This is a genomic window from Rhodomicrobium sp. R_RK_3 (assembly GCF_002198715.1).
Classification (GTDB): domain Bacteria; phylum Pseudomonadota; class Alphaproteobacteria; order Rhizobiales; family Rhodomicrobiaceae; genus R-RK-3.
This window is the reverse complement of sequence record NZ_MWLK01000025.1, coordinates 1-47,892: the sequence shown is the minus strand read 5'-3', so window position 1 is coordinate 47,892 and position 47,892 is coordinate 1. Positions and strand designations below refer to the sequence as shown.

Below are 47,892 nucleotides of genomic sequence, written 5' to 3'. Positions count from 1 at the left end.
AGCGGAGAGGCGAGTGGGCCCCGGCTCTAACGGCCGGGGCGAAGGAATCGAAGTTTTGCAAAGGTCTTCCATGGGAGAGGGAGCTTGGCTGCGGCTTGGGGTCTGAAGCTTGGCTCATTTCCGCTTCGGCCGCGAGCACGGGGCGCATGGCGGTCTCCCGGGGCCCACGGCCAAGTGGGCAAACCACATCGGCGCGGAGGCGCCGATGCAGCTAAGAGTCTAGCCGCAAGCCAAAGCGTCAAAGCTCCGGCGAGGCAGCGAGCACCGCGTCCGCCGTCTATCTCCCCTCAATGCGTCCGGCGCAGCGCATTGCGGGCGGCTTCGGCGACGTCGTCGGCGATGCGGGCCTGGCCTTCGGCGGTGGGGTGGAACGCCCCGCCATAAGTGCTGGCGAGAAAAATCTGGAACGGCGCCCAGTATTTGCGCGCGACCGCTTTCAGCGTGCCGGTATAGAGCGCGCTGCAATTGGCGCCGAAAGCCGACACCGTCTCGGCATGCATGTTCGAGGTCAGAAACGCGTCATTCGGCGTGCGGAACCAGCGCTGGCGCGGCGCATAGGCCGGATAGTGCGAGGGCTTATACGGCGTCCAGACGCCATCCTTCAGGCGCGGAAAAGCCAAACTCTCGGCCGGGTTGTCGCCGTTCGTCGCACACAGGCCGCGGGAGCGGAAATCCTTGCGGTAGCCGTCGACATAGGTCCAGTCGCGGCCGGCGATGGCGGCAAGGCTGCGGTTCAGCTCGGTGGTGAACTCATCCGCCTTGCCGACCTTGGCGGCATCCAGCCGGAAAGGCGGGAACACCTCCAGCCCCTTGCTGCCGTCGCAGGAGCTGACGCCGTCTTCGGCATAGCCCATGTTCGGATAGCCGGTGAGGATCACCTTGCGGTCGCTGGCGCTGCCCTTCACGCCGAGAAAGATGTCGAGCGAATATTTCAACCCGTCGAAGCGCTTCTTGACCAGGTCGAGCCGGGCCTTGGCGTGATCGACGCCATAGACCGAATTCAGCCGCTGGCCGAGCGTGCGGTAGATGCTGGTCTCGCTCAGAATGCTGTCCGAGATCAGCGGCACGAAGCCGACATCATTGCCGCCGACCGACAGCAGCACCAGATCGACCGGCCGTTTCAGGCCCGACTGGCTGCCGCCGCCTTCCTCGGAGATCTTGGCGCAGCGCGTGACGCGCATGTCGCGTTCGGCGAGGCTACGCAGCTCGGGCATGCGGTTGATGATGGCGGCGGGCATCAGTGCGCTCTTGGTCACCGACGTGCACAAATCCTGCGAGGCGGAGGACAATTGGCCGGGGACGGAATAGGACTCGCCCGCCCGGCATTCGCGCACCGAGGTGCGCAGCAGGATGCCTTGCGCGATCTCGGCGCCGCTGCAGCTATAGCTGACGAAGGTGATGGCGCGCTTGGGGTCCTCGACGGCCAGTTGCAGCGCCGCGCGGAACTGATGCGAATAGAGCGAGCGGTGGCATTCGCGGTCCCACCAGCGAGCGCGCTCGGCGAGGAAATCCGGGCCGGATAGCGTTTGCCATTTGCCCTGGCGCGCCGGATAGCCGTCCAGCCGCTCGCTGCTGCGCGAGGCGGCGATGTCCACCTCGCCATAGTCGAAGGCGCGGCTGTCGGTCAGCGTCACCGGATGGTCGGGATTGCCTTCGCCGGCGCCGAAACTGTCGCCGAGGCCCAGGATCAGCACGTCGCGGATCTTGATCTCGAGCAAGGGCGCGGCGTCCCTGCCGTCGCGCTTGACGCTGAGCCGCCCGCCCGCCGGGAAAGGCACGTCGAGCTTCACCGGCTTGTCGCAGGGGCTGGTCACGCTGGCGACCGTCTTGCCGCTGCTTTCCAGCCGCCAGACGCAATTGCCGGTATGCGGCTGATCCGGCAGGAAGAGGTCGAGAAAGCTGTCCTCGCTGCCGAGCTGGGCGACGATGCGGTGGCTTTTCGGCAGCACGTAATCCTTGCAAGCCGTGTAGCGGTTGTCGGCGCGGCTATAGCAGGTGTCGTTATACATGTCGTCCGCCCAGCCGCTGCCGCCGAAGCGGGCCTCGAGGCGGCGCTCGGCGGAGAGGATCGGCAGCCGCCGCTCGGACATATTGAGGCTTTCGAAAACCTGCCGGTGCAGCTCGGTATGCTCGGGCTTCTTGAACAGGCGGAAGGGGTTTTCGAGCCGCCATTCGATGCGGCTGGCGGCTTGCGCCGGCGACAGCGCGCCCGCGGCAAGCGTCAGCACCGCGAATGCGGCCCACACTAAGGCTCTCATGAATTCCCCCGCTCCGACTGTGCGGGGAAGTTTTAGCGCAGGTCAGGGACGGGCCGCAATGACCGGCGGGCCGCACTTCCCCCTCAATCCCCGGGTCAATCCGCCCGGCTGCCATTGCCGGCGACGGCGCGCGGCATCGGGTGCTCCACTTGCGTCTCGCGCCTTGCCGGCTGCGGCATCGCGGCGAAAGCCGATTGCAGCCATTCCATGTCGCGGATGCGCACGTCGGTGAGGCCGTGCGGAATTTCGATGGCCTCGGCGCGCAGCGCTTCGAAGATGTTGATGCGCAGATCGGTGCGCAGGTTCATCGATTTGGTGATGTCGTAGGTATAGGCGTAGAGCTTGAAGTTCAGCGCGTTCTGGCCGAAATCCTCGAAATAGACATTGGGCTCTGGCGTTGCCATCACCTGCGGATGCGCCTTGGCGACTTTCAGCAGGATGTCGCGCACCCGGCGCGGATCGCTGTCATATTCGACGCGGACCGGGATCATGATGCGACCGCTGTAATTATGCAGCGTCCAGTTCTTCACCTTCTCGGAAATGAAATAGGCGTTGGGGATCACCACATTGGCGCGGTCGAAGGTCTCGATCTCGGTCGAGCGCACGCTGATCTTGCGCACGATGCCCTCCTCGTCGCCGACCACCACCCAGTCGCCGACCTTGATCGGGCGCTCGACCAAAAGGATCAGGCCCGAGACGAAATTATTGACGACGCCCTGCAGGCCGAGGCCGATACCGACCGACAGCGCGCCGGCGACCAGGGCGATGTTGGACAGGTCGAGTCCGGCATAGGAGACGGCGAACAGCCCGGCCGCGACGACGCCGAGATAGCCGACGCCGGTGCGGATCGAATTGCGCGTGCCGCCGGAAATGCCGGCCGGCTCCAGCACCCGCCGGTCGAGCCAGCCCTGGAACAGCCGCGCCGCCAGATAGCCGAGCGCGAACACGATCAGCGAGGCAAGGATCGCGGCGATCGAGATGCGGGTGTCGCCGATGGTGAAGCCGAAGAACAGGCTCGACGCCCACTGGCTGATGTCCTTCCAGTCGAAGCCCCATTGCAGCAGCACCAGCGGCAGGCCGATAATGACCACCAGGGTCTTCAGGATCAGCATGACCGGCAGGGCGAGCTGTTCGCGGCGGCGCTGGTCGAGGCCGGCGGTCTCCTTCAGCCACGCGCCGGCCTGCGCGTTCTCGTCGCCGATGCTCTGGCCGACGGCCTCGATCCAGATCATCAGCAAGTAGAGCACCGCCAGCACCGTGCCGGTGACGATGATCTGCGCCGAGGCAAAACGGGCAAAGCCGATATAGCCCATCAGCGCGCTGGCAAGGATCAGCAAGGCGATGCCCCAGATCGGATAGCGCAGCCGCCCCACCCAGTCGAATTCCGGCGCGCCGTCGAGGCTCGGAGCATTGCGCGGGGTCTTCAGGATCGCCAGCACCAGGCAGGCGATGATGACGGAGGAAATGCAGCTCTGCGCCACGGTCAGCGTGAAGGGCGCGTTGGAGACATAGCGCACCGTGCTCAGGAACAGCGTCAGACCGTGAACCGCGGCGAGCGCCACGACGAGCCAGCGGATACGGCTGGCCGCCTTGTCCTCCATCGGCAAAAGCCGCCAATGCGGGCGCTTGGGCGCGAGCGCTGTTGCGATCAGCGCGCTGACGGCGACCACGATCAGGATCGAGCGCATCGCCGAATAGGCGAGCCGGTCGATATCGGGCGTCATCAGTTCCTGATAGCTGAAGCTGAAATAGAGGAAGGCGACCGTGGCGGCGACCGGCAGGCAGCGCAGCAGGATCACCCAGGCGGCCGATGTCGAGCGGCGCCAGAGCGGCGGCTCGCCCGGCTCGTCCCATCGGCGGAAATGGCGCACACCGCGCTGGGCGGCGTAGAAGCTGATGGCCGCGAGCAGCAGGCCGAGCGTCAGCGTCTGGATGGCGTCGGAGCGCTGGTCCATATTCTGCCACCAGCCGGCGACGATCTCCCCGGCCTTGTCGAGCGCATAGCCGAGCTGCGCCGGGGCGCTGGTCCAGGTGTAGGTGCTGTGCGCTTCCGGCACGCGCTCGAACAGCCGGTTGGCGAATTTGCGGCGGCGGATTTCCTGTACCTTGCCGCTGAGCTGCGCCGCGCGCAGCCGCGCCGATTCCGCGATATTGCGGGCGGCGCCCAAACTGCCATAGGCCTTCTGCAATTCCGCGCGCTGGGCGGCGACGGGCTCGGGATCGCCGGTCGCCGGCAGCGGTCCAAGATTGTCGATCTGGGCCTTGGCGGCCTCGAGCTTGGGCGTCAGCAGGCCGAGAAATTCGCCGATCTCGCCGGTGATGGTGTCGAGGCTGTCGCGGGCGCGGTCGAGCCGGGCATAGGAGAGCACAGGCGAGCCGAGCGTCTGCTCGAGCTCGTCCAGCGATTTCGCCCAGCCTTCAAGCTTCGGCACGGCGGGCGTGCCGGTCGCGCTGTCGACGACGGAAAAATCGGGCTGGCCGGATTTGGCGTCGGCCGGCGCGGGGGCGGCAGGCTGCGGCTGGTTCTGCGCGAAGCGGAGGCCGCCGCCGATATCGGCACCGGCAAACGGCGTTGCCGGCTTTTGCGGGGCAAGCTGGATCTGGGCGGCGGCCAGCGTGGTAAAGGCCGCCAGCAGCAGCGGAGCCAGCACGAGGCGTTGGAAAACCCGTCGGGCTTTCGGGCTTTGAGCCATAAGTCTATCGCTCCCATTGTGCGCGCTGGCCACTCGAGGCGTCCGCGTCTTCCTGGTCCGGGATTTATGGAAGTTCGTTAGAGCCCTGCTTTAGCGCTTAATTGTGGCATAGGGCCGATCGGGAATTCGCCCGGGCGGAGTTAGCACCCTTTCCGGCGGCGACACGAGCCCGATCAGCCGGCCTGTGGACGAAAGGCGTACAACCATCTACAGCGACCCATCGGCGCAGGCACAACTGGGCCGTCCAAGGCTGGGATTGCAGCAATGTCACGCCGCAAATTTAGTAAAACATGATTACACTTATCTGCTCGACAGGGGGTTGACTGCCAATCACTATGGCGCCGAATTCAGGCTGCGGCATTCTCCGTTGAGGGACGGGCAAATGCCTTGGCCGGGGCGTAATAGTCTTTGGTTCCAAGCGAATCGCGGCACCGTGACGCCGCGCAGGTGGGGACTGTTTGCAGGAGACGGGGACGGTGGCGAAGGCGAGGATTCCCGCATTGGGACCGGCGGCGTCGTGGCGGCGCGCGCGGCGATTGTGGGCGCTTGCGCCATCCGCAGTGCTGCTGAGCGGGTGCATTCTCAACCCCAACGTGCCCGACCCCGTAATCGACGTGCCGACCGAGTTCACCACCGCGAGCCTGCAAGGCTCCAAGCCGCTGCTGGAGCAGGATTTCGAGATGTACCGCTCGCGCCCGCTGGCTGAGCTGGTCTCCACGGCGCGCGCCTCCAATCTCGACATCGCGCAGGCGGTCGCCCGCATCCATCAGGCCGATGCCCAGGTGCGCATCGCCACGCAAGCGCTGATCCCGCTGCTCGATTTCGAGGGCGATGCCAGCCAAGCCTATGGCGGCTCGGGGGCTGGACGCGGGCGCTCGACCAATGTCACCGCCGCCCTCGTCGCCAGCTATGAACTCGATTTCTGGGGCCGCAACCGGGCCGGGCGCTATTCGGCGCAGGCGAGCGCCCTCGCCAGCCGCTATGACGGGGCGGTCGTCGCCATCGAGACGGTGTCGAGCGTCGCCGAGACCTATTTCAACGCCGTCACGGTGCGAAAGCGGATCGAGATCGCCCGCCGCAATCTGGGCATCGCCCAGCGGACGCTGGACGCGATCAAGGCGCGCAACGCGGCCGGCACGGCTTCCGGTCTCGATGTCGCCCAGCAGGAAACGCTGACCGCCAATGTGCGGGCGCAGATCCCGCCGCTGGAGCAGAGCTACAAGCAATTCGTCAATGCGCTCGCCGTGCTGCTCGGCTCGGTGCCGGAGCATTTCAATCTCGACAAGGAAGATCTGTTCTCGATCCGCGTGCCCCGCATCGCCGCCGGACTGCCCTCGGACCTGCTTTGCCGCCGCCCGGACATCGCCTTCGCCGAAGCCCAGCTCGCCGCCGCCAGCTTCAATGTCTCGCAGGCCCGCGCGGCGCTCTTCCCCAGCATTTCGATCACCGGACAGGGCGGTTTTCAGAGCGAGGCGTTCAAGAACCTGTTCCGGCCGGACAGTTTGTTCTATCAAATGGCGGCGAATGTGGTGCAGCCGCTGCTTAGCGCCTATGGCTTGCGGGCCGAGCTCGATCTAAATCGAGCGCGCTATCAGGAACTGCTGGAACGTTACCGCCTGTCGGTCATTTCGTCCTTCCGGGATGTCGAGGATGCATTGACCGCCTTCGCCAAGACGACCGAGCAGGAACGGCTCCTGCAGATCGCCTTGGTGTCCGCCCGGCGGGCCTATCAGATCTCCGAAGAGCAGCTCAGGACCGGCATCATCGATTTGACGCAGCTCCTGGACGTGCAGCAGTCGTTGTTCGCGGCGGAGGACTCCGTCGCCCAGGCAAGGCTCTCGCGCCTGCTGGCGACGGTCGCGCTGTATCAGGCCTTGGGCGGGGGATGGCAGATTCCGGAGGGCGCCGAAATTGCGCAGGTCCCGGTTCAGGTGGCGGTGCCTATACCGGTGAGGCTGAAATGAGTTTTGTAGATCTTTTAAAGATTGAGGCGCTTTTGCCGTGAAAAGAATTCTGCCTGCCCTGATCCTTATCCTTGTGACGGCTGCGGCCGTCGCGTTCATTTATAAGGACAAGATCTTCCCCAAGCCGCCGGGCGAAAGCGCCGAGAACGGACGCGGCGGTGGCGGCGGCGGCGGACGGCGTGGCCGCAGATCCTCGGACCCGAACCGCGCGGTATCGATCCTCGCCGAAGCGGCCAAGACCGAGAATGTGCCGATCTATCTGCACGGCGTCGGCACGGTGCAGGCCTTCAACACGGCAACGGTGCGCGCGGAAGTCAGCGGCCGGCTGATCGAGGTCGGCTTCACCGAGGGGCAGAATGTGAAACAGGGCGACGTGCTCGCCCGCATCGATCCGGCCACCTACCAGGCCGCCTATGACCAGGCCGTCGCCAAGAAGGCGCAGGATCAGGCCTCGCTCGCCAATCAGCGCGCCGATCTCGTGCGCTATGAATCGCTCGCCAAGGCCAATTACAGCTCGCAGCAGCAGGCCGACACGCAGAAGGCGCTGGTCGCCCAGACCGAGGCGCTGATCCGCCAGGACCAGGGCGTCATCGACAACGCCAAGACCGATCTCGACCGCACCACCATCGTCGCGCCGATGGCCGGCCGCACCGGCCTGCGCGAGGTCGATGTCGGCAATCTGGTCTCGGCCGGCGATACTGGCGGCATCGTCGTCATCACCCAGATCCAGCCGATCTCCGTCGTCTTCACCCTGCCCGAGACCTATGTCGGCGAGCTGATCCAATCGAAGGCGGCCGGCCCGGTCGCGCTCGAGGCGAGCGTCGGCGGCAAGATCGTCGGCACCGGCGCGCTCGACGTGATCGACAACCGTATCGACCAGAATACCGGCACGGTGCGCATGAAGGGCACCTTCCCGAATGAGGCGCTCGGCCTCTGGCCGGGCCAGTTCGTCAATATCCGCCTGCATCTGAAGACGCTGACCAATGCGACCGTCGTCCCCTCCGCCGCCGTGCAGCAGGGCGCGGCCGGACGCTTCGTCTACCGCATCGAGCCGGAGGACAGGGTCAAGCTGGTGCCGGTCGAAGTCGCCCAGGAAGGCGAGGACCTGACCGTGATCGGCAAGGGCATCCAGCCGGGCGAGAAGGTGGCGACCTCGGGCTTCTCCAATCTGCAGGACGGCTCCAAGGTCAGCATCGCCGACCCGAACGCGCCCGCCGAGAATGCCGCGCCGAATGGCGAGCGCCGCCGCCGCCGCAATCAGGACGGCCAGGGCGACGGCGCCAAGCCCGCCGCGCCCGGCCCGACATCGAGCGAACAGCCGCAGGGGGGCGACGCGACCGGCGCCAATCCGGAAGCCAAGGCCGCCCAGCGCGAGGGCGGTCCGGCGCAATGAGCGTATCCTCGCCTTTCATCGCACGGCCGGTCGCGACATCGCTGCTGGCGGTGGCCGTCCTGCTTTCGAGCATCCTCGCTTATATCAACCTGCCGATTTCTTCGCTGCCGCAGGTCGATTTCCCGGTGATCCAGGTCACCACCCAGCTCCCCGGCGCCAGCTCCGACACCATGGCCGCGCTCGTCACCGCGCCGCTGGAGCGCCAGCTCGGCCAGATCACCGCGCTGACCTCGATGGCCTCGACCAGTTCGCATGGCCTGAGCCAAGTGACGCTGCAATTCGCCCTCGACCGCGACATCAACGCGGCCGGCCAGGACGTGCAATCCGCCATCAGCGCCGCCGAGGGCGACCTGCCGGACGGCCTGCCCTATCCGCCGACCTACGCCAAGGTCAACCCGTCCGACCCGCCGATCATCACCATAGCGCTGACCTCGAACAATGTCTCGATGGAGACGCTCAGCGATTTCGGCGACACCTACATGACGCCGCGCCTCAGTCAGGTGAGCGGCGTCGGCCATGTCACCGTGCAGGGCAATATGCGCCCCGCCGTGCGCATCCAGGCCGACCTGTCGCGGCTCGCTTCCTACGGCATCAGCATGGAGACGCTGCGCACCGCCATCGCCGACGCCAATGTCACCGGCGCCAAGGGCACGCTGAACGGCGCGGCGCGCGCCTATACGATCGGCGCCAACGATCAATTGGAGGACGCCGAGAGCTACAAGAACGTCGTCGTCGCCTATTCGAACGGCGCGCCTATTCTGCTCAAGGACGTCGCCAAGATCGTCTCGGGCCTCGAAAATGTCCGCGCCTCGGGCCGCTATAACGGCACCCAGGCCATCGTCATCGACGTGCAGCGCCAGCCGGGCGCCAACATCGTCGACACGGTCGACCGAATCAAGGCGATGCTGCCCGAACTCGAGCGCGGCCTGCCGGCCGGCATCCGCACCCAGATCGTCGCCGAGCGCACGGCGACCATCCGCGCCTCGGTCGCGGAAGTGCAGTTCACGCTCGTTCTCAGCATCGGCCTCGTCATCATGGTGGTGCTGATCTTCCTGCGCACCTGGGCGGCGACCATCGTCGCCGGCATCACCCTGCCCTTGTCGCTCGCCTCGGCCTTCGGGCTGATGTGGTATGCCGGCTTCAGCCTCGACAATCTCTCGCTGATGGCGCTGACCATCGCCACCGGCTTCGTCGTCGACGACGCCATCGTGATGATCGAAAACATCGTCCGCTATATCGAGAAGGGCCTGTCGCCGATGGAGGCGGCCTTCAAGGGCGCGGGCGAAATCGGCTTCACCATCATCTCGCTGACGGTGTCGCTGATCGCGGTGTTCATCCCGCTTCTGTTCATGACCGGCATCGTCGGGCGGCTGTTCCAGGAATTCGCGCTGACCCTGACCATCGCCGTCGTCGTCTCCGCCATCGTCTCGCTGACGCTGACGCCGATGATGTGCGCGCGTCTGTTGCGCCCGCATACCGGCCATGAGCGCCCGACGCTGATCGCCCGCGTGCTGGAAGCCCCACTCGACGCCATGGCGACCTTCTACCGCGTTACACTGGATGTCGTGCTGCGCTTCCAGGGGCTGACGCTGATCGTCGCCGCCGCAACCTTCGTGCTGACGGTGATGCTCTATCTCGCCATCCCGAAAGGCTTTCTGCCGGACCAGGATACCGGCTTCCTGACCGTCGAGACCCAGGCCGGGGCGGATGTCTCCTTCGAGAAGCTGCAGAGCCTGCAGAACCAGGTCGAGGCCGTCATCCGGCGCGATCCGGACGTCCTCGGCGTCGTCTCCATCGTCGGCGTCGGCGCGACCAACAGCGCGCCCAATATCGGCCATTTCGCCGTGACGCTGAAGCCGAAATCGGACCGCGAGGCGACCGCCGACGAGATCGTCAGGCGCCTGACCAGGGGGGCGCGGCGGGTGCGTGGCATCGCCAGCTATTTCCAGGTGGTGCAGGACATCCAGATCGGCACGCGCAAGAGCCGCACCCAATATCAATATGTGCTGTCGAGCACCGATCCGGCCGATTTCTCGGAATGGGCGGGGCGGATGCTGGCGGCGCTGAAGGCCCGGCCCGAGCTGCGGCAGGTCTCCACCGATCTGCAGGAAGGCGGCCTCGCCCTCGTCGTCAATGTCGACCGGGTGGCGGCGGGGCGGCTCGGCGTCTCCATGCAGGACGTCAACAATGCGCTCTACAATGCCTTCGGCCAGCGTCAGGTTTCCACCATCTACGGCCAGTCGAACCAATATCGCGTCGTGCTCGAAGCCGATCCGGCCTTCCAGACCGATCCGTCGGCGCTTGAAAGGCTGTTCGTGCCCGGCGCGTCGCTGAGCACAGGCGCGAGTACGACCACGGCGACGGCCTCCACCGGCTCGAACGGCTCGACCGGCGTCAATCAGGATGCGGCGCGGCGCACCGGCCAGATCCCGCTCTCCTCCTTCGCCACCATCGAGCGCACGACGCGGCCGCTCGCCGTCCACCGGCTGCAGCAATTCCCGGCGGCGACGATCAGCTTCAATCTCGCGCGCGGCACCTCGCTCGACCAGGCCGTCGCCGCCATCCGGCAAACCTCCGCCTCGATCGGCCTGCCCTCCTCGATCAGCGGCAGCTTCGAAGGCGCGGTGGAGGAATTCAACTCATCGCTGCAAAGCCAGCCCTATCTGATCCTGGCCGCGCTGATCGTCATCTATATCGTGCTCGGCGTGCTCTATGAGAGCTTCATCCACCCGCTGACCATTCTCTCGACGCTGCCGTCGGCCGGCATCGGCGCGCTGCTGGCGCTGGAATTCTACGGCCTCGAATTCACCTTCGTGGCGCTGATCGGCGTCATCCTGCTGATGGGCATCGTCAAGAAGAACGCCATCATCATGATCGACTTCGCGCTCGACGCCGAACGCGAGCGCGGCATGTCCGCCTATGACGCCATCCGCGAAGCCTGCCTGTTGCGCTTCCGCCCGATCATGATGACGACCTTCGCCGCCTTGTTCGGGGCGATCCCGCTGGCGCTCGGCCATGGCCCCGGCGCGGAGCTGCGCGTCCCGCTCGGCATCACCATCATCGGCGGCCTGCTGCTGAGCCAGCTTCTGACGCTCTACACCACGCCCGTCATCTATCTGGCCATGGAGCGGCTGCGCGAGCGCATCGTCAGGCGTGTCGGCGGCGAGACCGGCTTCGAACAATTGCCGCATGATCTCGGCGGCGGCGGCGAGACGCTGGAGCCCGCGCGGAGCCCGGAGGCGCGATGAACATCTCGGCGCCCTTCATCCGGCGGCCGGTCGGAACCGTATTGCTCGCCATTGGCCTCTTCATTGCCGGCATCGTCGCCTATGAGGACCTGCCGGTCGCCAATCTGCCCAATGTCGATCTGCCGACGCTCTCGGTGCGCGCCAGCCAGCCCGGCGCCGATCCCGAAACCATGGCCGCGACCGTCGCCGCGCCGCTCGAGCGCCGCATCGGCGAGATCTCCGGCATCACCGAGCTGACCTCGACAAGCCGCCTCGGCTCGTCCAACGTGTCGGTGCAATTCGAGCTGAGCCGCGACATCGAGGATGCCGCGCGCGACGTGCAGGCCGCCATCAACGGCGCCCAGGCCGACCTGCCCGGCAATCTCAGCCGCCGCCCGACCGTGCGCAAATCCAACCCCTCCGCGACGCCGATCCTGATCCTCGCCGTCACCTCGCCGATCCGGAAGCCGGAGGATATTTACGACATCGCCGACCTCGTCCTCGCGACGCGACTGGCGAGCGTCCCCGGCGTTGCCGAAGTGCAGCTCGGCGGCTCGCAGCAGCCCGCCATCCGGGTGACGGTCGAGCCGGCGGCTCTGAACGCGCGCGGCATCGGACTCGAGGATGTGCGCGCCGCGATCTCGGATGCCAATGCGCTTCTGCCGCTCGGCCAGATCGACGGGCCGGAGAAATCCTTCGTCGTCTCGACCGGTGGCCAGCTCCGCACCGTTGCGGACTACGCCTCGATCGTGCTGAAGAACCAGAACGGCATCGTCGTCCGGCTGGGCGATATCGCCAAGATCGAGCAGAGCCGGTCGAGCCGCCTCAGCGACGGCTGGTTCAACAAGGACCCGGCCGTCATCCTCATCATCCAGAAGACGGCGGAGGGCAATATCGTCGAGACGGTCGATGCGATCAACGCGATGCTGCCCGAGCTGAAGGCGCTGATCCCGCCGGACATGAACATCTCCGTCATGTCCGACCGCACGACCGGCATCCGCACCAGCATCAAGGATCTCGAAATCACGCTGAGCGCCAGCATCGCGCTGGTTACGCTCGTCGTGTTCGTCTTTCTGCGCCGGCTGGTGCCGACCTTTGCCGCGATGATCTCGGTGCCTCTGTCGCTCGCCGGAACGGTGATCCTGATGTGGTTCGCCGGCTTCAGCCTCGACAACATCTCGCTGCTGGCGCTGACGATTTCGGTCGGCTTCGTCGTCGATGACGCCATCGTCATGATCGAGAATTGCTACCGCAACATGCAGGCCGGGCTGCGCCCCGTCGAGGCGGCGATGGCAGGCGCCAAGCAGATCGGCTTCACCATCGTCTCGATCAGCATCTCGCTGATCGCCGCCTTCATCCCGCTGCTGTTCATGCCCGGCGTGCTCGGCCGCATCCTGGGCGAATTCGGCTGGACGCTCGCCTTCTCCATCATTATCTCGGCGGTGATCTCGCTCACCCTGACGCCGATGATCTGCGGCCGCTTCATGCGCCGCCTGCCGCAGCCGCGCGAAACCTGGCTCGACCGCCGCATCGAGCCGGTGCTGGAACGGCTCAGCGCACTCTATGAACGCTCGCTGGACTGGGCGCTCGCGCACCGCTTCCTGATGCTGATGACGACCTTCGTCGTGCTCGCCCTTACGGTGATGACCTTCTTCGTGCTGCCCAAGGGCCTCATTCCGAGCGGCGAGGAAACGCTGATCATGGGCTCGACGCGCGCCGAGCCCGATGTTTCCTTCGAGACCATCAGCAGGCTGCACCATCAGGTCACCGATATCATCCGCAAGGACCCCGATGTCGTCAGCGTCGGCGCCTCGATCGGCGGCACGTCGGGCTTCGGCGCCAACAATCAGGGCCGCTTCTTCGTGACGCTGAAGCCGCATGAGGAGCGCGAGGCAACGACCCAGGAGGTGATCGAGCGGCTGCGCCGTGCAACGCGCGTTGTCACCGGCGCCGAAGTCTCGCTGAACTCGCCGACCTCGATCCGCACCGGCGCGCGCTCCTCGCGCTCGAACTATCAGGTGACGCTGTGGAGTACGGATCTCGCCACGCTCGCCGAATGGACGCCGAAGGCGCTCGCCGCCGCGCGCACCGTGCCATCCATCACCGACGTCAATTCCGACCGCGAGGCCGGCGGCCCGCAAGCCTTCATCCAGATCGACCGCGACCGCGCCGCCCATCTCGGCGTCTCCATGCGGGCGGTGAATTCGGCGCTGAACAACGCCTTCAGCGAGCGCGAAGTCTCGACCATCTACGGCGACCGCAACCAATATCGTGTCATCCTCGAAGCCGACCCGAAATTGCAGCGCAGCCTCGACGGCCTCGCGCGCATCTTCGTCACCAGCAGCCGCGGCGCCGAAGTGCCGATCTCGGCCTTCGCCACCATCACCACGTCATCGGCGCCGCTGGTGGTCAACCATCAGAACCAGTTTCCGGCCGTCACCATCAGCTTCAACCTGAAGGAAAATGAGACCCTGGAAGGCGCCGTCGACGGCATCATGGAGGCGCTGAACAAGCTCCGCATGCCCGGGACGATCCGGGTCCAGCTCGCCGGCGACACCGCCACGCAGTCGCAGCAGGGCACGCAGCAGCCGCTCCTGATCCTTGCCGCGCTGATCACCGTCTATCTCGTGCTCGGCATTCTTTATGAAGATCTCGTCCACCCGCTGACGATCCTCTCCACCCTGCCCTCGGCCGGGCTCGGCGCGCTGCTGATCCTGCACGCCACGGGGAGCGAACTATCGCTGATCGCGCTGATCGGCATCATCCTCTTGATCGGCATCGTCAAGAAGAACGGCATCATGCTGGTCGATTTCGCGCTGGAAGCGGAGCGCTCGCGCGGCCTGACCGGCGAGGAGGCGATCCGCCATGCCTGCCACGACCGTTTCCGCCCGATCCTGATGACGACGCTCGCCGCCATGCTGGGCGCGCTGCCGCTGATCCTGGCGACCGGCCCCGGCTCGGAACTGCGCATCCCGCTCGGGCTGACCATCATCGGCGGCCTCGCCGTGTCGCAAGTGCTGACCGTCTACACGACGCCGGTGATCTACATCTTCCTCGACAAGCTCCGCCGCCGCGGCAAGCCCGCGCCGTCGGTGGAGCAAGCGCCGGCGCCGAGCGCGGTTTAAGGCGCGGCGCCTGACCCCGTTGCGGCTTAGTTCCCGCCCCCGCTGGGAGAGGGCTGGCTTCGGCGGAAACGTCGCGCGCCGACGCCTCCCCTTTTTGTCATTCCCGCGAAAGCGGGAACCCGGTACGCCGCAGCCTTCGCGGGGATGACAAAGAAGGGCGGTCCCTCCCGCGCGCCGCGGGGCGTCAGCCGTCGAAGGCGGGACCGCCGCGTTCGGAGGAGCGGCAGCGCAGGAAGACGCGGGCGACCGAGCCGAGCAGCATGGCGAGGCGGACCAGCAAATAGCCGGTGCCGAAGGCGGCGACGATATAGGCGGTGCTGCGCAAGGCGTGATTGATCGCCGTCTGCTCGTTGCCCAAGAGCTGGCTGATGCTGGAGCAGACCTCGACCACGCCGAGCACAGCGAGGATCAGCAGGAAGCGGCTGATCTGCTTCTCGGCATTGTGCTCGCCGAAAGCGTGGATGTCCTTCACGCATTTCTCGTGCTCGGCGAACATGGCGAGCCCCGCATCGATGCGGTCCTGAACGCCGCGCGCGTCGAGAATATTGTCGAGCGTCACCTTCTCGTTTTCGTAGCGGAAGGTATTGGGCGGCATGCGCGAAAAGAAATCGCGGAATAGCCCGAGCCGGATCTTGGCGAATTTCCGGACGATCTCGCCGCCCGCGCCCGTCAAGGGGGCATCGAGATAGGCCAGCAGGTCGACATGGTCCTTCATATAGCGGTTGTTGACGACGACATTCGAGCGCGCGCCATAGGCGATGCGCTGCATATAGTCGTCCAGCGTCTCCGCCAGCTTCTCGCGATAGGCGGCGAAAACCTGGACCAGATAGAAATAGGGGCAGGTGCCGAGCGTGCCGCGCGCCTGCGCATAGGTGCGCGAGCCAAGATTCAGCTCGGCCAGGAATTTCGGATGGCAGTAGATCGACAACACGCCGTCCTTGCGGATCGGGCGCAGCGATTCCCGGACTTCGGAATCATCCTGGCGGCGGAAATCGGCGATGTTCTGCAGGAGCCCGGCCATCAGCCGCAGATGGTCGGTCGCCGGCGCGTTCTCATCGGCGACGAAGGCTTCGACGGCGTTGAACACCTCGTCGCTGTTGAAGAAAGCCGCCCCCGAATGCAGCGCGGACCATGAGATTGCCGGGATGGCGATGCCGTCGCGCTCCAGCCGGTGCTTGAAAATCTCGTTGGCCGTAGTGCCCTCGGTGGCGATGGCCTTGCGCAGCCGCGCTTCGAGGAAAGCAGCGAGGTTGCGCGTCGTCACCTGTGCATCGCTGAAACCGATGGTGTCGCGCAGATAGCCGCATTCCTCGGTCGGCGCGACGAGTTTTTGCAGCGTGAACAGGTCATATTCGCTGCCGCTTTCCTCCGGCTTGTCGGATTGCGGGAAAACAAAGGTGGCGTTCAGGAACATCAGCCCGTTCGAGAACAAAGTCGCCGCCTCGCGCAGCTCCAGCCGCAAGGGCGCGGCGGAGCGGTGGCGGCGGTCGATGTGGAAGCGCTCGCCCTCGGCGGTGAAATCGAAGCTCGCCGGCAGCTCGACGTTAACCGCGGGCGAGGCCGTGCTGTTCAGGAGAAAGGTGATCTGCTGGCTGGTCGCCTCGGAGCGGGCGTTGAGGATGTCGTCGAAGAAAGAAGCGCAGGGCTTGATCGAATGCGCGTAGATCTCCGGCTTCTGCGCCTCGATGGCGTCTTTCAGCCGCTCGACATCGATGGAGCGGTAGCGGTCCTTGCCGCCGAACAGGTCGAGCGCGAAGGTCAGGGTGATGGAGGCGCTTCCCGCCAGATTGAGGAAGCGGTCGTCGTTAAGCCAGCGTGCCTCTTCGTTCATCGCGCCCGTTCCCCTTGCCCTGACTCATGCGCGCGTTATGCAAAATTAAGGGCTTCAGGGCAACCGATTTGACGCTCTTCAAATGCGCGAGAACGCGCTGGCAGGGTTCATCCCTATCCAGGCGCTCGCCGACCAGCGCGCGGTAGAAGCTATTCAGGAAACGGCCGATTACGGCGGCGTCCATCACCTCGGCGTCGCCGGGAGAATAGGCCATCAGGGTGAGATTGCGCACATGCGCCTTGCCGGGTGAAAGCGGCGGCTGGACATAGGGGAAATCCAGCGATTTGAAGCCGATCCCCGCCAGTGCGGAGAAGCGCTTTGCGGCGGCCTCCTGCTCATGCGCGGGAGCGGCAGCATCGACGATTTCCGTCTCGGCAAAGAGGGGCAGCGTCGTGCCGGGATGGAGATGGGAAATCTTGCGCAATTGCTGGAAGGCGATCTGCATCAGGCGTTGGGCCAGGCCCCGGCGGCGCATGTGCGGCGCGACCATGATGTAAGTCACCAGCGCGCCGCGTCCGCCGCGATACCATTCATAGCAGATGCCGCCGCCGACCTTCCAGCCACGCCCCTGCGGCACCAGCGCCAGGCTGACAAAGCCCCAAGGCTCGCGCCGCCCGAAGCCGCGCGGATCGGAAAGCTGCTTCAAGCGCTCCGCGCTCTCGCGCATGTCGGGATCGGTGATCTCGCGCGCCAGGATGCCGTCATAATACGGCTTGAAATGGCGTGCGAATTCGGGTGTCCAGCCATCGGCGGCGTGGAGGATGCGCAGGCGCGGCAGCGTTTTCCCCATACGGGTCCCCTTAGCAGCGCGGCCCCGCGATCAGAAGCCGAAAATCGCCCTTGCGGCCGCGAGGACGCCGCCCACCAGCGCGATGACGTAGACCGTGCCCAAAATGCCGATCAGCGAGCCGACGATGATGGCGAGCCCGTCCCTTTCCAGCAGGCCGGCGGCGATGATGGCGATGCCGAACGAAGGCAGCGCATTGCCGAAAGGCACCGGCACCAGCAGCACGATGGTCAAAATCGTCAGCCAGACGCCGATGGCGCGCTCCATGCCGCTGGAGGTCAGAAAGGTCAGGCGCGGCTTCAATAAACTTTCGATCTTGGTGAGATAGCGCACGACATAGTTGATCGCCTTGGTAAACGTCTCCCGGTCGAGCTGCTGGCGGCGCATGAATTCGGGCAGCCAGGGCTTTTGCTGCCCCATGGCCATCTGGATCGAAAAGATCAGGATCGGCGTGCCGAGCACCCAGGCGATCGGCAGAATGGTGTTGGGCAGCGCAAACAGAATGATGATGATGCCGAAGCTTCTATCGCTGAGCGCATCGACGATCTCGCCGACGCCGATGCTTTCGCGGTCGCCCTGGGCGGCAAGACGGGTGAGAATTTCGGAAATCCGCGCAGGCTGCGCCTTGACCGCATCGCTGGTCGGCACCCGGTAATTCATGGCAAGCCCTCGCAATCTCTTACTTTTTACTTAGGTGCATTTCCGGAGAAAAACAGGCTTCGATCGCGCCGGAGCAATATTCCTGGGAAATGCTAGCGGCGGACCATGCAATCAAGCGGCCTCGCTGTCCAGCCCTCTTGCGTCCTGGTTGGACGGAAGAATGCAAGTCACGGTCGTGCCTTCGCCGATCCGGCTCTTGATTTCGAGCCGGCCATTATGGAGTTCAAGGATCGAGCGCGAGATGGCAAGGCCGAGGCCGGTGCCGCGATGGCCCTTGGTGAATTGGTTCTCCACCTGCTCAAAGGGCCGTCCGAGTTTGGCGATCTCATGGCGGGGGATGCCGACGCCGGTATCGGCGATGGCGATGCGCACCGAACCGCGATAGCGATAGGTGCGGATGGTCACATCGCCGCCGACGGGGGTGAATTTCACCGCGTTGGACAAAAGATTGATCAGCACCTGCTTCAACGCGCGCCGGTCGCCGGAGAATTCGATGCCGGAACTGCCGATGGTTTGCAGGCGGATATTGCGCTGCTGCGCCGTCTGCTGCACCACGCGCATGCTCTCGGCGGCGATATCGCTGATATTCACGGTCTCGATGGCGAGCGCCATGCGGCCGGCCTCGATCTTGGACATATCGAGAATATCGTTAATGACTTCCAGCAGATATTGACCGCTTTGCTCGATATCGCGGGCGTATTCGACATATTTGCTCTGCCCGATCGGCCCGAAAATCTGCCGGTGCATCATCTCGGAAAAGCCGATGATGGCATTCAGCGGCGTGCGCAATTCGTGGCTGATATTGGCGAGGAATTCGGATTTGGCGCGGTTGGCGGTCTCGGCGCGCTCTTTTTCGGCGGCGTATTTGTTGGTCAGCTCGAAAAGCTGGCGGGTCTGGGCGTCCTGTTTGACGCGGGAAGCCTGGAGGTCGGCGACGGTCGCTTGCAGCTCCATTTCGCGCTCGGAAAGCTGTTGCTCGCTCAGTTTCAGCGCGGTGATGTCGGTGCCGACGCTGACGAAACCGCCATCCTCGGTCCGCCGCTCGCCAATATGCAGCCAGATGTCCTCGCTGGCCTCGGCCTCATAGGCGCTGGTCCCGCGCTTGGCGTCGCCCTCGAGGGTGCGCGGGCCTTGCAGCAATTTCTCCCGCGCCGCCAGGGCGATGTCCTTATAGGGCGTGCCGGGCGCCAGCAGCCGGTTGGGGATCTTGTAGATCGCCTTGAATTTGCGGTTGCAGACGACGAGCCGGTCCTGGTTGTCCCAGAGCACGAAGGCTTCCGAGATCGCCTCGATGGAGTCGCGCAGGCGCGCGGCGGTGTCGACATTCTCGATCTGCTGCTCGCGCTCGCTGGTGACGTCGGTGACGACGGCGACGAGGATGGGCGGGCCGTTCAGCAGCGGGCGGCGGATGCGGCCGCGCAGATCGAACCAGAGCCAGCCGCCATCATCGCCGCCGCGCAGGCGGAAGCAGGTGCGCACGTCGTCCGCGCCGCTGCGAATATGGTTGTCGACGATCTGGTAGAGGTCGTCTTCCGGATGCAGCAGCTCGCGCATGTCGCGATAGGGCATGCGCCCCTCCGGCAGCTTGCGCCCGAGCATGGCGAACAGCGATTCCGACCAGCACAGCTCGCCCTTGACGAGGTTCCAGTAGAGCAGTGCCGAGCCGCCGTCGCGCAGCAGCAGTTCGGTGCCGTCGCGCAGTTCAAGCGCGGAGCGCAGGAGGACGGCGTTGCGCCCGCGCGTCGCGACAAAGGCGATCATGGCGCCGAGGAAGCCGCCGACGAGGGTCGCGGCGATGAGGTCGCTGGGGATGCGGTCGAAGTCGAAGGCTGAGGCGGGCGAGGCGCTGGCCAGGAGGGTGCAGGTCGCGAGGCCCAGCGCCGAGCGGGCCCGCAACAACGCGCCATTCGCGAGGCTGGCGCGCCGCGATATCGGCATGTCGGGACGGGGCGTGGCCTCCAGCATGGCTTTGGTCGGGACGCGCGATCTTTCGAGGAGTTGTCGATCCTCCACTCTGCGCAGATTCGCGCATGATTTTGAATGGCTAAGCCGGTCGTCTTTGTTTCGGCAGGAAAGGTCGGGGCAAGATCAAGTCATTGCCATTTCGTCGTCCCGGACGGCGCGCAGCGGCGAGCCGGGACCCAATGGCCCATCAGCGGGCGCTACGGCAGGGGAGAGGCGAGTGGCCCCGGCTCTTACGGCCGGGGCCATGAAATGAGCGAGGCGCTTGAGTTCGCGGCGTGTTCGGCGCCGCAAACCCAGCCCTAGTTCTCCGGATCTTTCAGCATCTTGCCGGCGATCTCGAACACGTCGCGCGACAGATTCTTCGCGGCGGCGACCCGTTCGAGCTGTTTGCGCGCGGCCTTCTGGCGCGTGGGCTCCAGCATCCGCCACATCTCGAAATTGCCGAGCAGCCGCGCCGCCATCAGCGAATTGAAGCCGTCCAGCTCCAGCACGGCATCGGCGACGAGCTTGTAGCCCTTGCCATCGGCGGCATTGAACTGAAGCTGATTGCCGCCCGCGAAAGCGGCGATCACGGCGCGCACGCGGTTCGGGTTCTTCATCGAGAATTGCGGATGGCGCGTCAGCTCGGCGACGAATTCCGCCGTGCCGTGCATGGGCGAGCGCGCCTGGGTGGAAAACCATTTGTCGAGCACCAGCGGGTCCTTGCGCCAGCGCTTGTAGAAGGATTGCAGCACCGCCTCGCGCGCCGGGGCGTCGACCTCGCCGAACAGTTCCAGCGCCGCCATGGCGTCCGTCATGTTGGTCGCCTGCTTGTAATGGTCGCGCAGGCGCGGCACGGAGGAACGGCCGCCTGCGACCGTCAGCAGGCTCAAAGCCGCGTTGCGCAGCGCGCGCTTGCCCGCGCTGGCAGCGTCCGGGGAATAGTCGCCTGCGACCGCATGCGCCTCGTAAACGGTTTCCAGCTCGGACTTCAGCGCCTTACCGAGGCTTTCGCGGAAGGCGCGGCGGGCCTGGTAGATGGCCTCCGGATCGATATCGGTGCCGATTGCGAGCGCAATGTCGCGGGCGCTCGGGATCATCAGCATGGCGGCGCGGAAATGCGGCTCGAGACTTTCATCCGCGACGAGCAGCGCCAGCGCCTTGGCGAAACGCTGCGACGGCCTCGGCTTCTCGCCGGCCCGGACCGACGCCGTCATGGCGATCAGCGCCTTCATGGCCAGCGTCTGTGCCGACTGCCAGCGGTTGAACTGGTCGCTGTCATGGGCGATCAGGAATTCCAGGTCGCGGTCGCCGATATTGGCTTCCAGCTTCACCGGGGCCGAAAAGCCGCGCAGCAGCGAGGCGACGGGCCGTTCGCCGATGCCGGTGAAGGTGAAGCTTTCCGAGCGCTTGCGCAGGTGCAGCACGCCGTCTTTCACCGCCGTGCCGTCCTCAAGCTTCAGCGCGAAATCCTTACCCTTGCTATTCAGCAGGCCCATCTTGAACGGGATGTGCAGCGGCTTCTTCTTGGGCTGGCCGGGCGTCGGCCTCTGCTCCTGCTTGACGGTCAGGCGCGCGGTCTTGCTGTCCTCGGAATAGGTGATGCGGCAGGTCAGCTCGGGCGTGCCGGCCTGCGAATACCAGAGCATGAACTGGCTGAGATCGGTCTTGTTGGCGTCGGCCATGGCGGCGATGAAATCCTCCACCGTCGCCGCCGTGCCGTCATGGCGCTTGAAATAGAGGTCGATGCCTTTTCGGAAGCCTTTCGGGCCGACGATGGTCATGATCATGCCGCACAGCTCGGCGCCCTTTTCGTAGACCGTGCGGGTGTAAAAGTTGTTGATCTCGATAAAGCTTTCCGGACGCACCGGATGGGCAAGCGGGCCGCCATCCTCGGCGAATTGCTGCGTCCGGAGCGCCCAGACGTCCTGGATGCGCTTGACGCCGCGCGAGCGCAGGTCCGAGGTGAATTCGGCATCGCGGAAAACGGTCAGCCCTTCCTTCAGGCAGAGCTGGAACCAGTCGCGGCAGGTGATGCGGTTGCCGGTCCAATTGTGGAAATATTCATGGCCGATGACGGCTTCGATGGCCTCGTATTCGCCGTCGGTGGCGGTGTCGGGGCTGGCCAGGATCAGCTTGTCGTTGAAGATGTTGAGGCCCTTGTTCTCCATCGCCCCCATGTTGAAGTCGCTCACTGCGACGATCATGAAGATGTCGAGATCATATTCGAGGCCAAAGCGGTCCTCGTCCCACTTCATCGAGCGCTTCAGGCTTTCCATCGCCCAGCCGCAGCGGTCTTCCTTGCCCGGCTCGCAATAGACGCGCAGCTCGACCTTGCGGCCCGATTTGGTGGTGAAGCTGTCCGCCACATGGCCGAGCTTGCCGCCGACCAGGGCGAACAGATAGGACGGCTTCGGAAATGGATCGTCCCAGACCGCGAAATGGCGGCCGCGCGGCAGCTTCCCCTCCTCGACGAGATTGCCGTTGGAGAGCAAAACCGGCGTGTCCTTCAGGTCGCCCTCGATGCGCACGCGGAAGCGCGACAGCACGTCGGGGCGGTCGAGGTAATAGGTGATGCGGCGAAAGCCTTCCGGCTCGCACTGGGTGCAATACAGCGTGCCGGAGCGGTAGAGGCCCGACAGCGCCTTGTTCGCCTCAGGATCGCAGACGGAGGTGATTTCGAGAATGAAAGGCTCGTCCGGCGGGCTGGTGATGGCAAGGCCCGCATCCCTTACCTCGTAAGCGCTTTCGGGCAGCGCCTTGCCGTCGATCGCGACGCTGAGGAGCTTCAGCTTCTCGCCGTCCAGCACCAACGGACCCGGCTTGCCGCCATAGGCCGGGTTCGGACGCATGGACAGGCGCGACGCAACCTCCGCCGCGTTCGGCTGCAGCTTGATGTCGAGCGCGGTCTCATCGATCAGATAGGGCGCCGGGCGGTAATCCTTCAGATAGATGGTGCGAGGTTCTTGCGTCTTCATGGCGGCCTTCATCCGTAAATGACATTGCTTAAGCGCCGTACCGGCCATTGCCAAGCTGAAAAAATCCCGAAACTGCCATTCATCGGCCGCTCAGACGCCCTAGGCCATAAGGGGTGAAGCGCGAATCGGCCCGGCCGAGACGCCATCGCCCGCGCGGACCCGGAGCCGCGATGCCAGACTTTGGAGAGACCTATGAGAGCATTGATCACCACCGCCATCCTCGCCGCTTTCGCCACCCCCGCCATCGCGGACGACGCCAATCTCGCCGCGGCAACGACCGTGCTCGCCCAGATCCAGAAGGACGATGCCAAGCTGAAAGCCTATTGCGAAATGCAGGCGCTGCTGATCAAGGCCGATGCGGCGATCGAGAAGAAGGACCAGGCTCAGGCCAAGGCGCTGAACAGCGAAGCCGCGGCGAAGTCCGATGCGCTCGGCGACGATTTCGACAAGGTCACCTCGCTGGATGTCGACATCGATCCCAGTTCGGATGACGGGAAGAAGTATTTTGAGGCGTGGGAAGCGCTGGAGAAGAGCTGCGTGAAGAGCGGGGCGTGACCGACGGCGCTTCCCTCGTCATTCCCGCCAAGATCGGAATCCAGTACGCCACAGCGGTAACTCGCAGGCAGAGCACACCAGTGAACTCCGAAAGGACTGGATACCCGCTTTCGCGGGGATGACATTGGGGTCCGTGTCGGAGCCCCGAAAGCTAGACGTCCGACGCCAGCATTTGGCGGCGTGAGTACAGCATGTCCTTGGAGGCGAGCAGCGCACCGCCGGTGATCGCTGCCGCCGCCAGCCACAAGACCGGACTCCCCTCCGCTAGCCCGAAGGCGACCAGCAGCACCGTCGAGAGCAGCGGCGCGAAATAGGCCGAGGCGCCGAGTACGCGCAGGTCGCCATGCTTGCACCCATGATCCCAGACATAAAAGGCAAGGCCGACCGGACCGAGGCCCAAGGCGATGATGGCGACAGCCTGCACCGGGCTCAGCGGCCACGTCGTCGGCTCGAAGGCGAAGTGAGCCAGCGCCGCCGCCGCCGCAGTGACCGCGCAATAGAGCGTCACCGCGCTGCTCGGCACGGCCGCGAAAAGCCGCGACAGCACGGAATAGCCCGCCCAGGTCAGCGCCGAGAGCAGCGCGACGCCGTAGCCCGCCAGCGCGCCTGAATTCAGCGTCGGCAGCGCGGCGCCCGTGGTGATGGCGAGCAGAGCGCCCGCGAAGGCGGCGAGCGCGCCGATCAGGTGATGCGCGCGCAGCCGTCCATCGGCATTCGGCAGCAAGGCGGAGAACAGCACGATCAGCAAGGGCCAGAGATAGTTCACCAGATTGGCTTCGAGCGGCGGCGCCAGGGTCAGCGAGAGGAAGTAGAAGAAATGGAAGCCCAAGAGCCCGCCGACGCCGAGCAGCGTCGAGGCCCAGGTCACCTGACGCAGTTCGGCCCGGGCATCGGGGCGCGCGATCAGATAGGCGAGACCGATCAGCGCGCCGATGGAAAAGCTCGTCGCCACCAGTTGCAAGGGCGGCACGCCCGACGTCAGCACCGTCATCGGTGCCAGCGTCGCCCAGAGCAGCACGGCGAGCAGGCCGAGCAGCGTCGCGGCGGTACGGCGGCTCATGCCGCGCTCCGCCCGATGGCGCGGGGAAACTCGCAAGACTGTGCCGAAGAATTCCGCATCGAAAATCCGGGAAGAACGCGCGCCTGGCTAGGGTCAGGCGCCTGTTCTGCCGGAAATCGGCTCAGCCCGCAATATACTGGCCGCCATTGGCCGTCAGCGTCGAGCCGGTGATGAAGCCGGCCTCATCGCTGGCGAGGAAGGTGACGCAGCGCGCGATCTCGGTGCAGGTGCCGAGCCGGCCGACCGGGATCTGCGCGACGATGCTCTCCAGCACCTTCTCCGGCACCGCCTGCACCATCTCGGTGTCGATATAGCCCGGCGCGACGCAGTTGACGGTGACGCCCTTCTTCGCCGTCTCCATCGCCAGCGCCTTGGTGAAGCCGATGACGCCCGCCTTGGCCGCCGAATAGTTGGTCTGCCCCATCTGGCCTTTCTGGCCGTTGATCGAGGTGATGTTGATGATGCGGCCCCAATTGCGGTTGCGCATCCCCTCGATGACGGGCTGGGTCATGTTGAACATGGAGCCCAGATCGATGCGGATGACCTCGTTCCACATCTCCGGCGTCATCTTGTGCAGCATGGCATCCTTGGTGATGCCGGCATTGTTCACCACCACATCGATCGGGCCGAGGTCGCTGGCGACCCGCTTCAGGCCGGTGGCGCAGGCTTCGTAATCGCCGACGTCCCAGCGGTAGACGGGGATGCCCGTCTCGGCCTGGAATTGCTGGGCCGCATTGTCATTGCCGGCGTAATTGGCCGCAACGCGAAAGCCCCGATCCTTCAAGGCGATCGAGATCGCGTAACCGATGCCACGCGTCCCGCCCGTTACAACTGCGACCTTCGGCATGCCAATATCTCCTTAGTATCATCTTTGTTCAGCGCCCCGATTCGGCCGCCACAGGCAACTGCTTTGACGCCGAAACGGCCCTCGCGGGCACCCTCATGCACTGGCGTTCCACTCGCTGAAAAGTTTAAGCATCATATGGGCGCTCGACATTTCGGCGACGGTCGGGTCTTCCTCGACATTCAGCGCCCGGATGATCCCGTCCTGCGCCCACAGCGCATAGCGGCGCGAGCGGATGCCGAGGCCCAGCGCCCGGGCGTCGAGCCGCATGCCCATGGCGGTGACGAAGTCCGCGTTGCCGTCGGCGAGAAACACCAGCTTGCCCTTGGCGTCGGTTGCGTCGGCCCAGACGTCGAGCACGAACGCGTCGTTGACCGCGGTGCAGGCGACGGTGTCGACGCCGGCATTGCGGAAGGTCTCATACTCCTCCAAGTAGCCGGGAATGTGAAGGAAATGGCAAGGCGGCGTGAAAGCGCCGGGCACGGCGAACAGCACCACGCTGCGGTCGCGGAAGACGTCCTCGGTGGTGATTTCCGCCGGACCGGTCTTCGTCATGATGTTGAACGTCGCCGCCGGGATGCGGCTGCCGATGCTTGCCCCCATCTCTCGCTCCCTCGAAGCTCTCCCCAGTAACGCCAACTCTATCACGAATTATAAAAACGCCCCGGCAAAAACCAGGGCGCTTTTACGACAGAATTGGGTCCGCGAAAGTCTCAGTCGCGAGCCACGCACATGGCGATGCCCATGCCGCCGCCGATGCAGAGCGTTGCGAGACCTTTCTTGGCGTCGCGCTTCTTCATCTCATGCAGCAGCGTAATCAGCACGCGGGCGCCCGAGGCGCCGATCGGATGGCCGATGGCGATGGCGCCGCCATTGACATTGACCTTGTCCGGGTCCCAGCCGATGCCCTTGTTGACCGCGCAGGCCTGCGCCGCGAAGGCTTCATTGGCTTCGATCAGGTCGAGCTCGCCCGCCGACCAGCCGGCCTTCTCAAGCGCCTTCTTCGAGGCCGGGATCGGGCCGGTGCCCATGATGGAGGGATCGACGCCCGCCTGCGCCCAGGAGACGATGCGGGCGAGCGGTTCGAGGCCCCGGCGTTCGGCTTCGGAGGCCGTCATCAACACCACGCCCGCCGCGCCGTCATTCAGCCCGCTGGCATTGGCCGCCGTAACCGTGCCCTCTTTCGGATCGAAGGCCGGGCGCAGCTTGCTCATGTCCTCGAGCTTGGCGCCGTCGCGGATATATTCGTCCTCGGAGAAGATGACGTCGCCCTTGCGGCCCTTGATGGTGACGGAGACGATCTCGTCCTTGAACTTGCCCGCCTTCTTGGCCGCCTCGGCCTTGTTCTGCGAGCCGAGCGCGAAACGGTCCTGGTCTTCGCGGGTGATCTGCCACTGGCGGGCGACGTTCTCCGCCGTCGTGCCCATGTGATAGCCGTTGAAGGCGTCCCAGAGGCCGTCCTTGATCATGGTGTCGACCATTTCCAGATTGCCCATCTTCTGGCCCTGGCGGATATAGGACGCATGCGGCGACAGGCTCATGCTTTCCTGGCCGCCGGCGATGACGATGCTGGAATCGCCGTTCTTGATCGCCTGATAGCCGAGCGCCACCGAGCGCAGCCCCGAGCCGCAAACCATGTTGACGAGCCAGGCCGGCGTCTCGATCGGCAGACCGGCATTGATCGAGGCCTGCCGTGCCGGATTCTGCCCCTGCGCCGCCGTCAGCACCTGTCCGAGGATGACTTCCGAAACCGCGCTCGGGTCGATCTTGGCGCGGTTCATCAACTCGACGATCACCGTCCGCCCCAGCTCGTGCGCCGGGACATTGGCGAGGGAGCCGTTGAAGGCGCCGACGGGTGTGCGCGCGCCCGCCGCGATGACGATTGCCTCTTGATTGCTCATCGAGATTGGTCTCCTCTGTTGGCCCCGAACGCTGTCGATTGACCCGTTCTCAGCTCCCGATTGGATTTTTATCGTTAAATGGTGCCTAATGGTGAAAAGCGATACAAGCTTTCCGTTAAACTACCAAATATCGACGCAATCGGTCCGATGACGCCCTAAAGACTGCGAAAGCCCTAGTGCTTTGCACAAATCTCATGCTACTCGTTGGTGCGGTGCAACCATCCGGCGGCAGGAATGAATGATATGTCAGAGAAATCTCAGTCATATGCCAATGGATTTTCCGAGAGCCCTGGCCACCGCGAAGCGGAAGCCCAGCCCGAGCGGCCATCCATCGTCATCAAGAAATACGCCAATCGCCGTTTGTACAATACCGATACGAGCACCTATGTGACGCTGGACGACCTTGCCGGCATGGTGCGCTCGGAGCGCGATTTCGTCGTTTACGATGCCCGCACAGGCGAAGATCTGACGCACTCGGTCCTGACGCAGATCATCGTCGAGCAGGAAAGCAAGGGCAACCAGAATCTGCTGCCGATCGGCTTCCTGCGACAGCTCATCCGCTTCTACGGCAATTCGATGGAACGGCTGGTGCCGAGCTATCTGGAATACAGCCTCGACACGCTGACCCGCGAGCAGGAAAAATACCGGCACCAATTCGCCAACACGTTCGGCAGCGCCGCCGTCGAGGCGATGCAGGAGCAGACCCGGAAGAATCTGGCGATCTTCGAGCGCGCGCTGAACATGTTCGCGCCGTTCACCAGCTTCCAGCCGCTGATGCCCACGGCGGCCGCCCCGGAAAAAAAAGAGTCCGCTTCACGCGAACAGGCCGAGGAAATTTCGGAGCTGAAGACACAGCTCGCCTCGATTCAGTCGCAACTGAACCGGCTGGCCGACCAAAATAAATAGCCGGATGGCCTAGGCCATACTCCGGTCAATATTCTCCCGGACATTGCCCTGGGTGGTGAGGGAGGTTTTTGTCGGCCGCAGTTGGGCTTAACTCGACCGGATGCGTGTTGGTTGCACGCAAGAAGACAGGGTCCGCTTAAGCATGCTGCGATATGGTTCGGGGGCGATCCTCGGGGAAATCCCAGGGTCGAATGTAACCATAACGGCAATCGCCTAACGCCGGTGTTGAAGTTGCGAGATGCTTGGGAGCAATCGCCTCATCGCTGCCGTGAGGAGGAGTTGATGGTTCGTATTCTCGCCTTGGCACTGCTTGCCGCCTCGCTTTCGGCATGCTCGATTTCTCCCCCCTCGTCGCTGTTTGCTTCGCTCAACACCGATGAAGAACCGGCCAAGCCCGCCGCTCAGCCCGAGCCGCAGAAGACCCAGCAGGCCGGTATCGGCAGCTCCGTCGCCGGCGTCTGGGATTCGATGAAATCCGGCCTCGGCTTCGGCGGCGGTTCCGCCTCGAAGGCCAGCGCGCCCGCCGATCAGGACCTTGCCCAATTCACGCCCGCCCAGGCGCTGCAACTGGTCAACGACTATCGCGCCCAGAAGGGCCTGCGCCCGGTGCGCCTCAACGCCAAGCTCTCCGAGGCGGCCTATAAGCACTCGACCGACCTGTCCAAGGGCGACCGCATTTCCCATTACGGCTCCGACGGCTCCGACACCTGGGACCGCGTCCGCCGCACCGGCTATGTCGCCAAGGTGACGGCGGAGAATGTCGGGACAGGGCAGCACTCGATCGCCGAAGTCTTCAAGGGCTGGCAGGACAGCCGTGACCACAATGCGAACCTGCTGCTGCCCGACGCCGAGGAGATCGGCATCGCGATGGTCTACAGCCCCAACACCCAGTTCAAGACTTTTTGGACCCTGGTGCTGAGCGCCCCCGTGCCGAACAATCAGGTCTCCTCGATCCGGCAGTAAAAGGCGCGATCGGAAACGGGCGCAAGGCAGACCGCGAACGCGTATCGTTCAAGCGAGACCGAAGCGCGTCGCTCGTTGGTGAGCCCCCGCCTGAGGACGCTGCGTCCGGGCTTCTGCCACTCGCCGCGGAAACCCGCAAACTACCGCAATGTAAGGTCGTCGCCCCGGCCGTCAGAGCCGGGGCCTACTCGCCTCTCGGCGGGCACCGCGCTTGCGGATCGGGAACGGCAAGCGGATCACTGTCTGGCTGACGGCCGCCCGGGACGACGGAGGAGAGGACCACGCCAAGCGAAGCTCTCGCACGGCGAGGGAATTGGCAGCCGGTCTGGCGGCTTCAGGTCTTCGGCTGCTGCGGCTTGGCGGCGGGCTGCTTTGCGGCCGGCTGGCCGGGCTTGGCCTTGACGCGCGCCTTCTTGCGGACGCGGACGGGGCGCGGCTTGCACACGATGGGCCGCAGGTCGCCGGGGGCCTCGCTGGCGCTGGCGTCGAGGGCGATCTGGTCGAGCCGGGTGGAGAACATCGTCTTCCACTGGTAATTGTCAAAACCGTGCTGGATGAGCTGCGCCGCCCGCGCCGTGCGTGCCCCGCTCGACTCCGCGCCGAGCACCACTGCAAGAATGCGCCGGTCGCCGCGCTTGGCGCTCGCCACGACATTATAGCCGGAGGCGCAGATGAAGCCGGTCTTCATGCCGTCGGCGCCTTCGAACACCTTGAGCAGGCTGTTATGCGAGCGCAGCGTCCGCTTGCCGACCTTGAAGGAGGGCAGCGAATAGAGCGATTCATGCTGCGGGAATTCGGCCAGCAGCGCGCGGCCCAAAGTGGCCATGTCGCGCGCCGTCGTCACCTGCTGGTCGTTCGGCAGGCCGTTGGCGTTGAAGAAATGTGTCTGCGACATGCCGAGCCGCTTGGCGGTCTGGTTCATGCGCTCGACGAACGCCTCTTCGCTGCCGGCGATGCGCTCGGCCAGCATCACCGCGACGTCATTGGCGGATTTGACAATCAGCGCCTTCAGCGCCAGGTCGACGGTCATCTGGCCGCCGACCGGCAGGCCGATCTTGCTCGGCGGCTGGCTCAGCGCGTGCTCCGAGCAGGTGATCTTGTCCTCCAGCGACAGCTTGCCGTCGCGCAGGGCCTCGAAGGTGATATAGGCCGTCATCAGCTTGGTGAGCGAGGCCGGATGCCAGGGCCGGTCGGCCTCTTCGGCGTAGATCACGAGGCCGGAGGCCGGCTCGATCACCATGGCCGGCCCGCCGCCCTGGGCGCTGGCGGGCGAGGAACTCAAAAACATCCCGGCAAGAGCGGCCAGGAACAGGCGGCGGTAAGGCGTCATTCCCACATCGATCCTCTTCGCCGGACGGTTCACGCGCGCTCCGAGCACTGGCGGATGGGCGCTAGAGGCGCACAGACCGGTGAAAATCCGGTCAACGCCGCGTCCGGAAAGCCATGATGGCGGTCCCCCGACCCTCAAAACATGTCGTCTGTTTGGTAGCATCGGACGGGCCGCACCTCAAGTGCGCATCGCCCCGGCGCGGCGGCCAGGGCGATGCGGCGTGTCGCAAATTGTACCGGTGCCGCCCGGCAGTGGACAGGCGCAGTCCGAGGATTTGCGTGCTGCGGAATGCGCGCAAGCGACGCCCGCGCCGTCGGGGCCGGCTGACACACAAGCGGAGGCGGGTGAGCTCTTGCAGAGCTTGGTCGCGCCGTCCGATTTGGTGCGATGAGGGAGGTGGTGCGGGCGGTCGGACTCGAACCGACACTCTGTCACCAGAACCGGATTTTGAGTCCGGCGCGTCTACCGATTCCGCCACGCCCGCAAGGCTAGCCGAAGCGCTGTTTCATATCGCTTTCGCGCGCCGAGCGATAGGGTTTTTCGCGCCCGCGCCAAGCGCCGCCGATGATAATCATCAGGGCGACCGCGTCAACACCGACGGGGTGGCAGAAACGGCTGCAAATACGAAACTCTCCCGTCGCCCCGGCCGTCAGAGCCGGGGCCCACTCGCATATCCTCTCGCCGCAGCATTCGCGGACAGATGATTGGGTCCCGGCTCACCGCTTCGCGGCGTCCGGGACGACGGGAGGGAGAGGCATTGCCATATGCTCAGGCTAAGAGGCTGCACTGGGAGCGGGTGAGTACAAGGCCGCTACCCGCCGCTTCCTCAACGGCTACTCCGCCGCGCGCGGCCTGTGGCGCACCAGCGTCGCATTGAGCGCGCGCAGGACGCGGCGCTTTTCGCTCTCGAAATCGGGCGAGAGGCGGTCGCGCGGGCGGGGCAAATCGATGTCGAAAATATCGGCGATCCGGCCGGGGTTGGGGCGCATCACCACGATGCGCGAGGCGAGCACCAGCGCCTCCTCGATGTCGTGGGTGACGAGGACCAGGGTCGGGCGGTGGTCGGCCCAAAGGTCGAGCAGATGGTCCTGCAGCTCCTCGCGGGTGAAGGCGTCGAGCGCGGAGAAGGGCTCGTCGAGCAGCAGCACGGCGGGGCGCGGCACCAGGGCGCGGGCGATGGCGACGCGCTGGCCCTGGCCGCCGGACAATTCGCGCGGCCAGCGCCCGGCATAGTCGGCAAGGCCGACGCGGGCGAGCGCCTCCTGCACGCGCCGCTCGCGCTCTTCGGCGGGAAGCTCCTCGAGGCCGAAGCCGACATTGCCCGCGACGGTGAGCCAGGGCAAGAGGCGCGGCTCCTGGAACACGATGCCGACGGCGGGGTGCGGCTCGGTGATGGTGACGCCGTCGACGCCGACGGTGCCGCGCGTCGCATGGTCGAGGCCGGAGAGCAGGCGCAGCAAGGTGCTCTTGCCGCAGCCCGAGCCGCCGATCACGGCGACGATCTCGCCGGCGTCGACGCTCAGCGACAGGCCGTCCAGCGCGACGGTGCCGTTGGGGTAGGTTTTGCCGAGGCGTTCGATCTGCAGCATGTCCCCTCCCCTACCGCCCGCCGGCATAGACGTCGACCCAGCGCAGGAACGGCGCGGTCAGCGCGACCAGCAGGCTGTCGCTGAGCTTGCCGAGCACGGCGAAGGCGAGGATCGCGGCGACGATCTGGTCCGGCTTGCCGAGCTGCTGGCCATCGACCAGCAGATAGCCGAGCCCTTCCGAGGCGCCCATGAATTCGGCGGCGACGACGAACATCCAGCCAAGGCCAAGGCCCCCGCGCAAGGCGAGCACATAGGCGGGCAGGATCGCCGGCAGCAGGATGCGGCGGACGAGGCCGAGGGCCGAGAGCCGGAAGACGCGGCCGACTTCGACGATCTTGCGGTCGATGGAGAGGATCGCGCCGAGCGTGCCGAGATAGACCGGAAAGAACACGCCGACCGCGATCAGCGTGATCTTCGACTCCTCGAAGATGCCGAGCCAGAGGATGAACAGCGGCACCCAGGCGATGGAGGGCACGGCGCGCAGGCCCTGGAGGGTCGGGTCGATCAGGCGGCGCATCAGCGCCGAATAGCCGGTGACGACGGCGACCAGCGTTCCCGCCGCGACGCCGATGGCGAAACCGGCAGCGACGCGCGCGGAGGTCGCCAGCAGGTGGCGGGAGAGTTCGCCCGACTGCCACAGCTCGTTCAGCGCCAGGAAGATGCGCGAGGGCGGCGGCACCAGCCGGCCGTTCACCAGCCCGAAATGGACCAGCAGCTCCCAGCCGAGGCCGACGGCCACCGGAAGCAGAAGACCGAGCGCCCAGGAAAAACGCCACCCGGTCCTTTCGGGCCGGGTGGGCGGAGCGATAGCCTCTGGTGGGGCGGGCAGGACTTGATCGACATTGCTCATCGGCTCGAGCATTCCCGTAAGGCAAGGCCCCCGCGCCTGCGGGGGACAAATGCGGCTGCGTGTCCCCGCGCCGGCAGCGAGCCGGACAGGGCAAGGATTAGCGCGAGGCCGTCGCGAAGCTGGTGTCGACCAGCGCCGAGACGATGGCCTTCACATCGACATCCGGCTTGATAACGCCGGCCTGCTGCAATGCGATCCCTGCGGCGGTGATCGAGTCCACCTGCGCCGCGCCGATATTAGAATGCGTCAGCTCGGTGCGTTCGGAAAGCTGCTTGGCGATGACGGCTTCGGGAAGCTTCGTCGCGGCGACGAGATAGCGCTTCACCTCGTCCGGATTGGCGAGCGCCCATTGCCGGGCGGTTTCATAGCCCGCGATGACGCGCTTGACCAGTTCAGGATGATCGGCGGCGAAGGCTTCGCGCACGTTCAGGATGCCCCAGGTGTTGGCCTCGGGCTTGCGGAAGAACAGCTTTGCGCCGTCCTCGACCTCGGCGGAGGCCATGATCGGGTCGAGCCCGGCCCAGGCATCGACATCCTTGCGCAGCAGCGCGGCCTTGCCGTCGGCGTGCTGCAGCAGGACGATGGTGACGTCCTTCTCGGTCAGGCCGACCTCTTGCAGCGCGCGGATGAGGAAGATGTGCGGGTCGGTGCCGCGCGTCGCGGCGATGCGCTTGCCCTTCAGGTCGGCGACCTTGGTGATGCCGGTATCGGGGCGGGTGACGAGGGCGGTCCATTCGGGGCGGGAATAGACATAGATGGATTTGATCGGATTGCCGTTGATCCTGCCGAGCAGCGCGGCGGCGCCGGCTGTCGAGCCGAAATCGAGCGATGAGGCATTGAGGAATTCCAGCGCTTTGTTCGAGCCGGCCGACTGCACCCAGCGGATGGCGATGCCGTCCTTCTCGAATTCCTTCTCGAGGATGCCGCGCTCCTTCAGCACCAGCGACACCGGATTGTAGGTCGCCCAGTCGATGCGGATTTCCTTCGGCGCATCGGCGGCGAAAGCGGGCGCGGCGGCGAGGCCGATGGCGAGCGCGGCGACGAAAGCGCGGCGGGTCAGGCGCGTGGACATGCGGATTTCCTCCATTAAATCCGGCCGAGATTATGCGGCGAGATCACGGCGGTGAACCAAGAAAATCTGCTGACCTTATTCAGAATATCGGATTGCTTGGGAGGCCGCCCCCAAATCAGGGCGTCTGCGCCGGGGCGGGGGCGCTCGGCGGCGTCAGATCGAGATAGAGCTTCTGCGCTTCCGAGGGTGGGCAGCGGCGCGGGCTGAAGCCGGTGATCTGCAGGATGCGCACGCGGCCGAACACCGCCGCCGTGATGACATCGCCGCATTTCACCGGAGAGGCGGGCTTTACCACCTTCTCGCGGTTGATGCGGAACTTGCCTTGCGCGACGAGATCCGCCGCGAGCGAGCGGGTTTTGACGATGCGCGCATGCCAGAGCCATTTGTCGAGGCGTTGCGTCTCCCTGGCATCGCCTTGGCTCGCCATCGCCTCAGGCTTGGTCCTGCGAAGCGCGCGCCATGCGCTCCTTGAGCTGCAACAGAGCGGCGAAGGGCGAATCCGGGTCGGCGACCGCCTCCTTCTGGCGTTTCGCTGGGGCGGCCGACTTCACCGCATGATCCGGACGCCCGCCTCCGCCACCCTTGGGACCACCGCGCCACTCGCCGCGGCGGCGATCGTCACGCGGCTTGTCGCGCTCGCGGTCACGATCACGCCGGGGCGGCCGGTCGGGACGGCCCTCGGGCTTGGCCGCTGCAACGGCGGGACGGTCGGCGGCCGGGGCATTGGCGGCCTGCTGCTGCGGACGGCGCTCGCGGTTGCCTTCCGGCTTGCGGTGCGACTGACGCCGCTCGTCATTCTGGACACGCCGGCGGGGACGCCAGATTTCCTCGAATTCGGGCTCGGCCGGGGTTGCGGCAGCGTCTGAAGACTCGGCGGCAGCAGGCTCCGCGGCAACCGCCTCGACGCTTTCGGCGGCGACTGGCTCCGCCGGGGCGACCTCATCCGCATCCGAGGCTATGGGCGCAGTCGCCATGGGCTCGACGGCTTCGGCAACAGAGGGTTCGCTTGCCTCGGCTTCGGGCTCAATGGGCGCGGGCTCAGCAGCAATTGCCTCAGCGGACTCGGCGGCCTCGGTGTGAACGCCGTTCGCCGGTTCGACAGCAGCCTCCGCCGACGCCTCGGCGACGGCCTCGACGCCTTCGATCTTCACCTCGGGCGCGGCGGCGACCTCGACCGGCTTCGGCTGAACCTGACGGCGCTCCTTGCGGAAGCCGAGCACGAACAAGACGTTGCCCATCTCCTCGGCCGAGCAGCCGATGATCGACAGCATCTCCGGCTGCACTTTGAAGCCGCCACGGCCGACGGCCCCCGCAGGCGGCTCGGGCCGCGCCAGCGAGGGCTTCCAGCTCGTCAGCGGGCGGATCAGGTCGGCGAGTCGCTCCAGCATGTCGACGCGGATCGCGCGCGGCCCGCAGACATGGAAACCGGCGGCGCGGTAGAACACATCCGGCAGCGCCTTGTCGACGGCCACCGAAGTCAGGCCCTGGCGTGGCGGCTCGGGCAGGTTGGAAACGTCGATGCCGGCGGAAGCGCCGTTCTTCAGCGCCCAGAGCAGCAGCAGCATATCGGCAGCGGCCGGCTTCAGCAGCAGCGGGAAGTAGATGTTATAGGCGCCGAAGCGGACGCCGAATTTGCGCAGCTCCGCGCGTGCCTGCTGGTCGAGCGAGCGAATGTCCTCGGCGATGGTCTCGCGCGGCAGGATGCCGAAATTCTCGACGAGCTGGAAGCCGATGCCACGTGCGAGGCCGGTGAGATCGGGCGCGCGCGACAGATCGAGCAGGGGCTTCAGGCGCAATTCGATCAGCGCGGCAAGCCAGGTCTCGACCCGCTTGACCACCCGCTCCTTGTCCTGCGGGGTCAGGTGCTCATCGGCGATCAGGCCGAAAACGGGCTTCAGCGGCTCCGCTCCTGCCTCCAGGCGGCCGATCTCCTGCTTCTCCCACATCACCGCGCCATTGCGCGCAAGCGTGAAGGCGGCGTCCTTGGCCTCGCAGAGGCGGTCGGCGCGCTCGCTCAGCTCCTGCGCCAGGACCTTTGCCGCAGCGTGGCGCGCGGCCTTGCCGTGAATGCCCGCCGCCGCCGTGTCCGGCGTGAAGCGGAAGCCCTCTAGCTTGCCGACATAGTGCTTCTCGACAAAGATCTGCCCGCTTTGCTCGATATCGGCATAGAGTGCATCCTTGTCCCGCATGCTCTTCATCAGCACGCTGGTGCGGCGGTCGACGAAGCGCTGGGTCAAAAGATCGTGCAGCGCGTCGGACAGCGTGTCCTCGATGGCGCGGGTGCGTTCGCGCCAGCCCTCGCTGTCGGCGAGCCAGCCGGCGCGGTTGGAAACGAAGGTCCAGGTGCGGATATGGGCGATGCGGTTGGACAGCGTGTCGATATCGCCATCGGTGCGGTCGGCGAGCGCGACCTGCCCCGCGAACCAGTCCTCGGGGATGACGCCCTCGTCGCTCATCAGATATTTATAGAGGCTGGCGGCGAGATCGGCGTGGTTGGCGGCTGAGATCTTGCGGTAATCCGGGATCTGGCAGACTTCCCAGAGCAACTTGATCGCGGCCGGCGAGCGGGCCATGTCGGCGATGGCGGTATCGGCGCTCAGCGCGTCGAGCGCCTGCACGTCGTCGGCGTTGCGGGCACGGGCGAGGCGGGCCGAGGTCGGCGTCTCGCGAAGGCTGTCCTTGAGGCGGTCGATGGAGCCGAATTCGAGCGCGTGATTGCGCCATTGCAGGATCTTGACCGGCTCGAACTCGTGGTTTTCCAGCCGGCTGATGATTTCAGAGCTGAAGGGCTCGACATCGCCGGTGACGCCGAAAGAGCCGTCATTCAGATGGCGGCCGGCGCGGCCGGCGATCTGGCCGAGTTCGCCCGGCGCCAGCTCGCGGTGATTGCGGCCGTCGAACTTGCGGGTGCCGGCGAAGGCGACGTGATCGAGATCGAGATTGAGCCCCATGCCGATGGCGTCGGTGGCGACGAGGAAATCGACATCGCCGGACTGGTACAGCGCCACTTGCGCATTGCGCGTGCGCGGGCTGAGGCCGCCGAGCACGACCGCCGCGCCGCCGCGCTGACGCCGGATCAGCTCGGCGACGGCATAAACCTCATTCGCCGAGAAAGCGACGATGGCCGAGCGGCGCGGCAGCCGCGTGATCTTCTTCTGGCCGGCATAGGTCAGCTTCGACAGCCGGTGGCGGGTGACGAAATTGGCGCCCGGCAGCAGGTCGCGGATCGCGCCTTCCATGGTCGCGGCGCCGAGGAGCAAAGTCTCGCTCTGGCCGCGCGCGGAAAACAGCCGCTCGGTGAAGACATGGCCGCGCTCGGGATCGGCGCAGAGCTGGATCTCGTCAATGGCGAGGAAATCCACTTCGATCTCGCGCGGCATCGCCTCGACGGTGCAGATCCAGTAGCGCGGGCGCTCCGGCTTGATTTTTTCCTCGCCGGTGATCAGCGCGACATTGGCCTCGCCGGCGCGGGCGACGACCTTGTCGTAGACCTCGCGCGCGAGCAGGCGGAGCGGCAGGCCGATCAGCCCGCTCTCATGGCCGAGCATCCGTTCGATCGCAAGATGGGTCTTACCGGTATTCGTCGGCCCCAGGACCGCGATCACGGAATGCCCAAGGGCAGTCCGGCGCGAGGCGGAAGCGGAAGCGATCTCGGTCATTACGGCAATTCCTTAAAGGCTGAACGCGCGTGAACAGGACAAGCGCAACTGATGGTTGCTCCGGCGGTATAGAGCATAATGACGGCCGGTTTGGCCAGCCTTGAAACCGGGTTTTGCGGACTGTGCGGCCATGGGACGGCCGGCGCCCTGCAAAACGGTCCAGCACCATCGGGAAAATATCATGAACGACTCATGTACGAATCGCACGAGGCACGGCTTTCGCCCTTTGTTCACGCCCGTTCTTGCGCCGATCACCGAATCAGCGCGGAACCGGCCTCCCTGGAGGTTTCGACCTCGATGCTTGAGGACGTCAGCGTCGCGCTGCCGACCGGCGTCGGAACATAAATGTAATATGGTACGTAAAGATCCGCCTGGGCGAGCGGAACCATCCAAAGCTCCATGCCCTCGTTCTTGGCCGCGAAATCATTCTCGTCGTCGCCGCGCCGGTGACCGGCGATCGGCAGGAACTTCACCTTACAGACGTAGGCGGGGCCCGTATAGCCATAGGGCGTCGTCACGGGTTTGGTGGCTTTATAGGTCAGCTTCAGGTCGTAGCGGGCCTTGCCGTCGAAAATCGGAATGCGGCGGCTGCACACCTCGCTGCCGGTATGGTTGCTGCCGATGTTGGTCAGCATGACCAGCGCGCTCAGCGGGTCGACGACGTTCTGCATGTGCTTGCGCATGATCGGCACGCGCCCCGGCGCCTGCCGCTGCGGCGGCGTGACGGCGATTTCCTCGACGATATTGTTGGCGAAGCGGATATTGATGTTTTCGCCGCGGTCGCTGGTCCGGTAGCCGAAGGAATAGGCATAGGGGCGCGGCAGCTTTGCCATCACCTGCCCGCTCGATGCGGTATCGCCCCGCCATTCGAACAGGATGCCCGCGAGCACGCTGATCGTGGCGCGACCCTTGAGGCTATATTCGGTGTTGTTGAGATCGGACCACAATTTGAAGGTGCCGATGCCCATGCCGTTGAAGCCGATGGAATATTCCGCCGTCACCTTCCGGGCGCCGCTTTTTGCGGCGACCTCGCCGCCTGACGCGCTCGTCGCCACCAGCATGAGGGCCGCGATGGCGGCGGTAAAAGAGATACTGCGACGGCCCACGCGTCTCGCGTCCATGACTAATCCTTGATCAACTCACGACTCTGCCCGGCAATCGCAATTCGATAAAGGCGGCGCCCCTTGCCCCCAGCAAGCTCACGCCACCGGAGACGCCCCGGCCAGTTCTGCCACGACCCCTATCAAATGCCCTATTTTCGGATTTCGTCAATTGTATGTTTTTGTGTCACTTGCCGGCGGATTGGCCCAGATTTTGCGGGGGATTCGGCGAGCGGCGCCCTCGGCCGGCAAACTCAGCCTCCGGCAAGACGGAGCGTCGCGATGGGCTTGATGCTGCCATCGCCCTGGATCTCCGTCAGATAGACGTGATCCATGCCCTGATTGTCGTCCTTGCCATAGTGCAGCGTGACGCCGCCAAGGTCGAAGCTCTCGCTATGGATGGTGTCGAGCAGCCCTTGCCGCGACGGCTCGCCGGGCATTTTCTCCAGCGCGGCGATCAGCAGCCGGCCGACCATGTAGCCCTCGAGCGAGACGAAGCCGGGCTCTGCGCCGGGCAGCAGGCCCTCCAGGGCGGCCCGGTAGCGGGCGACCAGCGGCAGGGAGCTGTCTTCGGGAAAGGGCACGACCTGGGTCACCACCACCCCGGCGCCCGCCTCGCCGAGTTCCTTGGCGAAGGCGTTCGAGCCGACAAAGGAGATGTTGACGAAGAGCGGGTTGAAATTCACGTCCCTGGCCAGCTTGATGAATTCGGCGCAGGGCCGGTAGGGGCCGATCATGATGACCGCTTCCGGATTGCCCTTGCGGATGGTCAGCATGGCGCCGCGCACGGCGACCGAATTGCGCTCGAACGTGCCTTCGGAGACCAGCGACATTTGCCGCTTCTCCAGCGCCCGGCGCGTCCCGGCAAGGCCGGCGCGGCCAAAACTGTCGTCCTGGAACAGGATGGCGACGCGGGTGATGCGGCGGTCACGGGTCAGCCGCTCGATCATCTCCTCGGTCTCCTGATAGTAGGAGGCGCGGATATTGACGACATTGGGCTTGAAGGGGTTGCGCAGGAATTCGGCGCCGGTGAACGCGCCGATGAATGGGACGCGGGCATCGTCGGCGACCGGCTGGGTCGCGGCCGAGGTCGGCGTGCCGACGGCTCCGACGAGGGCGAAGACCTTGTCGTCCGTGATGAGCTGTTTGGTGGCGTCGATGGATTTCAGCGGCTCGTAGCCATCGTCGCGGGAGATCAGCTCGAGCTTGCGGCCATGAACGCCGCCCGCCCGGTTGGCCTCGCCGAAGGCGGCAAGCAGGCCGTCGCGCATTCCGGTGCCGAGCGCGGCGGCTTGGCCCTCGAGCGCGGCCGCCTGTCCGAAAACGATCTTGCCGGGATCGACGCCCGGGTCGGCCGAGGCGAGGCAGGCGCTGAACATAAGGCCCAAAGCCGCCGCCAGCATCGGCGGCAATATGATCTTTCCACGCATGCGCGAAACCTCACCTGGTTATGCACGGGCTGAGTCTTATCAGCAAAGTGCTTGCGGCAAGGTTTCCGAGAAGCGTGGCATTTGCCGAATGTTGAGACTTCGCTCAATATCGGGCGAATAATCGGAAACATGAACAATATGACGCGGCGCGGTTCCCGAGACAATGCGGCCCGATAAACTTCCACCGCGAGTTCTTATTTTGAGACGCTGCCGAGGTTTTATTTACCCAACCTCGCCCTAGGCTAATTTTGGGCGGTCCAAGGGTCATAGGTCCCGATCACCCAGATGTGGCCCTCGGGGTCACGGCAGGTGAAGTCGCGGCTGCCGTAATCCTGGTCCTTGATGTCGATGATGATTTCGGCGCCCGCCGCGACCGCCCGGGCATAGACCGCATCGACATCGGAGACGACGAGGCAAGGCGTTTGGGTTTCGACGCCGCCAATATCGGCCGGCTGCTTGATGAGCCGCCCCCATTCGCCGTCCCGCTCCTGCGGCTTCACCGAGCCGAGCATGATCATGCCGCCGCCGAGCGTCAATTGCGCATGGGCGATGCCGCCATCCTCGGCCGGCACGACGAAATGCCGCTCAAAGCCGAAAGTGTCGCAGAGCCAGTCGATCATGCGCGGGCAGTCGCGATAGCGCAGGCAGGGGATGATGGTGCTGGACATGGGCGTTCTCCTCTTCGCGCAAGCTTAGGCACGAATTGGGAGAAATCGTGATGATTCGGCAAGCGGCGCAGCATCGCCCCGGCCGAGCCGGGGTCTACTCGGCTTTCCTCTCGCCGCAGCGTTCGCGGATCGATGACTGGGTCCCGGCTCACTGCTGCGCAGTGTCCGGGACGAAGGAGTAGCCCTCAGTCGTAATATTTATACGACAGGAACTTGCCCGACATGACCAGCTTCACCCGGTCGCCCTTGGCGTCGGGGAGGCGTTCCATGGTCATGTCGAAATCGATGGCGGACATGATGCCGTCGCCGAATTCCTCCTCGATCAGCGCCTTCCAGGTGGTGCCGTAGACGGAGACCAGCTCGTGGAAGCGGTAGATCAGCGGATCGGTCGGCGGCGTGGTCGGCAGCGAGCCGCGATAGGGGATCTCGGTCAGCATCCGGCTCTCGGATTCGGTGAGGCCGAACAGCTCCTTGGCCTTGCCGGCCTGCTCCGGCGTCAACTTCATCTGGCCGAGCAGCGCGGCGGTGATGAGGATCGGCGAGCAGCCGCCGATCGCGGTGCCGATCTCCTTCCAGGTCATCGCCTTGTCGCGCTTGGCATCAAGGATTTTTTCGGTGAGTTCTTCGCGTTTCATGGGGTTCTTCCCTTTGGCTGATGCGGGTTCGGGCGGGGCGCGGGGCGCCTCAAAAGCTGGGTGCGCCGCTGCGCCGGGCCGGCCCTCCTTCGGCGACCAGGGCGGGGGCAAGCTGCGGCTCGGGGATGCCCGGCTTGACGACGGGCGGATGGCGCGGGTCGTAATCGGCGGCCATGTCGGCGGCGAAGCTCTTCGACCGGCTGATCAGGAAATCCATGATGTGGTTGCGCAAAGGATAATAGGCCGGATGGCGGTGCATGTCGGCGCGGGTGCGGTCGCGCGGCAGGGCGTTGACGACGCATTCGGCGATGCGCGCGCCCGGCCCGTTGCTCATCAGGAGGATGCGGTCGGCGAGATAGATGGCCTCGTCGACATCATGGGTGATCATGAAGACGGTCTGGTCGGTCGCCGTGCAGATGCCGCGCACCTCGTCCTGCAAGGTGCCGCGCGTCAGGGCGTCTAGCGCCGAAAAAGGCTCGTCCATGAGCAGGATTTTCGGCTCGATGGCGAGCGCGCGGGCGATGCCGACGCGCTGCTTCATGCCGCCGGACAGCTCCGCCGGCTTCTTGTGTTCGGAGCCGGTCAAGTTGACGAGGTCGATGAAGCGCTGCGCCTGCGCGGCGACCTTTGCCCGCGGCCATGCCCGCCAGCGCGAGGTGACGGCATAGGCGATGTTGCCCATGACCGAGCGCCAGGGCAAGAGCGCGTGGCCCTGGAAGATGACCGCGCGGTCGAGGCTCGGGCCGGAGATCTGGCGGCCGTCGACGATGACGGTGCCGGCCGAGGGCTCGTCGAGACCGGCGAGGATGTTGAGCACGGTGGTCTTGCCGCAGCCGGAATGGCCGATGACGCAGACGAATTCGCCCTGGCCGATGCCGAGCCACAGATCCTCGAAAACCGCCGTCTGACCGCCACCCGGTGCCGGATAGCGCTTGGCGATGCCCTCGATGGAGATGAATTTGCCCATGAAATCTCCTATTCGGGGAAGCTGACGGCGCGGCCGAAGCGGGCGAGCATCTGGTCGAGCGCCATGCCGACGAGGCCGATCAAGAGGATCGCGATCATCACATTGGTGATCGACAGGTTGTTCCACTCGTTCCAGACGAAGTAGCCGATGCCGGTGCCGCCCACGAGCATCTCGGCCGCCACGATGACGAGCCAGGCGATGCCGATGGAGATGCGCATGCCAGTGACGATGGTCGGCGCGGCGGCGGGCAGGATGATGGTGAAGGCGCGCCGCAGCGGCGGCACTTCCAGCGTGCGGGCGACGTTCAGCCATTCCTTGCGCACGCTCGCCACGCCGAAAGCGGTGTTGATCAGCATCGGCCAGACCGAGCAGATGAAGATGACGAAGATCGAGGACAGGTTTGAATCCTTGATCGTGTAGAGCGCGAGCGGCATCCAGGCGAGCGGCGAGACCGGTTTCAGCACCTGGATGAACGGGTCGAAGGCGCGGCTCAGCAGCGGCGACATGCCGATGACGAAGCCGACCGGGATGGCAATCGCAACGGCAATGACATAGCCGAGCAGCACCCGCCCGAGCGAGAAGGCGAGCTGGATGCCGATGCCCTTGTCGTTCGGGCCTTTGTCATAGAAGGGGTTGGTCAGATGCTCCCAAAGCTTGGCGCCGACCGCACCGGGCGTCGGGAAGGCCGATGTGCCTGTGGTGACCTGCGCGCCCATCAGCTTGGCGTATTCCGGGTCCATGGTCGCGACGGCGCCGGTTCCGGCGGTCGCCAGCCACCAGACGGCGATGAACGCCGCGAAGATGATGGCCGACAGCGCGGCGGACCGGACGGGCAGCGATTTGATGACGGCGTTCATGGGTCACGTTCCAATTCGTCGGCCGAGCTTGCGGCTCCCCCCTCACCCGCCCGAAGACCTATGCTGATCGTTCGCCTTGACGGCTCACGATGCGGGAGAGGGCTACAAACGAGAGGCTTCCGCTCCTTCGCCCTCTCCCCTCGAGGGAGAGGGCTCCCGCCGCAAGGCGGCTGGGTGAGGGGGCTTCTTCTTTTCGTAATCCCCGCGAAGGCGGGGACCCAGTACTCCGCAGCAAACCTGGCCGGGCTGAGAACTACGGCTCAGTTTGCCCCTTACAGGGCCCCCGCTTTCGCGGGGATTACGCAGTGTCGTATCCGACGCCCTGCCTAAGCGGCCTTCTTGATCTTGAAGCTCGCCAGATATTCCTCCGGCTTCGAGGCATCGAAAGGCTTGCCCATCACCGAAAAGCTCTTGCTGCTCGATTCCGGCGGCGTCAGCCCTGCTTCGGCCATCAGCTTTTTGGCGTCCGTCGCCAAAAACACCTGCTTGGCCACACCGGCGTAATCCACCTCGCCCTTGATCTGGCCCCAGCGCTTCATCTGCGTCATGATCCAGACGGCGAAGGACTCGTAGGGGAAGGGCGAGAAATCGATGCGGTTCGGCACCGTCTTCACATTGCCGAGCCCGTCCGCGAAGGTCCCGGTCAGCACCTGTTCGACCACCGTCACCGGCTGGTTGAGATAGTTGGTCGGCGCGATCGCCTCGGCGATGGCCTTGCGGTTCTCGGCTTTGGTGGCGAAGGCCGTCGCCTCGATGATGCCCTTGATCAGCGCGCCGTAAGTGTTCGGCATCGACGTCACGAAGTCACGGCTCGCGGCGAAGGCGCAGCAGGGATGGCCGTCCCAGATCTCCTTCGAGAGCAAGTGAATGAAGCCGACGCCGTCGAACACAGCGCGCTGATTGACAGGGTCAGGGGCGAGGAAACCATCGATATTGTCGGCGCGCAGATTGGCGACCATTTCGGGCGGCGGCACGGCGCGGATCTGCACGTCCTGGTCCGGGTCGAGCCCGGCTTCGGCGAGATAGTAGCGCAAGAGATAATTGTGCATCGAATAGTCGAAGGGGACGGCGAATTTAAAACCCTTCCAGTCCTTCGGGTCGCGCTTGTCCTTGTGCTTCATCGCCAGCGTGATGGCCTGGCCGTTGATATTCTCCACCGCCGGCATGGTGTAGGGGATCGGGTTCGAGCCGGCGCCCAGCGTGATGGCGATCGGCATCGGCGACAGCATGTGGGCGGCGTCATATTCCTTGTTGATGGTCTTGTCGCGGATGACGGCCCAGCCCGCCGTCTTGACGACTTCGACATTCAGCCCCTGCTTGGCGTAGAAACCCATCGGCGCGGCCATGATGATCGGCGTCGCGCAGGTGATCGGGATGAAGCCGATCTTCAGGTCGGCCTTTTCCGGCTTGGCGGTCTGGGCGAAGACTTCGCTCGCGGTGCCGAGCGGGAAGAATTGCGAGATCGCGGCGAGCGCGGTCGAGGCGCCCACAGCGCGCAGAAAATTGCGCCGGTCGATGTCGGACGGGAAGAGGGCGCGCATCACGGCGCCTTCGACGGGCCGGCGGATGAGATCGTCGCCCTCGGGCATCGCCGCGCGCTCGGCCGCGTCGTGCTCGGCCTGGCTCCGATGCGCGCCGCAATCGCAGCCGCCCCGGCCGAGGCCCGTATTGGCGTCAAACGGATCGTTCTTCAGGGACATCGATCTCTCCTTGCCGTTATTGGTTGCCGGACAAGGAGCAAGCATCGTGCCAAACGGCTATCCGGCTGCCACGATTGAATTATAGAGGCCGAAAGGGGTAACGAAATTTCGTAAAATACGAAGCTTCGTAGCCGCCTTACGAAATATCGCATTGACCTGGCTTCGTCGTGCTATCCTGGCCTCATGCAATGAGGATGACCCATGTCGGATCGGACGCAGGCTGGTGGGCTCGCCAATTTTCTCTGGGATTTTGGCCTGGAAAGCAGCGAGGCGGCGGCACTGATCGTCGATCCCGTCGCCAACCGCATCCATCAGCACAACCGCGCCATGCTAGCCCTGGTCGGCGCCGCGCCCGACCGGCTCACCGGAGCCAAGGTCAGCGACATCTTCTCCCGCCATCTGCCCAAACTCGTCGCGCTCACCGAGGAATGCCTGGATCGCGGCACCGCCTGGAGCGACGACCTCGCGCTCGGCATCGACGGCGGGCCTTTGCGCGATGTCGAGCTGTTCGCCTCGCGCTTCCAGCTCGGCGAAACCCGACTGATCCTGTTCCTCATCTTCGATAAGCGCGAATTGCGGCTCAGGCGCTCCGAGCGCGACCTGTTCCAGCTCTTCAAGGGCGAGACGCCCAACCTGAAGCACCTCGAATCCGTTTTCCGCAATTTGGAGCGCGGCAACCGGCTCATCCTCGACGCCGTCGGCGAGGGCATTTACGGCGTTGACACCGAGGGCAAGGCGACCTTCCTCAACCCCGCCGCCGAGCGCATGCTGGGCTGGCGCGCCGACGAGCTGGTCGGCCAGATCGTCCACAATGTCGTGCATTACAGCCACGCCGACGGCGAACCCTACCCGCTCACTTGCTGCCCGATCTATGCCGCCTTCCACGATGGCGCGGTGCACCGCGTCGATCACGAGGTGTTCTGGCGCAAGGACGGCACCGCCTTCCCGGTCGAATATATCTCGACGCCGATCAAGCATGGCGGCCGCAGCGTCGGCGCGGTGGTCGTCTTCCGCGACGTCAGCGAGCGGCGCACAGCCGAGCGGCGGCTACGCGGCGCGCTGCAGGAGATCGAGGAGCTGAAAAAGCGGCTCGAACTGGAGAACGCCTATCTGCAGGACGAGCTGAAATCGGAGCACAATTACAAGGAGATCGTCGGCAACAGCCATGCCATCCGCACCATCATCGAGCAGATTGAACTGGTCGCCGCGACCGATGCCAGTGTGCTGATCACCGGCGAATCCGGCACCGGCAAGGAGCTGATCGCCCGCGCCATCCACGAGAACAGCCCGCGCGGCAAGCGCCCCCTGATCCGCGTCAACTGCGCCGCCATCCCGCGCGAATTGTTCGAGAGCGAGTTCTTCGGCCATGTGAAGGGCGCCTTCACCGGGGCGGTCGGCGAGCGGGTCGGGCGTTTCGAGCTGGCCGATGGCGGCACCATTTTCCTCGACGAGGTCGGCGAGTTGCCGCTGGAGCAGCAGGCCAAATTCCTGCGCGTGCTGCAAGAGGGCCAGTTCGAACGCCTCGGCGACGGGCGCACACACAGCGTCAATGTCCGCGTCATCGCCGCGACGAACAAGAATCTCAAGGCGGCGGTGGCGGCGAAAGCCTTCCGCGAGGATCTGTATTTCCGGCTGAATGTCTTCCCCGTCGAGGCGCCGCCCTTGCGGCAGCGGCTTGACGACATCCCGCTGCTCGCGGCGCATTTCATCGGCAAGATCTGCAAGCGGCTGAACAAGGGGCCGGTCGTCATGACCCGCGGCGAGATCGAGCGGATGCAGGCCTATGATTGGCCGGGCAATATCCGCGAACTGGAAAATGTCATCGAGCGCGCCGTCATCGTCTCGCGCGACGGCAAGCTGCGGGTCGACCTGCCGCTGGCCGGCAAGGACGGCGCGCGCCAGCGTCCGGCGCCCGGCGCGGCGGGCATCCTGACCGAGGACCAGCAGCGGCTCGGCGAGCACGCCAACCTCATCAATGCGCTGAGATCCTGCGGCGGCCGGGTGGCCGGACCGGGCGGCGCGGCGGAACTGCTCGGTGTTAAACCGACCACGCTCTATTCACGGCTCAAGCGATTTTCCATCGACGCGAAAGCCTGCGTCCAGGCCGAGGCAAGCTAGGTATTGGCACGTGGTGCCTGCGTGTCCTCCGCAAGACGCCGCGCGCCTCACCGGGTTTCTGCGCGCGATTAGCACTTCGTATAATTTTTGCGACTGCCGCAAAAGCCGATAGTCGATATTGGCCTGCGTTAGAATTTGAGGCATTGCACGCCAGCAAAGAGCATGATTAATGAGTGCCCGCCTTCGCCAGATGACGTGGAGCCTAAATTGAACAAGGCATAATTCTCAAGAAGCGGGTTGCTTCGGATCAGCAGCGCCGCAACTCGGTCACATCCCCGCCGGCGCCCCGGATGCCGGGCTGGGCCGGCATCCGAAGGCGCGGCCGGCCGGATCAGATGCGGCCCATCAGCAAGAGCACCACGACGACGACCAGCAGCGCGCCGAGAATGCCGACGCCGCCATTGCCGAAACCGTAGCCATAGCCGCCGAAACGGCCGCTGAAGCCGCCGAGCAGGAAGATGATGAGGACGATAACCAGGATGGTCCCGAGCGACATGGAGTGTTCTCCTTTTGCGTCATATCAATGAACGATCGCGTTTCCGCCGCCTTGGCGCGAGAAAAGCCGACCAACACATTCCTTGAGGGGCAGACCCGGCCGTTCATGATAGAGCCATACAAGCGCGCGACCGCCCCACTCGAACGCGATCACCATTCCGGTCGCGATAAGCGGCTCGCCCTGATTACGACTCATATCTCCCCGCAATCCCACCGAATCATCTTAGGCGATGGTGGGAAGTTGCTCATAGACTCGGAACCTACTCAGAGGCTGACCGGAGCCGCATGATGAAAATCGGCATACGCATCATTTCGGAGAAAATCGGCATACGA

33 protein-coding genes and 1 tRNA gene are annotated in these 47,892 nt (G+C 65.2%); 8 read left to right on the top strand and 26 right to left on the bottom strand.

From position 1 onward, the window contains the following. Positions 1-287: 287 nt before the first annotated feature. Together BLEFHOIH_RS14370 and BLEFHOIH_RS14365 are read right to left on the bottom strand one after the other, a co-directional pair. Positions 288-2,258: a hypothetical protein gene (locus tag BLEFHOIH_RS14370; RefSeq protein WP_125461715.1), complete on the bottom strand. Its 1,971-nt coding sequence runs from the start codon at positions 2,256-2,258 to the stop codon at positions 288-290. A gap of 95 nt (positions 2,259-2,353) precedes the next feature. Continuing rightward, positions 2,354-4,951, bottom strand: coding sequence for a mechanosensitive ion channel domain-containing protein (locus BLEFHOIH_RS14365; RefSeq protein ID WP_088346611.1), 2,598 nt, complete (start codon positions 4,949-4,951; stop codon positions 2,354-2,356). A 476-nt stretch (positions 4,952-5,427) separates the two neighbouring features. Here BLEFHOIH_RS14365 and BLEFHOIH_RS14360 point away from each other — a divergent pair, with 476 nt between their 5' ends. Genes BLEFHOIH_RS14360 through BLEFHOIH_RS14345 form a run of 4 tightly spaced genes read left to right on the top strand, consistent with a single transcriptional unit; the run spans position 5,428 to position 14,660 of the window. Further along, positions 5,428-6,915: an efflux transporter outer membrane subunit gene (locus BLEFHOIH_RS14360; RefSeq protein WP_210191645.1), complete on the top strand. Its 1,488-nt coding sequence runs from the start codon at positions 5,428-5,430 to the stop codon at positions 6,913-6,915. Between the two features lie 37 nt (positions 6,916-6,952). Further along, positions 6,953-8,308 (top strand): efflux RND transporter periplasmic adaptor subunit, encoded by a 1,356-nt coding sequence (locus tag BLEFHOIH_RS14355; RefSeq protein ID WP_088346607.1) that lies wholly within the window; start codon positions 6,953-6,955, stop codon positions 8,306-8,308. After that, the gene (locus BLEFHOIH_RS14350; RefSeq protein WP_088346605.1) at positions 8,305-11,556 is read left to right on the top strand and encodes an efflux RND transporter permease subunit; all 3,252 of its coding nucleotides are present in this window, start codon (positions 8,305-8,307) and stop codon (positions 11,554-11,556) included. Before BLEFHOIH_RS14355 ends, BLEFHOIH_RS14350 begins: the two co-directional genes overlap by 4 nt. After that, positions 11,553-14,660 (top strand): efflux RND transporter permease subunit, encoded by a 3,108-nt coding sequence (locus tag BLEFHOIH_RS14345; RefSeq protein ID WP_088346603.1) that lies wholly within the window; start codon positions 11,553-11,555, stop codon positions 14,658-14,660. The genes BLEFHOIH_RS14350 and BLEFHOIH_RS14345 overlap by 4 nt, the downstream gene beginning before the upstream one ends. A gap of 184 nt (positions 14,661-14,844) precedes the next feature. Here BLEFHOIH_RS14345 and BLEFHOIH_RS14340 read toward each other — a convergent pair whose 3' ends face one another. The 5 genes from BLEFHOIH_RS14340 to pepN all read right to left on the bottom strand — a co-directional run bounded on the left by BLEFHOIH_RS14340 (position 14,845) and on the right by pepN (position 22,860). Next, entirely contained in the window at positions 14,845-16,491 is a 1,647-nt protein-coding gene (locus BLEFHOIH_RS14340) for a hypothetical protein (protein ID WP_088346601.1), read from the bottom strand. Next, positions 16,466-17,281: a GNAT family N-acetyltransferase gene (locus BLEFHOIH_RS14335; protein ID WP_088346599.1), complete on the bottom strand. Its 816-nt coding sequence runs from the start codon at positions 17,279-17,281 to the stop codon at positions 16,466-16,468. The genes BLEFHOIH_RS14340 and BLEFHOIH_RS14335 overlap by 26 nt, the downstream gene beginning before the upstream one ends. 30 nt (positions 17,282-17,311) lie before the next feature. Then, positions 17,312-17,938 carry an exopolysaccharide biosynthesis protein gene (locus tag BLEFHOIH_RS14330; protein ID WP_088346597.1) on the bottom strand — a complete coding sequence of 209 codons (627 nt, stop codon included), beginning with the start codon at positions 17,936-17,938 and terminating at the stop codon, positions 17,312-17,314. A 111-nt stretch (positions 17,939-18,049) separates the two neighbouring features. Then, complete coding sequence (locus BLEFHOIH_RS14325) at positions 18,050-19,903, bottom strand: PAS domain-containing sensor histidine kinase (protein ID WP_088346595.1); 1,854 nt, start codon at positions 19,901-19,903, stop codon at positions 18,050-18,052. A 299-nt stretch (positions 19,904-20,202) separates the two neighbouring features. After that, positions 20,203-22,860: an aminopeptidase N gene (pepN, locus tag BLEFHOIH_RS14320; RefSeq protein WP_088346619.1), complete on the bottom strand. Its 2,658-nt coding sequence runs from the start codon at positions 22,858-22,860 to the stop codon at positions 20,203-20,205. Between the two features lie 192 nt (positions 22,861-23,052). Here pepN and BLEFHOIH_RS14315 point away from each other — a divergent pair, with 192 nt between their 5' ends. After that, the gene (locus BLEFHOIH_RS14315; RefSeq protein ID WP_125461714.1) at positions 23,053-23,415 is read left to right on the top strand and encodes a hypothetical protein; all 363 of its coding nucleotides are present in this window, start codon (positions 23,053-23,055) and stop codon (positions 23,413-23,415) included. A 151-nt stretch (positions 23,416-23,566) separates the two neighbouring features. Here the strand turns inward: BLEFHOIH_RS14315 and BLEFHOIH_RS14310 are convergent, their stop codons facing one another. The 4 genes from BLEFHOIH_RS14310 to BLEFHOIH_RS14295 all read right to left on the bottom strand — a co-directional run bounded on the left by BLEFHOIH_RS14310 (position 23,567) and on the right by BLEFHOIH_RS14295 (position 27,220). Continuing rightward, complete coding sequence (locus BLEFHOIH_RS14310) at positions 23,567-24,475, bottom strand: EamA family transporter (protein WP_088346591.1); 909 nt, start codon at positions 24,473-24,475, stop codon at positions 23,567-23,569. A 121-nt stretch (positions 24,476-24,596) separates the two neighbouring features. Continuing rightward, positions 24,597-25,322, bottom strand: a complete 726-nt coding sequence (gene phbB, locus BLEFHOIH_RS14305) for an acetoacetyl-CoA reductase (RefSeq protein ID WP_088346589.1) — start codon at positions 25,320-25,322, stop codon at positions 24,597-24,599. 93 nt (positions 25,323-25,415) lie between these two features. Next, positions 25,416-25,922, bottom strand: a complete 507-nt coding sequence (locus BLEFHOIH_RS14300) for a peroxiredoxin (RefSeq protein WP_088346587.1) — start codon at positions 25,920-25,922, stop codon at positions 25,416-25,418. A gap of 110 nt (positions 25,923-26,032) precedes the next feature. After that, positions 26,033-27,220, bottom strand: coding sequence for an acetyl-CoA C-acetyltransferase (locus tag BLEFHOIH_RS14295; protein WP_088346585.1), 1,188 nt, complete (start codon positions 27,218-27,220; stop codon positions 26,033-26,035). A gap of 243 nt (positions 27,221-27,463) precedes the next feature. Here BLEFHOIH_RS14295 and phaR point away from each other — a divergent pair, with 243 nt between their 5' ends. Continuing rightward, complete coding sequence (gene phaR, locus BLEFHOIH_RS14290; protein WP_088346583.1) at positions 27,464-28,126, top strand: polyhydroxyalkanoate synthesis repressor PhaR; 663 nt, start codon at positions 27,464-27,466, stop codon at positions 28,124-28,126. 282 nt (positions 28,127-28,408) lie between these two features. Further along, positions 28,409-29,089: a CAP domain-containing protein gene (locus BLEFHOIH_RS14285; protein ID WP_088346581.1), complete on the top strand. Its 681-nt coding sequence runs from the start codon at positions 28,409-28,411 to the stop codon at positions 29,087-29,089. Between the two features lie 334 nt (positions 29,090-29,423). Here BLEFHOIH_RS14285 and BLEFHOIH_RS14280 read toward each other — a convergent pair whose 3' ends face one another. The 14 genes from BLEFHOIH_RS14280 to BLEFHOIH_RS14215 all read right to left on the bottom strand — a co-directional run bounded on the left by BLEFHOIH_RS14280 (position 29,424) and on the right by BLEFHOIH_RS14215 (position 44,946). After that, entirely contained in the window at positions 29,424-30,419 is a 996-nt protein-coding gene (locus BLEFHOIH_RS14280; protein ID WP_245297012.1) for a D-alanyl-D-alanine carboxypeptidase family protein, read from the bottom strand. A 397-nt stretch (positions 30,420-30,816) separates the two neighbouring features. Further along, a tRNA-Leu gene (locus BLEFHOIH_RS14275) sits at positions 30,817-30,903 on the bottom strand. Positions 30,904-31,252: 349 nt separating this feature from the next. After that, positions 31,253-32,008, bottom strand: a complete 756-nt coding sequence (locus BLEFHOIH_RS14270; RefSeq protein WP_088346579.1) for an ABC transporter ATP-binding protein — start codon at positions 32,006-32,008, stop codon at positions 31,253-31,255. Positions 32,009-32,018: 10 nt separating this feature from the next. Then, positions 32,019-32,858 (bottom strand): ABC transporter permease, encoded by an 840-nt coding sequence (locus BLEFHOIH_RS14265; protein ID WP_245297011.1) that lies wholly within the window; start codon positions 32,856-32,858, stop codon positions 32,019-32,021. Between the two features lie 97 nt (positions 32,859-32,955). Then, the gene (locus BLEFHOIH_RS14260) at positions 32,956-33,930 is read right to left on the bottom strand and encodes an aliphatic sulfonate ABC transporter substrate-binding protein (RefSeq protein ID WP_245297010.1); all 975 of its coding nucleotides are present in this window, start codon (positions 33,928-33,930) and stop codon (positions 32,956-32,958) included. Between the two features lie 115 nt (positions 33,931-34,045). Further along, complete coding sequence (locus tag BLEFHOIH_RS14255) at positions 34,046-34,357, bottom strand: RNA-binding S4 domain-containing protein (RefSeq protein WP_088346574.1); 312 nt, start codon at positions 34,355-34,357, stop codon at positions 34,046-34,048. A gap of 4 nt (positions 34,358-34,361) precedes the next feature. Continuing rightward, entirely contained in the window at positions 34,362-37,589 is a 3,228-nt protein-coding gene (locus BLEFHOIH_RS14250) for a helicase-related protein (RefSeq protein WP_088346572.1), read from the bottom strand. A 251-nt stretch (positions 37,590-37,840) separates the two neighbouring features. Then, entirely contained in the window at positions 37,841-38,710 is an 870-nt protein-coding gene (locus tag BLEFHOIH_RS14245) for a DUF3108 domain-containing protein (protein WP_088346570.1), read from the bottom strand. Between the two features lie 233 nt (positions 38,711-38,943). Further along, positions 38,944-40,119 (bottom strand): ABC transporter substrate-binding protein, encoded by a 1,176-nt coding sequence (locus BLEFHOIH_RS14240; protein WP_088346568.1) that lies wholly within the window; start codon positions 40,117-40,119, stop codon positions 38,944-38,946. A 242-nt stretch (positions 40,120-40,361) separates the two neighbouring features. Continuing rightward, positions 40,362-40,787, bottom strand: coding sequence for a VOC family protein (locus tag BLEFHOIH_RS14235; RefSeq protein ID WP_088346566.1), 426 nt, complete (start codon positions 40,785-40,787; stop codon positions 40,362-40,364). Positions 40,788-40,972: 185 nt separating this feature from the next. After that, complete coding sequence (cynS, locus tag BLEFHOIH_RS14230; RefSeq protein WP_088346564.1) at positions 40,973-41,422, bottom strand: cyanase; 450 nt, start codon at positions 41,420-41,422, stop codon at positions 40,973-40,975. A gap of 49 nt (positions 41,423-41,471) precedes the next feature. Continuing rightward, entirely contained in the window at positions 41,472-42,389 is a 918-nt protein-coding gene (locus BLEFHOIH_RS14225) for an ABC transporter ATP-binding protein (protein ID WP_088346562.1), read from the bottom strand. Between the two features lie 8 nt (positions 42,390-42,397). Continuing rightward, positions 42,398-43,246 carry a nitrate ABC transporter permease gene (gene ntrB / locus BLEFHOIH_RS14220; protein ID WP_088346560.1) on the bottom strand — a complete coding sequence of 283 codons (849 nt, stop codon included), beginning with the start codon at positions 43,244-43,246 and terminating at the stop codon, positions 42,398-42,400. 326 nt (positions 43,247-43,572) lie between these two features. Continuing rightward, positions 43,573-44,946 carry a CmpA/NrtA family ABC transporter substrate-binding protein gene (locus BLEFHOIH_RS14215; protein WP_088346558.1) on the bottom strand — a complete coding sequence of 458 codons (1,374 nt, stop codon included), beginning with the start codon at positions 44,944-44,946 and terminating at the stop codon, positions 43,573-43,575. A 201-nt stretch (positions 44,947-45,147) separates the two neighbouring features. Between BLEFHOIH_RS14215 and BLEFHOIH_RS14210 the strand changes: the two genes are divergently transcribed. Next, complete coding sequence (locus tag BLEFHOIH_RS14210) at positions 45,148-47,064, top strand: sigma 54-interacting transcriptional regulator (RefSeq protein ID WP_140421890.1); 1,917 nt, start codon at positions 45,148-45,150, stop codon at positions 47,062-47,064. Positions 47,065-47,395: 331 nt separating this feature from the next. Here BLEFHOIH_RS14210 and BLEFHOIH_RS14205 read toward each other — a convergent pair whose 3' ends face one another. Further along, positions 47,396-47,560, bottom strand: coding sequence for a DUF3309 family protein (locus tag BLEFHOIH_RS14205; protein ID WP_088346556.1), 165 nt, complete (start codon positions 47,558-47,560; stop codon positions 47,396-47,398). Between the last annotated feature and the right edge of the window lie 332 nt (positions 47,561-47,892).

Excerpts from the sequence above, each read along its gene's own strand:
- BLEFHOIH_RS14270 (WP_088346579.1), bottom strand. The coding sequence starts at position 32,008 with ATGCTGCAGATCGAACGCCTCGGCAAAACCTACCCCAACGGCACCGTC.
- BLEFHOIH_RS14250 (WP_088346572.1), bottom strand. The coding sequence starts at position 37,589 with ATGACCGAGATCGCTTCCGCTTCCGCCTCGCGCCGGACTGCCCTTGGG.
- BLEFHOIH_RS14260 (WP_245297010.1), bottom strand. The coding sequence starts at position 33,930 with ATGTCCACGCGCCTGACCCGCCGCGCTTTCGTCGCCGCGCTCGCCATC.
- BLEFHOIH_RS14295 (WP_088346585.1), bottom strand. The coding sequence starts at position 27,220 with ATGAGCAATCAAGAGGCAATCGTCATCGCGGCGGGCGCGCGCACACCC.
- BLEFHOIH_RS14335 (WP_088346599.1), bottom strand. The coding sequence starts at position 17,281 with ATGGGGAAAACGCTGCCGCGCCTGCGCATCCTCCACGCCGCCGATGGC.
- BLEFHOIH_RS14210 (WP_140421890.1), top strand. The coding sequence starts at position 45,148 with ATGTCGGATCGGACGCAGGCTGGTGGGCTCGCCAATTTTCTCTGGGAT.
- BLEFHOIH_RS14310 (WP_088346591.1), bottom strand. The coding sequence starts at position 24,475 with ATGAGCCGCCGTACCGCCGCGACGCTGCTCGGCCTGCTCGCCGTGCTG.
- BLEFHOIH_RS14215 (WP_088346558.1), bottom strand. The coding sequence starts at position 44,946 with ATGTCCCTGAAGAACGATCCGTTTGACGCCAATACGGGCCTCGGCCGG.
- BLEFHOIH_RS14240 (WP_088346568.1), bottom strand. The coding sequence starts at position 40,119 with ATGCGTGGAAAGATCATATTGCCGCCGATGCTGGCGGCGGCTTTGGGC.
- BLEFHOIH_RS14350 (WP_088346605.1), top strand. The coding sequence starts at position 8,305 with ATGAGCGTATCCTCGCCTTTCATCGCACGGCCGGTCGCGACATCGCTG.
- BLEFHOIH_RS14280 (WP_245297012.1), bottom strand. The coding sequence starts at position 30,419 with ATGACGCCTTACCGCCGCCTGTTCCTGGCCGCTCTTGCCGGGATGTTT.
- BLEFHOIH_RS14345 (WP_088346603.1), top strand. The coding sequence starts at position 11,553 with ATGAACATCTCGGCGCCCTTCATCCGGCGGCCGGTCGGAACCGTATTG.
- BLEFHOIH_RS14300 (WP_088346587.1), bottom strand. The coding sequence starts at position 25,922 with ATGGGGGCAAGCATCGGCAGCCGCATCCCGGCGGCGACGTTCAACATC.
- BLEFHOIH_RS14205 (WP_088346556.1), bottom strand. The coding sequence starts at position 47,560 with ATGTCGCTCGGGACCATCCTGGTTATCGTCCTCATCATCTTCCTGCTC.
- BLEFHOIH_RS14245 (WP_088346570.1), bottom strand. The coding sequence starts at position 38,710 with ATGGACGCGAGACGCGTGGGCCGTCGCAGTATCTCTTTTACCGCCGCC.
- BLEFHOIH_RS14255 (WP_088346574.1), bottom strand. The coding sequence starts at position 34,357 with ATGGCGAGCCAAGGCGATGCCAGGGAGACGCAACGCCTCGACAAATGG.
- BLEFHOIH_RS14285 (WP_088346581.1), top strand. The coding sequence starts at position 28,409 with ATGGTTCGTATTCTCGCCTTGGCACTGCTTGCCGCCTCGCTTTCGGCA.
- BLEFHOIH_RS14365 (WP_088346611.1), bottom strand. The coding sequence starts at position 4,951 with ATGGCTCAAAGCCCGAAAGCCCGACGGGTTTTCCAACGCCTCGTGCTG.
- BLEFHOIH_RS14225 (WP_088346562.1), bottom strand. The coding sequence starts at position 42,389 with ATGGGCAAATTCATCTCCATCGAGGGCATCGCCAAGCGCTATCCGGCA.
- pepN (WP_088346619.1), bottom strand. The coding sequence starts at position 22,860 with ATGAAGACGCAAGAACCTCGCACCATCTATCTGAAGGATTACCGCCCG.
- phaR (WP_088346583.1), top strand. The coding sequence starts at position 27,464 with ATGTCAGAGAAATCTCAGTCATATGCCAATGGATTTTCCGAGAGCCCT.
- BLEFHOIH_RS14325 (WP_088346595.1), bottom strand. The coding sequence starts at position 19,903 with ATGCTGGAGGCCACGCCCCGTCCCGACATGCCGATATCGCGGCGCGCC.
- BLEFHOIH_RS14235 (WP_088346566.1), bottom strand. The coding sequence starts at position 40,787 with ATGTCCAGCACCATCATCCCCTGCCTGCGCTATCGCGACTGCCCGCGC.
- BLEFHOIH_RS14265 (WP_245297011.1), bottom strand. The coding sequence starts at position 32,858 with ATGAGCAATGTCGATCAAGTCCTGCCCGCCCCACCAGAGGCTATCGCT.
- BLEFHOIH_RS14330 (WP_088346597.1), bottom strand. The coding sequence starts at position 17,938 with ATGAATTACCGGGTGCCGACCAGCGATGCGGTCAAGGCGCAGCCTGCG.
- cynS (WP_088346564.1), bottom strand. The coding sequence starts at position 41,422 with ATGAAACGCGAAGAACTCACCGAAAAAATCCTTGATGCCAAGCGCGAC.
- BLEFHOIH_RS14315 (WP_125461714.1), top strand. The coding sequence starts at position 23,053 with ATGAGAGCATTGATCACCACCGCCATCCTCGCCGCTTTCGCCACCCCC.
- ntrB (WP_088346560.1), bottom strand. The coding sequence starts at position 43,246 with ATGAACGCCGTCATCAAATCGCTGCCCGTCCGGTCCGCCGCGCTGTCG.
- BLEFHOIH_RS14370 (WP_125461715.1), bottom strand. The coding sequence starts at position 2,258 with ATGAGAGCCTTAGTGTGGGCCGCATTCGCGGTGCTGACGCTTGCCGCG.
- BLEFHOIH_RS14340 (WP_088346601.1), bottom strand. The coding sequence starts at position 16,491 with ATGAACGAAGAGGCACGCTGGCTTAACGACGACCGCTTCCTCAATCTG.
- phbB (WP_088346589.1), bottom strand. The coding sequence starts at position 25,322 with ATGCCGAAGGTCGCAGTTGTAACGGGCGGGACGCGTGGCATCGGTTAC.